This window comes from Delftia sp. PE138 (genome assembly GCF_018320755.1).
Classification (GTDB): Bacteria; Pseudomonadota; Gammaproteobacteria; order Burkholderiales; family Burkholderiaceae_C; genus Comamonas; species Comamonas tsuruhatensis.
This window is the reverse complement of the sequence record NZ_JABEPN010000004.1, coordinates 57672-110782: the sequence shown is the minus strand read 5'-3', so window position 1 is coordinate 110782 and position 53111 is coordinate 57672. Positions and strand designations below refer to the sequence as shown.

General features: G+C 66.0%; 57 protein-coding genes (2 of these 57 cut by a window edge). 32 read left to right on the top strand and 25 right to left on the bottom strand.

The window, feature by feature from the left end; genetic code table 11:
* The 3 genes in view from HFGMBDPB_RS15475 to HFGMBDPB_RS15465 are tightly spaced (each overlapping or abutting the next) and all read right to left on the bottom strand, a layout consistent with a single transcriptional unit that may run on beyond the window.
* Positions 1 to 730: the 5' portion of a helix-turn-helix domain-containing protein gene (locus HFGMBDPB_RS15475; protein WP_212645710.1), read on the bottom strand. Its footprint begins 227 nt before the window's first position; 730 of the gene's 957 nt are visible here — the first part of the coding sequence; its start codon is at positions 728 to 730; its stop codon lies off the left edge, out of view.
* Entirely contained in the window at positions 727 to 1434 is a 708-nt protein-coding gene (locus tag HFGMBDPB_RS15470; protein WP_212645709.1) for a phage antirepressor KilAC domain-containing protein, read from the bottom strand. The genes HFGMBDPB_RS15475 and HFGMBDPB_RS15470 overlap by 4 nt, the downstream gene beginning before the upstream one ends.
* The gene (locus HFGMBDPB_RS15465) at positions 1431 to 1856 is read right to left on the bottom strand and encodes a hypothetical protein (RefSeq protein ID WP_212645708.1); all 426 of its coding nucleotides are present in this window, start codon (positions 1854 to 1856) and stop codon (positions 1431 to 1433) included. Before HFGMBDPB_RS15465 ends, HFGMBDPB_RS15470 begins: the two co-directional genes overlap by 4 nt.
* 103 nt (positions 1857 to 1959) lie before the next feature.
* Between HFGMBDPB_RS15465 and HFGMBDPB_RS15460 the strand changes: the two genes are divergently transcribed.
* From HFGMBDPB_RS15460 to HFGMBDPB_RS15450, 3 genes are all read left to right on the top strand, one after another.
* Positions 1960 to 2178, top strand: a complete 219-nt coding sequence (locus HFGMBDPB_RS15460) for a hypothetical protein (protein ID WP_212645707.1) — start codon at positions 1960 to 1962, stop codon at positions 2176 to 2178.
* Between the two features lie 343 nt (positions 2179 to 2521).
* Positions 2522 to 2980, top strand: coding sequence for a hypothetical protein (locus tag HFGMBDPB_RS15455; RefSeq protein ID WP_249343453.1), 459 nt, complete (start codon positions 2522 to 2524; stop codon positions 2978 to 2980).
* Between the two features lie 1237 nt (positions 2981 to 4217).
* A complete protein-coding gene (locus HFGMBDPB_RS15450) occupies positions 4218 to 4718 on the top strand; it encodes a hypothetical protein (RefSeq protein ID WP_212645706.1) in 501 nt (166 codons plus the stop codon).
* Positions 4719 to 4750: 32 nt separating this feature from the next.
* Here the strand turns inward: HFGMBDPB_RS15450 and HFGMBDPB_RS15445 are convergent, their stop codons facing one another.
* Positions 4751 to 5128: a hypothetical protein gene (locus HFGMBDPB_RS15445; protein ID WP_212645705.1), complete on the bottom strand. Its 378-nt coding sequence runs from the start codon at positions 5126 to 5128 to the stop codon at positions 4751 to 4753.
* A gap of 1423 nt (positions 5129 to 6551) precedes the next feature.
* Here HFGMBDPB_RS15445 and HFGMBDPB_RS15440 point away from each other — a divergent pair.
* The 9 genes from HFGMBDPB_RS15440 (at position 6552) to HFGMBDPB_RS15400 (ending at position 9887) form a co-directional block, all read left to right on the top strand.
* Positions 6552 to 6749 (top strand): hypothetical protein, encoded by a 198-nt coding sequence (locus HFGMBDPB_RS15440; protein WP_046988704.1) that lies wholly within the window; start codon positions 6552 to 6554, stop codon positions 6747 to 6749.
* Positions 6737 to 6997 carry a hypothetical protein gene (locus HFGMBDPB_RS15435; RefSeq protein ID WP_212645704.1) on the top strand — a complete coding sequence of 87 codons (261 nt, stop codon included), beginning with the start codon at positions 6737 to 6739 and terminating at the stop codon, positions 6995 to 6997. Before HFGMBDPB_RS15440 ends, HFGMBDPB_RS15435 begins: the two co-directional genes overlap by 13 nt.
* Before the next feature lie 106 nt (positions 6998 to 7103).
* On the top strand, positions 7104 to 7400 hold the full coding sequence (locus HFGMBDPB_RS15430; protein ID WP_212645703.1) for a hypothetical protein: 297 nt from the start codon (positions 7104 to 7106) through the stop codon (positions 7398 to 7400).
* A 59-nt stretch (positions 7401 to 7459) separates the two neighbouring features.
* Complete coding sequence (locus tag HFGMBDPB_RS15425) at positions 7460 to 7693, top strand: hypothetical protein (RefSeq protein WP_212645702.1); 234 nt, start codon at positions 7460 to 7462, stop codon at positions 7691 to 7693.
* Between the two features lie 20 nt (positions 7694 to 7713).
* Positions 7714 to 8175, top strand: coding sequence for a hypothetical protein (locus HFGMBDPB_RS15420; RefSeq protein ID WP_212645701.1), 462 nt, complete (start codon positions 7714 to 7716; stop codon positions 8173 to 8175).
* Positions 8176 to 8181: 6 nt separating this feature from the next.
* The gene (locus tag HFGMBDPB_RS15415) at positions 8182 to 9156 is read left to right on the top strand and encodes a recombination-associated protein RdgC (protein ID WP_212645700.1); all 975 of its coding nucleotides are present in this window, start codon (positions 8182 to 8184) and stop codon (positions 9154 to 9156) included.
* A gap of 1 nt (position 9157) precedes the next feature.
* The gene (locus HFGMBDPB_RS15410) at positions 9158 to 9388 is read left to right on the top strand and encodes a hypothetical protein (RefSeq protein WP_212645699.1); all 231 of its coding nucleotides are present in this window, start codon (positions 9158 to 9160) and stop codon (positions 9386 to 9388) included.
* Positions 9385 to 9567 (top strand): hypothetical protein, encoded by a 183-nt coding sequence (locus tag HFGMBDPB_RS15405; RefSeq protein WP_047218023.1) that lies wholly within the window; start codon positions 9385 to 9387, stop codon positions 9565 to 9567. Before HFGMBDPB_RS15410 ends, HFGMBDPB_RS15405 begins: the two co-directional genes overlap by 4 nt.
* Before the next feature lie 29 nt (positions 9568 to 9596).
* Entirely contained in the window at positions 9597 to 9887 is a 291-nt protein-coding gene (locus HFGMBDPB_RS15400) for an H-NS histone family protein (RefSeq protein ID WP_212645698.1), read from the top strand.
* Between the two features lie 38 nt (positions 9888 to 9925).
* On the opposite strand, the gene HFGMBDPB_RS15395 is transcribed toward HFGMBDPB_RS15400, so the two are convergent.
* Positions 9926 to 10165: a hypothetical protein gene (locus HFGMBDPB_RS15395; protein ID WP_212645697.1), complete on the bottom strand. Its 240-nt coding sequence runs from the start codon at positions 10163 to 10165 to the stop codon at positions 9926 to 9928.
* Between the two features lie 196 nt (positions 10166 to 10361).
* Here HFGMBDPB_RS15395 and HFGMBDPB_RS15390 point away from each other — a divergent pair, with 196 nt between their 5' ends.
* The 6 genes from HFGMBDPB_RS15390 to HFGMBDPB_RS29905 all read left to right on the top strand — a co-directional run bounded on the left by HFGMBDPB_RS15390 (position 10362) and on the right by HFGMBDPB_RS29905 (position 15620).
* Positions 10362 to 11426 (top strand): DNA-methyltransferase, encoded by a 1065-nt coding sequence (locus HFGMBDPB_RS15390; RefSeq protein WP_212645696.1) that lies wholly within the window; start codon positions 10362 to 10364, stop codon positions 11424 to 11426.
* Positions 11427 to 11434: 8 nt separating this feature from the next.
* Positions 11435 to 13273 (top strand): DNA cytosine methyltransferase, encoded by a 1839-nt coding sequence (locus HFGMBDPB_RS15385; protein ID WP_212645695.1) that lies wholly within the window; start codon positions 11435 to 11437, stop codon positions 13271 to 13273.
* A 62-nt stretch (positions 13274 to 13335) separates the two neighbouring features.
* On the top strand, positions 13336 to 14601 hold the full coding sequence (locus tag HFGMBDPB_RS15380; protein WP_212645694.1) for a hypothetical protein: 1266 nt from the start codon (positions 13336 to 13338) through the stop codon (positions 14599 to 14601).
* Positions 14595 to 14960: a hypothetical protein gene (locus tag HFGMBDPB_RS15375; protein WP_212645693.1), complete on the top strand. Its 366-nt coding sequence runs from the start codon at positions 14595 to 14597 to the stop codon at positions 14958 to 14960. The genes HFGMBDPB_RS15380 and HFGMBDPB_RS15375 overlap by 7 nt, the downstream gene beginning before the upstream one ends.
* A complete protein-coding gene (locus HFGMBDPB_RS15370; protein ID WP_212645692.1) occupies positions 14957 to 15265 on the top strand; it encodes a hypothetical protein in 309 nt (102 codons plus the stop codon). Before HFGMBDPB_RS15375 ends, HFGMBDPB_RS15370 begins: the two co-directional genes overlap by 4 nt.
* A 109-nt stretch (positions 15266 to 15374) precedes the next feature.
* Complete coding sequence (locus HFGMBDPB_RS29905) at positions 15375 to 15620, top strand: helix-turn-helix transcriptional regulator (RefSeq protein ID WP_012205378.1); 246 nt, start codon at positions 15375 to 15377, stop codon at positions 15618 to 15620.
* Here HFGMBDPB_RS29905 and HFGMBDPB_RS15360 read toward each other — a convergent pair.
* Positions 15607 to 16881: a tyrosine-type recombinase/integrase gene (locus HFGMBDPB_RS15360; protein WP_212645691.1), complete on the bottom strand. Its 1275-nt coding sequence runs from the start codon at positions 16879 to 16881 to the stop codon at positions 15607 to 15609. The genes HFGMBDPB_RS29905 and HFGMBDPB_RS15360 overlap by 14 nt on opposite strands.
* A gap of 188 nt (positions 16882 to 17069) precedes the next feature.
* Between HFGMBDPB_RS15360 and HFGMBDPB_RS15355 the strand changes: the two genes are divergently transcribed.
* Complete coding sequence (locus HFGMBDPB_RS15355; RefSeq protein WP_212645690.1) at positions 17070 to 18086, top strand: D-2-hydroxyacid dehydrogenase family protein; 1017 nt, start codon at positions 17070 to 17072, stop codon at positions 18084 to 18086.
* 51 nt (positions 18087 to 18137) lie between these two features.
* Here HFGMBDPB_RS15355 and HFGMBDPB_RS15350 read toward each other — a convergent pair whose 3' ends face one another.
* The 3 genes from HFGMBDPB_RS15350 to HFGMBDPB_RS15340 are packed head-to-tail and all read right to left on the bottom strand — an operon-like array spanning position 18138 to position 21032.
* Entirely contained in the window at positions 18138 to 18962 is an 825-nt protein-coding gene (locus HFGMBDPB_RS15350) for a hypothetical protein (protein ID WP_212645689.1), read from the bottom strand.
* Positions 18963 to 18965: 3 nt separating this feature from the next.
* The gene (locus tag HFGMBDPB_RS15345) at positions 18966 to 19397 is read right to left on the bottom strand and encodes a DNA polymerase III subunit chi (RefSeq protein ID WP_016445885.1); all 432 of its coding nucleotides are present in this window, start codon (positions 19395 to 19397) and stop codon (positions 18966 to 18968) included.
* A gap of 45 nt (positions 19398 to 19442) precedes the next feature.
* Complete coding sequence (locus HFGMBDPB_RS15340; RefSeq protein ID WP_212645688.1) at positions 19443 to 21032, bottom strand: leucyl aminopeptidase; 1590 nt, start codon at positions 21030 to 21032, stop codon at positions 19443 to 19445.
* A gap of 23 nt (positions 21033 to 21055) precedes the next feature.
* Between HFGMBDPB_RS15340 and lptF the strand changes: the two genes are divergently transcribed.
* From lptF to HFGMBDPB_RS15300, 8 genes are all read left to right on the top strand, one after another.
* Positions 21056 to 22183, top strand: a complete 1128-nt coding sequence (gene lptF, locus HFGMBDPB_RS15335) for an LPS export ABC transporter permease LptF (RefSeq protein WP_016445883.1) — start codon at positions 21056 to 21058, stop codon at positions 22181 to 22183.
* Positions 22183 to 23292: an LPS export ABC transporter permease LptG gene (lptG, locus tag HFGMBDPB_RS15330; RefSeq protein WP_017407657.1), complete on the top strand. Its 1110-nt coding sequence runs from the start codon at positions 22183 to 22185 to the stop codon at positions 23290 to 23292. The genes lptF and lptG overlap by 1 nt, the downstream gene beginning before the upstream one ends.
* Before the next feature lie 10 nt (positions 23293 to 23302).
* Positions 23303 to 23716, top strand: a complete 414-nt coding sequence (locus HFGMBDPB_RS15325) for a sirohydrochlorin chelatase (protein WP_016445881.1) — start codon at positions 23303 to 23305, stop codon at positions 23714 to 23716.
* Positions 23717 to 23780: 64 nt separating this feature from the next.
* Positions 23781 to 24722, top strand: a complete 942-nt coding sequence (locus tag HFGMBDPB_RS15320) for a CysB family HTH-type transcriptional regulator (RefSeq protein ID WP_212645687.1) — start codon at positions 23781 to 23783, stop codon at positions 24720 to 24722.
* A gap of 58 nt (positions 24723 to 24780) precedes the next feature.
* Complete coding sequence (locus HFGMBDPB_RS15315; protein ID WP_212645686.1) at positions 24781 to 25947, top strand: pyridoxal phosphate-dependent aminotransferase; 1167 nt, start codon at positions 24781 to 24783, stop codon at positions 25945 to 25947.
* Between the two features lie 83 nt (positions 25948 to 26030).
* On the top strand, positions 26031 to 26993 hold the full coding sequence (locus tag HFGMBDPB_RS15310; protein WP_212645685.1) for a helix-turn-helix transcriptional regulator: 963 nt from the start codon (positions 26031 to 26033) through the stop codon (positions 26991 to 26993).
* A 77-nt stretch (positions 26994 to 27070) separates the two neighbouring features.
* Positions 27071 to 29290, top strand: a complete 2220-nt coding sequence (gene fauA / locus HFGMBDPB_RS15305; protein ID WP_249343452.1) for a TonB-dependent alcaligin siderophore receptor FauA — start codon at positions 27071 to 27073, stop codon at positions 29288 to 29290.
* 420 nt (positions 29291 to 29710) lie between these two features.
* On the top strand, positions 29711 to 30703 hold the full coding sequence (locus HFGMBDPB_RS15300; protein WP_016445876.1) for a Bug family tripartite tricarboxylate transporter substrate binding protein: 993 nt from the start codon (positions 29711 to 29713) through the stop codon (positions 30701 to 30703).
* Here the strand turns inward: HFGMBDPB_RS15300 and HFGMBDPB_RS15295 are convergent.
* The 9 genes from HFGMBDPB_RS15295 to HFGMBDPB_RS15255 all read right to left on the bottom strand — a co-directional run bounded on the left by HFGMBDPB_RS15295 (position 30639) and on the right by HFGMBDPB_RS15255 (position 40792).
* Positions 30639 to 31874 (bottom strand): NAD(P)/FAD-dependent oxidoreductase, encoded by a 1236-nt coding sequence (locus HFGMBDPB_RS15295; RefSeq protein ID WP_249343451.1) that lies wholly within the window; start codon positions 31872 to 31874, stop codon positions 30639 to 30641. The two genes, HFGMBDPB_RS15300 and HFGMBDPB_RS15295, sit on opposite strands and share 65 nt — an antisense overlap.
* A 9-nt stretch (positions 31875 to 31883) precedes the next feature.
* Positions 31884 to 33785 carry a LodA/GoxA family CTQ-dependent oxidase gene (locus HFGMBDPB_RS15290; protein ID WP_212645683.1) on the bottom strand — a complete coding sequence of 634 codons (1902 nt, stop codon included), beginning with the start codon at positions 33783 to 33785 and terminating at the stop codon, positions 31884 to 31886.
* 179 nt (positions 33786 to 33964) lie between these two features.
* Positions 33965 to 35452: a ribonuclease G gene (rng, locus tag HFGMBDPB_RS15285; RefSeq protein WP_016453532.1), complete on the bottom strand. Its 1488-nt coding sequence runs from the start codon at positions 35450 to 35452 to the stop codon at positions 33965 to 33967.
* A 136-nt stretch (positions 35453 to 35588) separates the two neighbouring features.
* Complete coding sequence (locus HFGMBDPB_RS15280; RefSeq protein ID WP_047218151.1) at positions 35589 to 36203, bottom strand: Maf family protein; 615 nt, start codon at positions 36201 to 36203, stop codon at positions 35589 to 35591.
* A 104-nt stretch (positions 36204 to 36307) separates the two neighbouring features.
* Positions 36308 to 36775, bottom strand: coding sequence for a 23S rRNA (pseudouridine(1915)-N(3))-methyltransferase RlmH (gene rlmH / locus HFGMBDPB_RS15275; protein ID WP_012205361.1), 468 nt, complete (start codon positions 36773 to 36775; stop codon positions 36308 to 36310).
* Between the two features lie 21 nt (positions 36776 to 36796).
* The gene (gene rsfS / locus HFGMBDPB_RS15270) at positions 36797 to 37564 is read right to left on the bottom strand and encodes a ribosome silencing factor (protein WP_212645682.1); all 768 of its coding nucleotides are present in this window, start codon (positions 37562 to 37564) and stop codon (positions 36797 to 36799) included.
* 249 nt (positions 37565 to 37813) lie between these two features.
* The gene (hemF, locus tag HFGMBDPB_RS15265; RefSeq protein WP_016446884.1) at positions 37814 to 38788 is read right to left on the bottom strand and encodes an oxygen-dependent coproporphyrinogen oxidase; all 975 of its coding nucleotides are present in this window, start codon (positions 38786 to 38788) and stop codon (positions 37814 to 37816) included.
* 4 nt (positions 38789 to 38792) lie between these two features.
* Positions 38793 to 40076: a phosphoribosylamine--glycine ligase gene (gene purD, locus HFGMBDPB_RS15260; protein ID WP_012205358.1), complete on the bottom strand. Its 1284-nt coding sequence runs from the start codon at positions 40074 to 40076 to the stop codon at positions 38793 to 38795.
* Positions 40073 to 40792 (bottom strand): YebC/PmpR family DNA-binding transcriptional regulator, encoded by a 720-nt coding sequence (locus HFGMBDPB_RS15255; RefSeq protein ID WP_012205357.1) that lies wholly within the window; start codon positions 40790 to 40792, stop codon positions 40073 to 40075. The genes purD and HFGMBDPB_RS15255 overlap by 4 nt, the downstream gene beginning before the upstream one ends.
* A 78-nt stretch (positions 40793 to 40870) precedes the next feature.
* Between HFGMBDPB_RS15255 and HFGMBDPB_RS15250 the strand changes: the two genes are divergently transcribed.
* The 3 genes from HFGMBDPB_RS15250 (at position 40871) to upp (ending at position 44205) form a co-directional block, all read left to right on the top strand.
* The gene (locus HFGMBDPB_RS15250; RefSeq protein WP_212645681.1) at positions 40871 to 42394 is read left to right on the top strand and encodes a helicase HerA-like domain-containing protein; all 1524 of its coding nucleotides are present in this window, start codon (positions 40871 to 40873) and stop codon (positions 42392 to 42394) included.
* A 147-nt stretch (positions 42395 to 42541) separates the two neighbouring features.
* Complete coding sequence (locus tag HFGMBDPB_RS15245) at positions 42542 to 43519, top strand: threo-3-hydroxy-L-aspartate ammonia-lyase (protein ID WP_026062217.1); 978 nt, start codon at positions 42542 to 42544, stop codon at positions 43517 to 43519.
* Between the two features lie 56 nt (positions 43520 to 43575).
* Positions 43576 to 44205 (top strand): uracil phosphoribosyltransferase, encoded by a 630-nt coding sequence (upp, locus tag HFGMBDPB_RS15240; protein ID WP_012205354.1) that lies wholly within the window; start codon positions 43576 to 43578, stop codon positions 44203 to 44205.
* A gap of 81 nt (positions 44206 to 44286) precedes the next feature.
* Here upp and HFGMBDPB_RS15235 read toward each other — a convergent pair whose 3' ends face one another.
* Complete coding sequence (locus HFGMBDPB_RS15235) at positions 44287 to 44988, bottom strand: YebC/PmpR family DNA-binding transcriptional regulator (RefSeq protein ID WP_016446881.1); 702 nt, start codon at positions 44986 to 44988, stop codon at positions 44287 to 44289.
* A gap of 275 nt (positions 44989 to 45263) precedes the next feature.
* On the opposite strand from HFGMBDPB_RS15235, the gene HFGMBDPB_RS15230 reads away from it, so the two are divergent.
* Entirely contained in the window at positions 45264 to 46406 is a 1143-nt protein-coding gene (locus HFGMBDPB_RS15230; protein WP_212645680.1) for a PQQ-dependent sugar dehydrogenase, read from the top strand.
* A gap of 20 nt (positions 46407 to 46426) precedes the next feature.
* Here the strand turns inward: HFGMBDPB_RS15230 and HFGMBDPB_RS15225 are convergent, their stop codons facing one another.
* The 5 genes from HFGMBDPB_RS15225 to HFGMBDPB_RS15205 all read right to left on the bottom strand — a co-directional run bounded on the left by HFGMBDPB_RS15225 (position 46427) and on the right by HFGMBDPB_RS15205 (position 51505).
* Entirely contained in the window at positions 46427 to 47419 is a 993-nt protein-coding gene (locus HFGMBDPB_RS15225; RefSeq protein ID WP_016446879.1) for a tripartite tricarboxylate transporter substrate binding protein, read from the bottom strand.
* Between the two features lie 63 nt (positions 47420 to 47482).
* Positions 47483 to 48328 carry an amidohydrolase family protein gene (locus HFGMBDPB_RS15220; RefSeq protein WP_212645679.1) on the bottom strand — a complete coding sequence of 282 codons (846 nt, stop codon included), beginning with the start codon at positions 48326 to 48328 and terminating at the stop codon, positions 47483 to 47485.
* A complete protein-coding gene (locus HFGMBDPB_RS15215; protein WP_212645678.1) occupies positions 48328 to 49491 on the bottom strand; it encodes a CoA transferase in 1164 nt (387 codons plus the stop codon). Before HFGMBDPB_RS15215 ends, HFGMBDPB_RS15220 begins: the two co-directional genes overlap by 1 nt.
* Positions 49492 to 49549: 58 nt before the next feature.
* Positions 49550 to 50554, bottom strand: a complete 1005-nt coding sequence (locus HFGMBDPB_RS15210; RefSeq protein WP_074923376.1) for a tripartite tricarboxylate transporter substrate binding protein — start codon at positions 50552 to 50554, stop codon at positions 49550 to 49552.
* 81 nt (positions 50555 to 50635) lie between these two features.
* Positions 50636 to 51505, bottom strand: a complete 870-nt coding sequence (locus HFGMBDPB_RS15205; protein WP_016446875.1) for an HpcH/HpaI aldolase/citrate lyase family protein — start codon at positions 51503 to 51505, stop codon at positions 50636 to 50638.
* Between the two features lie 75 nt (positions 51506 to 51580).
* On the opposite strand from HFGMBDPB_RS15205, the gene HFGMBDPB_RS15200 reads away from it, so the two are divergent.
* Positions 51581 to 52498: a LysR family transcriptional regulator gene (locus HFGMBDPB_RS15200; RefSeq protein ID WP_016446874.1), complete on the top strand. Its 918-nt coding sequence runs from the start codon at positions 51581 to 51583 to the stop codon at positions 52496 to 52498.
* A 9-nt stretch (positions 52499 to 52507) separates the two neighbouring features.
* Here the strand turns inward: HFGMBDPB_RS15200 and HFGMBDPB_RS15195 are convergent, their stop codons facing one another.
* A protein-coding gene (locus tag HFGMBDPB_RS15195) for a LysR family transcriptional regulator (protein ID WP_212645677.1) crosses the window boundary here: on the bottom strand, positions 52508 to 53111 show its 3' portion. 305 nt of this gene lie beyond the right edge of the window; the window shows 604 of its 909 coding nt (coding positions 306-909); its start codon lies beyond the right edge, outside the window — the gene reads right to left on this strand; it ends in the stop codon at positions 52508 to 52510.

Genomic DNA, 53111 nt, shown 5'->3' with positions numbered 1-53111 from the left:
CGTACCACGCAGCCACCAGCGGTGCCTCCTCGAAGCCCAGGCGCTTGACCAGCGTCTTCACGTTGGCGTTTACCACTTGGTTGCGCACCGGCTTGACGCCGTACCGCTGCTCGTAGGCCAAGCTGTAGGCCGCCCAGGTGAGCTTGCAGGCTGCCTGCAGGGCTGTCTCGCCGTCGTCTGGATCGCCGCCAGCCCCATCGCGGGCCGACGGCGCAGCCGGCGGGAATGATTCGTTGGCGGTTCCTTTACGGTTCCTATTACGGTTCAATGATGATTTGGGTGCGCCATCTGCACCCCTGGGGTGCGCCATTTGCGGGGGTTGAGGTGCGCCATTTGCCCCCCCTGGTGCGCCATCTGCGGGGGGTGGTGCGCCGTCTGCACCCGGTGCGGCATTTGCGGGGGGTGCGCCATTTGCACCCGGTGCGGCATCTGCACCCGTGCCACGCTTGCGCTTCGCGGGCGCTGCAGCCGGGTTGAAGTTGGCCGGCGTGATGGTGTAGCTGGTGCTCGAGTTGATGCGGTACTCACGGAACACTACGCCCACCGTCTGCAGCCAAGCGATGGCATCCTGTACGGCGCGCTCGGACAGGCAGGTGCGCTTCGCAATCGTCGCAACGCCCGGCCAGCACACGCCGTCATCGTTGGCCTGGTCAGCCAGGGAAATCAGCACAGCCTTCTGCGCGGGGGACATCGCCAGCGGCCAGCAGGCCGCCATGATCATCGTGCTCATTGCTGCGCACCCTCCTGCGTCAGGCGGGCCTGGTGCTGGCCCCACAGGCCGGCAATCCACGTCACCCCCTTACTGGTGAACTTGGCCTGGGTGAAAGCGTGGTCGCTGTGCTGGGCATGGCCTGCCTTCACCACGAATCGGCCTGCGTCCAAGTGCTGGGCCAGCGGAGTCAGCCGGCCGCCCAGGTGGTACATCACCTTGTTGTCCAGCAGGAACGCGCGGAATCGCTCCTCGTTCGCGCGCAGTAGCTTGCAGACCTGACGGAAGCCCATGGCACCGGTCTCCGCAGATGCGAAGCGGTCCACGAACTCCACCTTGGGCGCAGCCAGGGCCAGCGCGGCCTGCTGCTGCTCTATCTGCTCGGCTTGTTCAGCGGCCAGGCGCAGCGCCTGAGACATCGTGCGCGGAACGGCTGGAGCGGCCTGGGCCTCCAGCTCCTGCCAGCGATCCACCAGGCGCGCGGTGAACTCAGGAGACAGCTGCGCCACCACGACATAGCTGTCGCGTTTGCACAGTTGGTAGACGCTCACGGTCTGGCCGAGATGGTTCCGAACTTCCTGCAACGCAGGGAGTTGGATCACGCCGCGCGCGCCCAGGCGCTCGATGGAGGTCTTCACGTTGTCGTGGCGGGACTCCACCAAAGAAGCGATTTCTTCGCTGCTCATGGTCAGCACGGCGGCAGAAATTGCAGTGATCGCGCTCATCGGGCAGGCCCTCCGAATTCGGGGCTACCAATGGGCCCTATGAGCTTGGCCAGCGCCTCGGTACGCTGAGCGTCATGGTTCACTTTTTCAACCACCATCTGCCGATAGGTCTTGCCGTAGACCAGGGCGTACACGCAATCGCGCAGCACCATGGATGTGTCCGTGGACTGCTGGCCGCAGTGGCGCAAGAACAGGTCGGCTGTGGCCTCGTCCACCTTGGTGCGCAGCGGGATGTCCAGCTTGCCCAGCGGCCCGGCAACGCCGCGCGCGAACATCGGCTCGCCAGCGTCTTCATCCAGTTGGATCTGGACACGGGCCAGCACACGCTCGGCCTGCTCGGCGTCGAGGTCGGCCAGGATTACCTGGATCGCCCTGAAGGCAGCCGCTTCAGCCCGGCTCAGCTTTTCGTGGGTGTCACGCATGCGGGACTACTCCTGAGGATGGATCTGGGAAGGGGTGCCCGCCGCTCCCTGGGCTATGCTGAAAGCTGTCACACCACCAGCAATCGCCACCAGGAGGGCAGGCATGAAAACGGAACACATCGGACCAACAGCGACGCTCGCCGCCGCGATCCTTTCGAAGCTCGAGCCGGAACACCACCACTTCACGCGGGAGATCCTGGCCAGCGCCTTCGAGGACGCATACCTCGCGCTCATGGATGGGATCCAGCGGGTGGACAGGCTTCAGGACGAGGCGAAGGCTCAACAGATGGCCCGCATTCGCGAAGAGTCGAATCAGCGATAGCCAAGTCCCTGCGCCGCTTCTTCAGGCTCACGAAGAACTCGGAGTCGCGATACCTGCGACGGTCGCTCAAGCGCTGCACAGCGGGCGAGGGGGCGTCGCCCCAGCGATACGGCTTATGCATGGCCTGGCTCCTGGGTGGTGGGTTGTGCACGACGACGCCGTTTACCCGGCTTTGACATTCGCCCAACAACACCCATCACGCGGTCCGCTGTGGCTTGCGGAAGCACATCGGGCCAGAGGTAGATGGTCTGAACCGCGCGGTACCCCATCGCTTCAGCGGCCTTCTTTGGGGTTCCACCCAACAGCTCGATAGCACGAACTTTCTTCATGCCAGATTGTAAACATGTTTACAGACGAGAACGCAACCGAATTTACACACCAAGGATTAAGGTGCGTCATGCTTTACGGGGAACGTCTACTTCAAGCCATGCAGAAGCGATCGGAAACGCTTGGGCGTGAGATCGAGCGCAAGGACGTTGCCAACGCGGCTGGAACATCCGTCCAGAACATTGGCATGATCCTGACCAATGCCAAGGGGCGGGATCAGAAGCTGCGCACCGAAGCGCACGACAAAGTTGCCGCTTATCTGAAGGTGAATTCCAGGTGGCTGCTGACTGGCGAAGGTCAGATGGAGCAGACGCCCACGATCAGCGCTCCATCAGAGCTAACCCCTGCCGCTGTCGAGCTGGGGGTGCTTTTTGACATGATCCCGCAGTCGGACAAGCTCAGTCGAGCAAAGGCATTTAACGCGGCGAGCACTGCCATCATGCAAGTGCTGCAAGACGTGTCCGCCAAGTCTTAAGCAGCTCCTCGCTCGGGAAGATCAAGGCTTTTACGCCCTGAGTCGTCAACTCGCGGATACACCCCTCAATCTCTGCGTCAGCTTCACACGCACTTCGCACTCTGACGAGCGTGCGCCCTTCAGTCGCGTCCGAAAGTACTGTGTTTCCATACATGTAGCAATCATAGCTGCGACCAAAGATGTCCCACAAGCGGAATCTTCCGGACAAGTAAAAACAGCTTTTTTGTAAACTCATCTACAAGTAATTGAACGCAATCATGTAAACATGTTTACAATAAATTCCAGCGACCCGGCACCGCACATGCGGACCGGCCGGGGAGTTGGGCACCACGGCATCGACCGGGCTGGCCCCGGTCTTTAACAAGAGAGCTTGAGTACAGATTGGTTGAGGCGGCCGCTGACGGCGCGTGAGAAGTTCAGCGGGAAGCGGGCTGGATCGCTCCAGCCCGCCCCACTCGGTCACAGCATCAGTAGCAGAACGATGTAGCCGATGGCTTGGAGGCACTTGGCCACGTCGATCTTGATGCTCACACGCACAGAAGTCTTCATTTGGATTGCTCCGGTGAAGACCCGTGGCCACGGGTCAAGAACCCGCTTTGCACTTATTACGCGCCCTTGCTGGCGCGGCCAGTTGCTTACCGCGAATAGGCTTCTGGCATCGGCTTGGTGAAGGGGGCGATGCTCTTATCGCCGAGCAGGCGGGACATCCATCCCATACCACCCCAAGTCACCGCACCTTATGCGCCTTACCAGGGCGCAGTGGGGAGCGGTATCTCCCCGCAGCAAGTATCTCAGATGGCCGCCTCATCCAATCTGCACTCAGCTCTCGCACTGCACGCCGATGTTGCTTGCCCCACGAGCGGGGCATTCGTCCGGCGCAATGGCGCTCCTGGGCATGGGCCAGGTCAGCGCGCCGCGTCTCCGCGCGGTTGCCAGTCCGTCAAAGCACGGTTCACGGCATAGGGAAGGAACTGCGGGCGGCATGCCCTGTAGAGAGTAGGCGGGAGGCAGTGAAGGGTGCGCGCCAGCGCATCTGGAGCCGACGATGGAACACCGCCCGGGCATTCCGGTGACGAACGCAGTGAGATGACACCACGGAGCAAATAAACGGTGCGGCATGTTGATGCCGCGCAGCTGCTACCAGATGCAGCACGCCCTCCCCGAGCGCATCGGGGCGAAACAAAAGCGGCTTCTCGATGCGGGAGGCCTCTTTTGTTTCCACCACCAGGAGAGACGTATGAATCAACCTATCCCTGTCGCCAGCCTTGATGAGGCAGCCAATCTCTCGGTCGCCAGCGATGGCGTAAACAAGATCGCCAGTGCAGTGGCCAGCGCTGGACTGGCCGAAAGCCAAGTGACACCAGCTTCGCCGGCCAGCTTCGAAGAACTCAACTTGCAGGAAGCAGCGGGCAATTTTGGAGACACCTACGAAGCCTCGGTATCGGGGCCTGGCCGGGTTTGGGTGCGCACGGAGCAAATCACATCGATCGCGCTGAGCGTGCTTCGCAGGCGGCCCGCAGACGAAATCGCCCTGCTCGGCAAGGGCAAGCTCGTGGTTTACGAGCGGCGAACGCCGAAGCACTGCGTGTCGTCCAGGAGCGGCCTGCGCTTGGAGCTTGGCGATGGCGCCAGCGTCCTTATGACGAAGAATGCAGCCTACGAGTTGGCGCGCGTGCTGATTGCTTACGCATCTCCCGACAACGCGCGCAGTGATTGGCTAATTCTCAAGGAATCGTAACAAATCCTCAGGCACTGTCAGGGCGCATGATGTCACAAGTTATTTTGAAGCCAATCTTGGCACTCCTGAGGCAAGCTCAACGTCCACGCTGCTTCGCGCGCAAGCAGCACAACGACAAGCTTGTCGTCCGCGTCAATGTATGGAGCCAATGCATCGCGTATAGCTGCAGCAGGACCGTCAGACTTGATGATCCATGTCGACTTCAGGCAGTGCCAGTAGTTAAAGCTCTCCAACGCCTTGATTAGTGGGTCGTAGTTCTTTTGCTTGATAAGATCGTAAGTCACCAAATAACTCGCCATTGCATTCCCTTTCTTTCCAACGCGAAGACACATCTTATTACGCAATTCGAAATTTAGTAAGTCGATGGCATCAAGCGAGCACACGTCGCCTACTAGGCGCGGCAGGCTCATGCTCCAGAGCGCCTCGTTGACGAGAGATGACCACGGGTAGCGTCGTGGCCGTGCACCGTGCACGGGAGGTACGTAGTCGGCGTGCACTGGGATCTATCTGACCACCCCGGGAAAGCAGCGGGGACCATCAACCCACACCCTGGCCACGGGGTCGCAGAGGCCTCGCAAGCCGCAGCAGGTGGAAGCCCTGCACTTTCTTTACAAGCCGTAAAGCATTTCTTAAGAATCAGCCCTCATACTGCCTTCCACCAGATTCCGCCGAGCCCGGGAGACTTCTCCTCCCTCCCTCTCAAATCCCTTCCCCGGGCGCGCCAACACGGCATCGGCATTTTTCTTCCAAGGCCCGCAGCTTCACCGCTCGCGGGCCTTTTCGTCTGAGGACCGGGACGCTCGCAGGGACCCCAAAAAACAAAACCCGCCGAGGCGGGTTCTGGAGTTCAGCAGTTGCCCTTCTTGGCTTGGCCAGGCGGGCAACCGTGAGGATGGCTCTTATACCCGCCACGGTAGCCATCGTCATACACAGCACAGCCGCCGAGAACAAAGGCCGCAACGGCCATGGCGAACGCGATTTTCATGTGGGAGCCTTTCATAGAGTTGCGGGCAACAGTCTAAGAGCGCCGCTTCTTGGCGCATGTAAACCATTGTTGGCGACTCTGGCCTGGATGCGCTTGCATCACGCATGCATGTGGCCCGCTATGGGGCCGCCCCAGGCACAAGGAAGCTCTGCTCCCACTTTCCTCCCGCGTCCCACGCGGACACCTTGTCCAAGAAATTCATACAGGCAGGGCTTGTCGGACCTACATGACCAACCTGTCTTTGCTCGCAAGCCGAGGCCTCACAACAAGCTGAAATAGCGTCTGTCCCAAGCCCTGCAAAACCCTGCTGATGGAGGTAAGCATGAGTCAAGTTGTGCCCAGTGAGTCTTTCAATCCAGACCCGGATGCTCGCTATCACAGGAGCCTATTGGAGGCTTTTCCGGTAAGGGGCAGCTACCAGCTCATACAGCTGCGAAGCAGGAGATCCCGCAGTCCCTTCCGACGTTTTTCGAAGGCTTTTTCTCGGGCGATTCGCACGCTTTTTCAATGACTTGAGGAGGATTGTGATGCGGCATATTTTCCTAACATTTTTCTGGTCTGTGGTGACCCTCATCTCTCTCTACGTCGCTGTGTTGGCCGGACCAATGTTCCCGGTCACAAGTTGAACCTCGGTTGACTACCGGGCCTATGGCTGACTCATGGTTCTCCTGGAATTCATAGGCACGCCCTGAAAGGGCACCGGACTTTTTCTTCCTCGCGCCTGCCCCGTGTGGGCATTGGCAAGCTCTCAGCAACACTGACGGCTTGTGTTTTTGTGGGGCCCGCCTAGTGCGGCATTGGCCCGCCTTGCGGCAATGCAGGGCGGGTTATTTTTTTAGGAATTCATCGTGAGATTCAGATTCAACCGCCTGCGTGGCGAACGCGGCCGCGTCGCATATGAGCCGCAGACCTATGCGGACTGGCGCGAAGAAGAGCGCCTCATCGCCGAGCAGGAGGCCCAGCGCCTGCAGCGGCAAGCAGCCACCACCCCGATCCCGCCCTCTGGCGGGATTGCTGTTTCTGGAGAGCCCAAATGCAACGAGTGATCCCATCCGAGCCCTTCAATCCCGATCCAGGCCCCGCGCCCACGCATGGTGGCTGGCTGCTGCTGCCCCTTGTCCTGCTGGTGGCCCTGGTGCTCAGCGCCTGCGCAGATGCCGGCGCGGCCCAGGAGTTGGTGGACGGCGCAGCAGACGTGCTGCGCGCGCACAGCGCCGCCCAGGCCTGCCCGCCAGGTCATGCAGTCGTGTGGACCGGCCCGCAATCCATGGAATGCCTGCGCGAGCTGCCATGACCAAGCTTCTCGGATTTTTTCTGTGGTCTGCCGCCTCGGCCTTCTGCATCGCCGCTGTGGCAGCCATAGCCGACACCCCCCTCTTCTGAACCTGGAGCACCAGCTCATGAGCCAATCCACAGACCCCATCGAAGGCGTGCGCCTCACCCACGAAGTCCCGCCCAACTACCACGCCCATGCAATCACGCATGTGGCCGAGCCCATCATCGAAATCTTGGGCGCCTACGGGCAGCGCAACGGCAACACGTTTGCCCTGTATGGCGGCCTGTATGCCATGGGTTGCGCCCTCGCCAGCGTCGGCGCGAACCTGGAGCCCGGCGTGGATCTGCGTCAACAGCTCGAACCGATGCTCGCCGGCTACCAGGCGATGCGTGAGTCCCAGCTCAAGGCACAGGCCCACTGATCGCCATGCCGAATCCCTAGAAGCTCAACCTCTCGCAGATCTGCGCCGCCTTCGCGCCCGTGCTCCAGCTCAGCTCCGCCAACCTCGTCGCCCTGGGCGTGCCCTTTGAGAAGGACCGCAACGCGGTGCTGATGAACGCCCGCGACCTGCCGCGCCTGGCCGACGCCCTGATCGACCAGCTCTACCAGAAGCGTGAGGAATTCCTGGCCGGGCTCGCGCCTCGCGCGCCAGCCATCCCTGCGCCGGCCATCCAGCACCTGCCTGCCGACGACACCGAAGGCGGCGCCCTGTAACCCACCGTTTGGAGAACCCCATGTCGCAAACACCGGCAGATCTCTACGCGCAAGAAATGATCATGCGTGCCAAGGCCAAGGCCAAGGCCACCGAGGCCGCCGCGCTGCGCCTCGAAGCAAAGGGCGAGAAACGCGCCGTCGAAGCCTACAACCTGCGCGCACGCGCAAAAGCACTTTCGGCCGAGGCGGCCCAGTTGCGCAACGAGGCCAAGCTCGTTCACAGGGAAGCCGTGAAGGGCATTGGCGTCCAGGCCGAACAGATGGTGAAGCGCATGCCGCCCGAGTTCGGCGGCTGGGGGATTCTCAAGACCCGCGCCTATACCAAGCTGCTGGATCTGCTCGTGTCTCAGGCAAGGCGAGTGCAGCCCAACCTGGCCCTGGCCACCCAGGCCCACACCCTGCTGCTGGGTCATGCGGCCTGGACCGATGCAGAAGCCAACCGCCTGGGCTGCCTGCCCAAGCATCCCAAATCCCTGGCCTGAAACACCATGCTCACAAACCTGATCATTTACCGAATCGCCGAGTCCTGGTCGCCTGACCTGCAGGCTGTCGAGGCCGCGCTGGCCAAGTCACCGTTTGCCGAATGCGGCCCTACGCAGGAGCGCAGCGCCGGCTGGGTGCCACCGCGCGGCGAGCCCCATGGCCCGCTGGCCGAGTCCGTGGCCAATCAGTGGGTGATGCGCTTCATGACCGAGGCCAAGATGCTGCCGGCCAGCGTGCTCAACCGCCGCGTCAACGAGAAGGCCGCCCACATCGAGGCCACCGAAGGCCGCAAGCCCGGCAAGAAGGAAAAGAAGGAACTCAAGGACGAGGCCAAGCTGGACCTGCTGCCCATGGCCTTCACCAAGCAGGGCTCCATGTGGGTGTGGCTGGACCCGCAGGCCCGCACCCTGGTGCTGGACACCGGCAGCCAGGCGCGCGCCGACGAGGTGGTCAGCTCGCTGGTGGAGGGCCTCACAGGCTTTGCGCTGGCCCTGGTCGATACGCAGACCAGCGCACAGGCCGCCATGGCGCACTGGCTGACCACGCGGGAAAGCCCGGCCGGCTTTTCGATTGACCGTGAATGCGAGCTCAAGGCCGCCGACGAATCCAAGGCCGTGGTGCGCTACGGTCGCCACCCACTGGACATCGCAGAAGTGCAGCAGCACATCGAGCATGGGAAGCTGCCCACTCGCGTTGCCATGACCTGGGACGACCGCGTGAGCTTCGTGCTGACCCAAGGCCTGCAGCTGCGCAAGGTTGCGATGCTCGATGTCGTGACCGAGTCCAAGGATTGCGATGGCGGCTTCGATGCCGACGTTGCGATCACCACGGGCGAGCTGTCGAAGCTCATCCCCGCCCTGATTGAAGCGCTGGGCGGCGAGGGTCGAACAGGCGTGGGGCAAGCCCTGCCGACCTCGCTGACCACAACAGGCCCGGCCTGTGCCCCTCCAGATCTGAAGCCAGGCGATGTGCCCTTCTGACATGGCCACCGCCTCCGAAAAGGTCTGCACCACCTGCGGCGAGCCCTGGCCCGCCGACGTGGGCTTCTTCCGCGCCCTAGTCAAAAGCCACGACGGGCTGGCCGACCAGTGCAACGCCTGCGTGTGTGACAAGTACCGCCGCTATCGCAAGCGCAACCTCTCCCGCCCACGCGTCACCGACACGCTCGCCAGCATCTGGATGCGGCCAGCGGCCATGGCCTCGACAGCATGAACCAAGACACCGAACACCACCCCACGCGCGCCGAGCGCGATCTGCCAGCCGCGCGCCGCGCCGCCGAACGTGCCCGCGCCATCTGGTGGGACGAGCAGAAGCCCACGCACTGCTTCGGCTGTGGCGCCGAACTGCCCGAAGACCACCACCGCGGCGATGCCCTGCCCTGCGGCCATTGACCACCACGTCCCAGAAAGGAAACCCTGAAATGACCGAATACCAGAACCTGCTGGCCCGCAAGGCCGAACTCGAAGCCCGGATCGCCCAAGCCCAGGCCGAAGCCAAGGCGAAGGCTGTGACCGAAGCCCGCGCGCTGATCCAGGAGCACGGCCTGACCGCTGCCGATCTCTTCCCGGCTCAGGGCAAGAAGGCCAAGGGTAGCGTAGGCGCCCCGAAGTACCGCGACCCGGCCACCGGTGCGACGTGGACCGGGCGGGGCAAGCCTCCGAACTGGATCAACGGCAAGGACCGCGCACCGTTCCTGATTGCTGCCGTTTGAGGAAGGCGTAAATGCGGGGCCTGCAATAGGTCCTGCATTCACAAACCGCCAGTAAAGATGCCAAGGAAGTACTCAGCGAACCATTCACCCCAGCCGCTGGATTCGCCATGGTCCAAGTCCAAGTCCAACTCCAAATCTTGGCTCCATTTGAATATGCGATAGGCCGCTTGCACCTTGGAGAAAGCCCGGCTGCATGCGTTGGAACGACCACGCCGCCTGTGAGCAACATGCCCGCGAGAAAAATTTAGATTTTTGTTTTTATTAATTTTTTCGGTCATTTTTATCTTTCTATTATTTTATTTATTGTCAATACCATCAGGAAAACTGATGGACGAAAAAAGGCCGTCAACACAATTTGCTGACGGCCTTAGTGAATTAATCTTACAACAGGTTTTTCAGATTGCAACCCCCATTGCAATTATTTTTGTGCGAAGGCGCCAACAACGACAGTTGGCTACTTGGACCAATATCGATATGAACACCATCGAATTCGGCGACTGCCGAGACACAATGCGCGCCTGGGCGGCCCAGGGCGTCCGTGCCCAGATGTGCGTCACGTCGCCGCCCTACTTCGGCCTGCGCGACTACGGGCATGCCGGCCAGCTGGGCCTGGAGCAGACGCCGGAGCAGTACATCGCGGCCATGGTCGAGGTGTTCCGCTGCGTGCGGGACGTGCTGGCTGACGATGGCACGCTGTGGCTCAACATCGGGGACAGCTACGCCAGCAACGCGGGCGGCTACGATGCCACGGGCAGCCGCGGCGCAACCTCCCACCCCACCATCGGCAAGGGCACGATGGCAGCAGTAGTCCAGAACCGGCGGCGCGTGCCGGCGACAGGCCTGAAACCGAAGGACCTCATCGGCATTCCCTGGATGTTGGCGTTCGCGCTCCGGGCCGATGGCTGGTATCTGCGCCAGGACATCATCTGGCACAAGCCTAACCCGATGCCGGAGAGCGTTGGGGACCGCTGCACGAAAGCGCATGAGTACCTGTTCCTGCTGTCCAAGGGCCCACGCTACTTCTTCGACAGGGATGCCATGCAAGAGCCTGCGGCCGGCCTGAACAACTACCCCCCCATGGGCGGCCCCGTGCCAGGTGCACCACCGCAGGGACGGCTGAGGCCCAGCGTGAAGCGCGGCGGGTTCGCCGGCAAGACAAACGCCATGCCGGGCCGCGAGGCGTTCCGCGCGAGCAGTCCGACGCGCAACCGGCGCAGCGTCTGGACAGTGGCCACCAAGCCCTACAAGGGCGCCCACTTCGCCACGTTCCCGCCCGCGCTCATCGAGCCGTGCATCCTGGCGGGATCTCGAGCAAATGACATCGTGCTGGACCCGTTCATGGGCAGCGGCACGACAGCGGCCGTCGCGCTCCAGCTCGGCCGCCAGTACCTGGGCTGCGAGCTCAACCCCGGCTACGAGCCCCTGCAGCGCGAGCGCATCGAGGCCTCGGCCGCTCCGCCGCCCGCGACCAGGCCCCGGCTCCGCGCCACACGACCACCCGAACCAGAGCCCGCACAACGCGGGCTCTTCTCTTTCTGAGGAGCCGCATGCTCACCCCCCAATTTCTCCTGCCCCTCGCGGCCAAGCTGGTGATCGACCTGTTTGCCGGCGGCGGCGGCGCATCCACTGGCATCGAGCAGGCCATCGGCCGGCCGGTCGATGCCGCCATCAACCACGATGCCGACGCCATCGGCATGCACGAAGTCAACCACCCGCAGACACGCCACTACCGCGCCGACATCCGCGAGGTGGATCCGCTGGCCGTGACCAAGGGTGAGCTGGTGGGCCTGCTGCACGCATCCCCGGACTGCACGCACCACAGCCAAGCCCTGGGCGGCCAGCCGCGCAACGGGGAAATCCGGTCGCTCGCCTGGATCGTCATACGCTGGGCCGGCAAGACCCAGCCCGATGTCATCACGCTGGAGAACGTCGAGCAGATGATGCAGTGGTCCCCGCTGATTGCGAAGCGCGATCCAGCCACCGGCCGCGCCATCACGCTGGACCGCATCACGGACCCCGATACGGGCAAGGCCACCTTCAGGGTGGCCGACCCGGGCGAGGTGGTGCCGCGCGGCAATCAGTTCCTGGTGCCGGACCCCAAGCACAAGGGCCGCAACTGGCGCCACTTCATCCAGGCGCTGCGCGACCTGGGCTACAAGGTGGAATGGCGGGTGATCTGCAACGCCACCCTGGGCTCACGCAGCACCCGCACACGGCTGTACCTGATCGCCCGCCGCGACGGCCTGCCCATCGTGTGGCCAGCACAGACGCACTGGAAGAACCCGAAGGCGGGCCAGAAGCCGTTCCGCCAGGCAGCCGAGTGCATCGACTGGAGCATCCCCGGGCAAAGCATCTTCGGGCGCAAGAAGGAACTGGCGCCGGCCACCATGCGGCGGATCGCGCATGGCCTGGACAAGTTCGTGCTGAACAGCCCCCAGCCGTTCATCGTGAACATGGCCCACGGCGGGAAGATCGAGCTGCTCGACCGTCCCATGAGCACCATCGCCACGGAAAAAGGTGGCTGCCGCGCCCTGGTGTCGCCCACCCTGATCCAGATGGGCTACGGCGAAGCCAAGGGCCAGGCCCCGCGCGTGCTCGACCTGTCCCAGCCGCTGGGCACAGCCGTGGCCGGCGGCATCAAACACGCCATCAGCGCGGCATACCTGGTGCAGGCCGGACACGGCGAGGGCAAGGACGGCGGCAAGCGCTGGAGCCACGGCGCCAATGACATCCGGGGACCGCTGGGCACGGTGACGGCCAGCGGCGGCGGGCAGAGCCTGGCATCCGCGTTCATGGTCCAGGCCAACGGCGGATTCAACAGCACGCCGGCCCGCGACCTGCGCGACCCTGTATCGACCGTGACCACCAGCGGCAGCCAGCAGCAGCTGGTCGCCGCGCACCTGTGCACGCTGCGCCGAAACAGCGTGGGCCGCGACATGCGCGAGCCGGTGCCCACGGTCACAGCCGGGGCCGAGCACCATGCCCTGATCCAGTACCACCTGTCTCCCGATCAGGAGGCCGGTGCCCTGCGCTGTGCTGCCTTCCTCATGCGCTATCACGCCAGTGGCGGCCAGTGGGCGGACCTGCGCGACCCGATGACCACCATCACCACGCGCGACCGCCTGGCGCTCGTGACCGTGTGGCTCAAGGGCGAGCCCTGGGTGATCGTGGACATCACGCTGCGCATGCTTGTGCCGCGCGAACTCTACAACGCCCAGGACTTCCCCCCGGGCTACGTCATCGACCGAACGGCCTCTGGCAAGCCCCTGACGAAAACCGCCCAGGTGCGTATGGTCGGCAACTCCGTGAGCCCCGTGCCAATGCAGCAGATCGTCTCGCTCAACTCCCCCGAGTCCACGGCCTGGCAACTACGCCGCGCGGCTTGACCAAACGAGTCCACCAACAACCTCGGCCCGCCTCATGCGGGCCGCTTCATTTCCAGATTGCCATGACCGACCACGACTCCAAACTGCCCTCGACTGCCTACTTCGAAGAACGGGACGCTCTGGCCCTGCTGGTGCCCCGCGCCAAGGTCCTGGCCGCCCTGGCCGATGCCTACGCTCCAGAGGGTGCGGCAGTGCCCGTGTCCCATCCCGTGGACATCGCCATTAACCACTACCCAGAAGCCTTGGCCATGCACTCGCCCCTGGCTCAGCCCGTGCTGTACGTCAGCCCCGAGCAGCTGGCCGAGCACAGCGATGACGGCCCGGAGCACGGCCGCTACCTGCCCGCGCGCAAAACCCCAGCAGGCAAGTTCACCCAGCCGCTCTACGCTGGGGCGCCCTGGCTCCAGGGCCGGTACCCGCATCTGCCTCAGTCAGTCGGCGATGTAACTGACTTTGGCGAAGGGAAGGTGGACATCGACTGGGGGCACCCAGCGCCTGCTGGCGGCACGCGCCTCTATTCAGCCGAGCAGATGCGCGCCTATGTCGATGCGGATCGCGCCGCACGCGCGGAGCAGCATGCCGCTGTAGCTGGGCCGGCCTGGGACAAGACGCGCGACTCCCTGGCGACGCTGCTGCTGGGGCTGGCGCGCCGCCCCTTTCTGGACTTCGACGTGGCATGCATCGCACTGGACGCTGCGACGGAGCCGGGCATGCCTCTGGCCTACATGCGCGGCGCCCCAGCAGCGCCCGCCCTGGAAGCGCCTGCAGCCCCGCCTGTGCCGGTTGATGAGTTCCGGGGCGACACGCCCAGCCTTGTGCGCAATATCGTCGCGCTGCTGCAACTCGACGCCGATGGCGCACTGGTGCCGCATGGAGTTGGAGGCCACGCTCGTGGACTGCTGTCTGCGGCGGCCGCCCGGTTGGCAGCTGCGCCACAGGCACCTGCTGCGCCCCTGATCGATGGTGAGGGCTGCCTGTCCGACGAGCTGCGCGAGCTGATCACCGGCATGACGGTATCGGTGGATGTGAGCACGGGCGAGCACGACGCAGGCAACCGCCTGTTCGGCGAAGTCACCGAGGTGATGGAGTACGACGGTGGCAGCGACAAGCACAAGGTCGTGCTGCTGGTGCAGTCCCCGGAAGCCAACTTCAAGGCAGCACCTGCTGCGCCTGCAGTGGATGCGCGCGAGCCGATCAAGCCGCAGCAACCGCAGGGCATGACCAGCGTCAACGCCCGCCTGTCCTTCAACCACGGCTGGACGGCGGCCGAGCGCGCCCATGGCATCCGCCAGGCAGCCCAGGCCAAGGAAGGCGGCGAAGCATGCTGAGCACCACAGCCTGGGAGAACCACGTCCTGGCCTTCGATCCGTTCGACGGCGATTTCGGCGACCAGGGAGACCGCGTGCTGTCGAACAAGCTGGTCACGGCCCGAAAGCCAGGACCGTGCGCGCATTGCGGCTGCCAGATTGCCCAAGGTGAGCGCGTGCGCAGCATGTCAGCGCGTTTCGACGGCCAGCTGATGTCCTACCGCTGGTGCGCGCTGTGCTGCGCTGCAATGGCCAAGTGCCAGGCCGAAGAAAGCAGCGACGACGACTCCGACGACGCGCCCGCATGGCAGGAATACGAGGCCCGCGCCGGCCTGGCCGCCAAGCTCGCAGCCCAGGCAGCAGCCAAGGGGTCGGCATGAGCGAAGCCATCTACGACGAGCAGATCGCACCTCTGCTGAGGCAGGCCGGGAAGCTGTGCGAGCAGCACGGCCTGGCCATGGTGGCCGTGGTCGAGTACGACAAGGAGGCGCGCGGCGAAACCCGCCTGCTGCCCGATGGCGCCGGCCTCGCCATGCACATGCTTTCCATGCTGGCCGCCAGTGGCAACAACATCGACAGCTACCTGCTAAAGGTCATCCGCTTCTGCAATCAGGAAAGGCTGCCTCTGGAGCAGAGCGTATTCCTGCAACGGTACGCGCGCCCCACTGGGCACAAGGAGAGCTGACCATGGCCAGTAAGAAGCGACACGACTGGCACGACAAGCGCGCGCCACACCGCGACGACGAACCACCCACCTGGCCCGCACCCGCGGGCCTTTTTCATTGAGGACGCCCATGTCCAAGAGCATCACTCTGAACTTTGCACCTGCCGTGCTCGGCCGCGAGCATGCCGCAGCCTACGTGGCGCTGAGCGTCAGTTCCTTCGAACAACTGGTGCGTGAGCGCCAGATACCACAGCCCCGCCAGCTGTCTGCCAGGCGCGTTGGTTGGCTACGCGCGGAACTCGATGACTGGTCCGCCCGGCGGCCAGCGTCTGAGCTGCTGCCACCAGAGAACACCGGCGCCCCTAAGCCCCGATGAACTCCTCCAACTTCGCATCGAGCGCTGCCAGCCATTGGCGGCGCTCTGCGTCGTACCTGTAGAGGTTGTAGTCGCCGGCCACGCCAGGGAGGACGTGGCCAAGGATCGCCTCTCCAACCTCATGCGGACAGCCCATCGACGCAAGGATGGTGCGCCCCGTCCGCCGAAGATCATGCGGTGACCAATGCGTCACGGTCAGCCGCGCCCGCTTGTGCTCGGGCTTCGTCTTGCTGTAGGGCTGCAGATAGTGCACCTTGGTCTGCATGTAGGCCTGGGTCTGCCCTTTCAGCACACCATCGCGCCCGATGCTCGGGAACAGCCATTGCCCCTCATTCGCCAGCAGACGTCGCACGATCTGCTCGGCCCGACCGAACAAAGGCACACGCAGGTCATGTGCGACCTCAACGTGTCGAATCTTCATTGCCTCCTTGGGCACGGTCCACCAAAGCACACCCCCCTCTTCCGACAATTGCTTCTTCTGCATCTGGCAGATCTCCCCGCCGCGGGTGCAGGTCCACAACTGCAGCGTCAGGAAATCCCGAACCTGCTGGCTGAACATCGACAGCTCGCCGCCGATCAGCGTCTTGATTTCCGCACCGCTCAGCACACGCTTGCTGGTGCCCTTGTGCTTGCCATCGCGCACAGCGCCCTTGCTGCGGAGCTTGTGGGACGTGCGTTCCGCCCACCAGTTCGGCAGACCATCAGGGATCTTCCCCGACTCCAACCCTACGCGCCACGCGGCCGCCATCTCCGTCTTCACGGACTTGGCCAGCACGGGGCGGTCGGCCAGGCCTTCAATGACGTCGTACACAAAAGAGCGCCCCACCTCGGCCACGGATGTCGACTCGCGTCCCGATATCGCTTTGCGCAGCCGCTGCTCTATGTTGCGGGCGCCCTTGGCCTCACGATTGACCCTGAGATACCGTGCGGCATAGTCGTCAACCAGCATGCTCAGTGTGTAAACCTGTGCAACCGGTTGCGCCACTGCCTTGCGCGCCAGCTTGCGCTCGTCTGCAGGATCCCGCCCCTGTTCACGCAAGTCCCGTGCTGCCTGCCATTCGGCTGCGGCCTGAGCAGGAGACATGGCCGGCCACTGCCCAAGCTTCACCTGCTTGAGCTTTGCCGAATCCGCCAAGCTTCTGTAACGATAGGTCCATGATTTCGTACTGGCCGATGACTCGAGCCTCAGGCCCGGACAACCTTGTACGACAATGTGTTCGCCCTGCTTTAGGGCCTTGGCTGCACGTGCGTCAAAGAACATCTGAAGCTATACCTTGAGTGCCGGAAAAACCTACACAAAACCTATACCGAGTGGTGAAGTGTAGACGAGTCCAGGCAAGTGCAGATGAAGCACAAAGGTAAGCGCACGAATGGAATAAATCATTTGCCGACAACCTCTTGCGCGGCAACCCGGAGATAAATCAAAGGCTTATGAGAGATTCACAGGCAATGAACATCATCATTCTTGACGACTACCAGGACGCCGTACGCAAGCTGGACTGTGCGCGGCTGCTGGAGCCGTTCAACGCCAAGGTCTTCACCAATACCGTCAAGGGTGTGGGCCAGCTGTCGGTGCGGTTGCGCGATGCGGACATCATCGTGCTGATCCGCGAACGCACGCAGATCAGCCGGCAGTTGCTGGAAAAACTCCCGCGCCTGAAGCTGATCGCGCAGACCGGCAAGGCCGGCGCCCATATCGATGTGCAGGCCTGCACCGACCAGGGCGTTGCGATTGCCGAGGGCGTGGGCTCGCCCATCGCACCAGCCGAGCTGACCTGGTCGCTGATCATGGCGGCAACGCGGCGGCTGCCGCAGTACATCGCCAACCTCAAGCACGGCGCATGGCAGCAATCGGGGTTCAAGGCGGCGTCCATGCCCGCCAATTTCGGGCTGGGCAGCGTGCTGCACGGGCGCACGCTGGGCATCTGGGGGTATGGCCGCATTGGCAGGCTGGTGGCCCACTATGGCCATGCCTTCGGCATGAAGGTTCTGGTCTGGGGCAGCGAGTCCTCGCGCCAGAAGGCCCAGGCCGACGGCTTTTCGGCCGCCGCTTCGCGCGAGGATTTCTTTGCCGAATCCGATGTGCTGTCCATGCATCTTCGCCTGCATGAGGCCACACGCGGCATCGTCACCGCCCAGGATCTGGCGCGCATGAGACCCACAGCCCTGTTCGTGAACACCTCGCGCGCCGAACTGGTGGAGGCCGATGCACTGCTGGGCGCGCTCAACCGTGGCCGCCCCGGCCTGGCGGCCGTGGATGTCTTCGAGAGCGAGCCCATTCTCCAGGGCCACGCACTGCTGCGGCTGGAGAACTGCATCTGCACGCCGCACATCGGCTATGTGGAGCAAGACAGCTATGAGCTGTATTTCCGCGCCGCCTTCGACAATGTGGTGAACTTCGCTGCAGGCCAGCCCAGCAACATCCTCAATCCCGAGGTGCTCTCAGGCCCGGCACGCGCAGGCTGAAGGCCGGGTCAGGCGGGCACCTCACCCTTCACCCGCCTACCCGATCACGGATCAACGCCCCCCGCCCTGTACAGCATCGCCGCGTGCGGCACTCGCCCGGTGGGCCAGTTCGTCGGCCACGGCCTCGTAGACGGCTTGGCGCACCACCGACTCCACCTCTTCGCGCAGGCGCACGACGATGGATCGCGTCTGCTGCTGCACCACCGTGGCGATGGCATCGCGCAGGCGCTGGTCCAGCACCAGGTCCACGCGCTGCATGAGGCGATGGACCAGATACTCCTCGGTGACCTGCTGCGCGTGGCTGTCCCAGATGGACTCCATGGTGGGCAATACACAGGCGGGTGATGCCCCAGGTGCTCCAGGTGCCGCAGATGCCGCAGATGCCGGATCCGGCTCGACCCCTTGCGTGGCAGCGTCGGCCTGCACCACCGGCGCGGCAGGAATGTCGTCCTCGATCGGTGCGGCCGGGGCCACCTCTGGCACATCGGCCGGTTCGGCAACTTCGGCCACTTCGAGCAGACGGCTCTCCTGGGCCAGCTGCATTTCCACGGACGGCGCACTGGGCGGCAGATAGTCGGAATGCACTGGCTGCACTGCAGGCCGCGGGCCCTGTCCAGGCGGCGCAGGCTCGGCGACCATGGACCGCTGGGGTTGCAGATCCAGGGGCAGCGGCGGCAGGGACGCGGGCATGGAAACCAGGCCGCGGCGTGGCGCAAGCATGCCTTCGCTCGCCCAGGAATCGGTCTCGCCGCTGTGCGGCAGTTCGGAAGCAGCGACAGCGGGCGGTTCTGCCACCGGCGACTGCGCCGCATCGACCGGCACGACATCGGTGAGCGTGGGAACAAAGCGTGGCGGGGTTTTGGAGGGAGCACTCATGGCTTACTCCTTGAGGACCAGGTCATGGCGCTTGATGGAAATCCCCTGCGCCACGTAATGCTTCCAGCGCTGCCGGGCCAGATGCCGGTCTTCCTCATCGGTGGCAGACACCACTTCAACGACACGCGCAAAGCGCTCGAATCCTTCTGGCACATCGCCACCCAGATTCACCAGCATGTCGTGGTGCGGCGCGCTGTCCAGCCGCTCCAGCAGCACGATGGGCGAGAAGGCCACAATGCCGGCCCCATCGCCTTCGACGGCGTGGGCAAGAAAATCGGTGGGCGAGACACTCCAGAGCCTGGGCGACAAGGCCTTGAGCGACGCGGAAGATCCCAGCACCACCAGTTGCGTGCGATGCCGCAGTGCCTTGCGCGCAAGACGGCACACATAGGCCAGCTTGTCGGGCGCGTTGAAATGGAACGCCACTTCAGTCAAGCGACGCTCCTTTCACGCAGGCCCGTGCGGATGGGGACGATGCCATCAGGCCTGCTCCGGCTGGACTGCAGCGGCTGCCTTGCGGCGGCTGGCAGAGCCGGCCTTGGGCGCCGCAACCGACTTGGGCGCGCCGGCCCTGGATGGCGCCTTGCCGGCATCGACGCTGGCCAGCAGGTAGTGCAGCAGCAGGCCCACGGGGCGGCCCGTGCCGCCCTTGGCGGCGCCGCTCTTCCAGGCCGTGCCGGCGATGTCCAGATGAGCCCAGGGAATGTCTCCCACGAAGCGCTGCAGGAACTTGGCCGCCGTGACTGCGCCACCTGCGCGGCCTGCCACATTGCCCATGTCGGCGAAATTGCTCTTGAGGCCTTCGCCATACTCCTCGTCCAGCGGCATGCGCCAGCACGGGTCGAGCGCGGCATCGCCCGCCTGCTCCAGCGCACGGGCCAGCTCGTCGCTGGGCGAAAACATGCCGCTGCGCAGCCCGCCCAGGGCGATGACGCAGGCGCCGGTCAGCGTGGCGATGTCCACCATGGCGCGGGGCTTGAAGCGGGCGGCGTAGGTCAGCGCATCGCAGAGCACGAGGCGGCCTTCGGCATCGGTGTTGAGGATTTCTATGGTCTGGCCACTCATGCTGGTGACCACGTCGCCCGGCTTGACGGCTGCGCCTCCGGGCATGTTCTCGGAGGCCGGAATGAGCCCGACCACGTTGATGGCCGGCTGCAGCTGGGCCAGCGCCTGGAACACGCCCAGCACGCTGGCGGCACCGCCCATGTCGAACTTCATCTCGTCCATTTCGGCGGCAGGCTTGAGCGAGATGCCGCCGGTATCAAAGGTAATGCCCTTGCCCACCAGCACCACGGGCGCGGCGCCCTTGGCGCCGCCGTTGTAGTGCAGCTCGATGAAGCGCAGCGGCTGCTCCGACCCCTGGGCCACGGCCATGAAGGCGCCCATGCCGAGCTTGGCGACTTCGGCGGGGCCGTGGATCTTGCAGCTGATGCCGGGCAGCTTGGCCAGGGCACGGGCTGCGTCGGCCAGCAGCGTGGGAGTGGCGTGGTTGGCCGGGCGATTGGCCCATTCGCGCGCCAGGGCCATGCCTTCGGCCTGGGCCACGGCGATCTTGAAAGCGGCGGCGATGCCGCCCTTGTCCCCGCTCTTGTCGCCGGACTTGCCGGACGCGGCACTGGCGCCCGTCGCCGCGATCACCAGCTTCTTGAGCGCCACAGGCTTGGCCTGGGGCTTGGTGTGGGTATAGCTGTAGCAGGCATCGGCCGCTGCCACCACCGCCGCTGCAACAGCGCCACCCGTGGCCTCGAAGCCGAAGCACAGCACGGCCTTGCCAACGCCGCTTGCCTTGAGGGCCAAGCCTGCGCCTGCCACCGCCTGGCGCACGTCGCGGGCCGAGCCGCTGCCCGCGCCCAGCAGCACGACGCGGCGGGCGGTCACGGCCGGCAGGCCGTACAGTGCCAACTGCTTGCCGGCTGCCGTTTCGAAATCTCCGGCCTTGACCGCGTGAGCGACCAGGGTGGACAGCGCGTCGCTGCCCGTGGCCGTGGCTTCGGTCACCAGCACCAACAACAGGTCACACTTTTCACGTACTGCAGCGGCAGTCGTCAACGGCTTCAGTTCAAAGTTCATAATCGGCGTTTTCCTTTCAGCCAATGTTATTCGATTCATCCATACGCAAAGAGCTGGCCCGCAGCTTCGGTGCCACGGTCGTGGTGCTGATCACGGTCGTCATGACCATGATGCTGATCCGCACGCTGGGTCAGGCTTACAAGGGCAATGTCAGCCCTTCCGACGTTCTGCTGGTCATGGGATATACGGTGCTTGGCCAGTTGCCCACCATCCTGGGCCTGGGACTTTTCGTGGCCGTGGTCGGCTCGCTGTCGCGCATGTACCGCGACAGCGAGATGGTGATCTGGTTCGCCGCAGGCCAGGGACTGGCCAGCCTGCTGCGCCCGCTGCTGCGCTTTGCCTGGCCGGTGCTGGCCGTGATCGCCGTGCTGGGCCTGGGCATCCTGCCCTGGGCCAATCAGCAGATCGAGCAGATCAAGACCCAGTTCGAGCAGCGCAGCGACATCGACCGCATCGCTCCCGGTGAGTTCCAGGAGTCTGCCGGCGGCTCGCGCGTGTTCTTCATCGACAAGGACGTGCCCAGCGCCACCGCTGCCAACAATGTGTTCATCGTGGCCAATGAGCGCGGGCGCGAGTCCGTGACCTCGGCGCGCGGGGCGCGGCTGGAAGTGGTCAAGGGCGAACGCATGGCCGTGCTGACCGACGGCCAGCGCATGGAGACGCAGACCAGCGACGGCTCGGTGAAGATCAGCGAGTTCAAGGAATACGGCACGCAGCTCGGCAGCGGCAACAATCTGGCCGCCGCCGAGGAAATGGCCGCGCGCAGCACGTACACGCATGAGCTGCTGCCGCGCACCGAACCCATCTACCGCGCCGAACTGGGCTGGCGCATAGGCCTGCCTCTGGCGGCGCTGAACTTCGTGATCCTGGGCCTGGCCGTGGCCAGCGTGAACCCGCGTGCCGGTGGCAGCGGCAGCCTCATGCTCGCGCTGTTCGCCTTCATCGTGTACTACAACCTCATGACGCTGGGCGAGAACTGGGTGGCCTCGGGCAAGCTGAGCATGCCCGCCATGACGGCCCTGCTGCACGGCGGCACGTTGCTGCTGGCGCTGCTGGTGCTGCTGGTGCGGCACAGGCGCTGGTCGCCGCGCGATCTGTGGCGCAGGCCCTGCAAGCCGACTGCCCTGGACGACGCGAAGGCGGTGCCATGATGAGAGTTCTGAGAAACCTGCTGTACCGCGACATCATCGCGGCCGTCGGCTATGTGACGCTGGCCTTCCTGGCGCTGTTCTTCTTCTTCGATCTGGTCGATGAGCTGCGATGGGTCGGGCGCGGCGGCGACAACGGCTACAAGATCACGCACGCGCTGCTTTTCGTGGTGCTGCGCATTCCCAGCCACCTGTACGAGCTGATGCCCATCACCGTGCTGATCGGCACCATCTACGTGATGGCGCGCTTTGCCCAGAGCTCGGAATTCACCATCATGCGCACCAGCGGCATGGGCCCCTGGCTGGCGCTGCGCACGCTGATGGTGCTGGGCCTGGGCTTTGTGCTGGTCACCTTCGGCACCGGCGACTACCTGGCACCTGCGGCCGAGAACGCGGGCCAGAACATACGCGCCATCCACCTGGCCCAGCTGTCACGCGGGGCCACGGGTGCCTGGCTCAAGGAGCGCCAGGGCGATCATTCCATTGCCATCAACGTGCGTGCCATTCGCGGGCCGGGCGATTTCTCGAATGTGCGCATCTTCGACTTTGACGGCCAGGGCCGCATCTCTGCCCAGATCCATGCGGAATCGGCGCAGGTGAGCGAAGACGGAGAATCCTGGATGCTCCAGGGCGTGCAGGCCAGCCGCCTGACGGCCAAGCCCGACGGCGGCATGGTGCTGCAGCGCGAGAAAGAAGACAGCATGAACTGGAAGACGGGCATCAGCGCCGAGATGGTCTCGGCCGCTTTGCTCAAGCCCGATCGCATGTCCACCATCTCGCTGTTCCAGTATGTGCGCCACCTGGAAGCCAACGGCCAGGCTGCGCAGAAGTACGAGATCGAGTTCTGGCGCAAGGTCTTCTACCCGATGAGCTGCCTGGTGATGGTGGTGCTGGCCCTGCCTTTCGCCTACCTGCATTTCCGCTCGGGCGGCATCGCGGCCTATGTGTTCGGCGGCGTCATGGCCGGCATCAGCTTCTTCCTGCTGAACAACGTGTTCGGCTACATCGGCACGCTGCAGACCTGGTCGCCCTGGCTGACCGCTGCGGCGCCGGGCCTGCTCTACAGCCTTCTTTCATTGACGGCCTTCACCTGGCTGGTGCTGCGCCGCTAGGACCGTTGCCATGCAAAACGAGACAACATCTGCCGGCAGGACCGGACTGATCCTGCTGGCACACGGCTCGCGCGACGCCTTGTGGCGCCAACCCATCGAGGCCGTGCTGAAGGCCGTTCAGCAGACGCATCCCCAATCCCTGGCCGCCTGCGCCTACCTGGAGGCCTGCGCGCCCGACCTGCCCACTGCCGCGCGCGGGCTGGTCGAGGCCGGCGCCACGCACATCACCGTGCTGCCCCTGTTCCTTGGCACGGGCAAGCATGCGCGCGAGGACATCCCGAAGCTGGTGCAGGAGATAAGCGATACCCATCCGCAGGTGGCCGTGGACCTGCAGCCGGCCGTGGGCGAGCATCCGCGTGTCACAGCCCTGCTGGCAGAACTGGCACTGGTGGCCACGGAGCCCCGTGGCGCACCGGGAAGCTGAAATAACGAATCGCTTCTTTATATAAATGCAGCATAATGGCGCGCAGCACCCTGCTGTCACCGCCATGAACCTGCACCAATTCCGATTCGTCCAAGAAGCGGCGCGCCGCAACCTCAACCTCACCGAGGCGGCCAAGGCCCTGCATACCTCGCAGCCCGGCGTCTCCAAGGCCATCATCGAGCTGGAGGAAGAGCTGGGCATCGACATCTTTGCGCGCCACGGCAAGCGCCTCAAGCGCATCACCGAACCCGGCCTAGAGGTGCTCAAGAGCATCGAGCTCATCATGCGCGAGATCGGAAATCTCAAGCGCATCGGCGAGCAGTACAGCGCCCAGGACAGCGGCACGCTGTCGATTGCCACCACCCACACACAGGCCCGTTACGTGCTTCCGCCTGCCGTGGCACGGCTGCGCGACCTGTATCCCAAGGTCACGATCAGCCTGCACCAGGCCACTCCGGCAGAGGTGGCGCGCATGGTCATCGACGAGGTGGCCGACATCGGCATGGCCACCGAATCCCTGGCCGACTACCCCGATCTCGTCACCCTGCCCTGCTACGAATGGCAGCACGTGCTGGTCATGCCCACAGGCCACCCGCTGGCGCAGAAAGAGCGCATCACGCTGGACGACATCGCCCACGAATCGCTGATCACCTACCACCCTTCGTTCACGGGTCGCGGCAAGATCGACCAGGCCTTTGCCACGCGCCGCCTGCGTCCGCGCATCGTGCTGGAGGCCATTGACTCCGACGTGATCAAGACCTATGTGCGCCTGGGCCTGGGCATCGGCATCGTGGCCGAAATGGCCATGCGCGAGGACCCGGTCAATGACCTGGTCGTGCGCCCCATGGGCCACCTGTTCGGCCAGAGCGTGGCACGCGTGGCCATCAAGCGCGGCGCCTACCTGCGCAATTTCGTCTACCGATTCGCCGAACTGCTCAGCGACCGCCTGACGCGCGATCTCATCATGCGCGCCATGAACGGCCACGTGCACGACTACGAACTCTGATCCTCCGCCCCACCGGACCTGCAGTGCGGGTCCGCTCCCGCTGTCCGCTGTTTCCGCCATGACTTCTGCCACGCCCCGCACGCCCGCCTTCCCCAGCCGCCTGCCCCATGTGGGCACGACCATCTTCACCACCATGTCGGCCCTGGCCGCCGAGCACCAGGCGGTGAACCTGGGCCAGGGCTTTCCCGATTTCGGCTGCGACCCCAGGCTGGTCGATGCCGTCACGGCCGCCATGCAGGCCGGCCACAACCAGTACCCGCCCATGCCCGGCCTGCCCCAGCTGCGCCAGGCCATGGCCGACAAGATGCAGGCGCTGTACGGCCGCAGCTACGATGCGGGCACCGAGATCACGGTCACGGCCGGCGCCACGCAGGCCATCCTCACCGCCATCCTGGCCACCGTGCATGCTGGCGACGAGGTCATCGTGCTCGACCCCTGCTACGACAGCTACGTGCCCAACATCGAGCTGGCCGGCGGCGTGCCCGTGCGCGTACCGTTGACGCCGGGCAGCTTCAAGCCCGACTTCGCCAAAATTGCCGCCGCCATCACGCCGCGCACCCGGCTGCTGATCATCAACAGCCCGCACAACCCCAGCGCCACCATCTGGAGCGATACCGAGATGCTGCAGCTGCAGGAGCTGCTGGCGCCCACCGACGTGCTGCTGATCAGCGACGAGGTCTACGAGCACATGGTCTACGACGGCCGCCAGCACCAGAGCGCCGCGCGCTTTGCCGGCCTGGCGGCGCGCGCCTTCATCGTCTCCAGCTTCGGCAAGACCTACCATGTCACGGGCTGGAAGGTGGGCACCGTCGCCGCGCCGGCCGCACTCACGGCCGAGTTCCGCAAGGTCCACCAGTTCAACGTCTTCACCGTCAACACGCCCATGCAGGCGGGCCTGGCCAGCTACATGGCCGACCCCGCGCCCTATCTTCAGCTGCCCGCCTTCTACCAGGCCAAGCGCGATCTTTTCCGCCAGGGCCTGGAAGGCTCGCGCCTGCGCCTTCTGCCCACGGCGGGGACCTATTTCGTCTGCGCCGACATCTCGGCCGTGTCGGACCTGGACGAAGCCGCGTTCTGCCAGTGGCTGGTCCGGGAGCATGGCGTGGCGGCCATCCCGCTGTCGGCCTTCTATGGCGACGGCTTCGACCAGCGCGTGGTGCGATTTTGCTTTGCCAAGCAGGACAGCACGCTGCGCGCGGCACTGGATCGGCTGCGCAAACTCTGAGGTTTGTGGGCGAGCGGGCCTGCAGCCCCGGATAATGAGAAGCATTCTCGAATCCAGCTGCGGGCCTTTTGTTCCGCTCACCCATGCCCTCCTCCTCCCAGCGCTACACCACGGCGCAGCTCGACGCCATGCGCCAGCGCCACGGTTTCAGCGTGCGCTTTCTCTCTGCCGTCTCCGAAAACGATTGCATCTTCGAGGGGCAGGTGCAGGAGCACCAGCTGCCCTCGGGCCTGCAACTGGTCAGCTCCGACATCCGCATCGACCACGGCTATGAATCGACATCCGAGCACCCGCGGCGCTTCACCGCCGTGGTCCTGCTCGACGGCCAGGCCGAGCTGCAGTTGCCGGGCGCCCGCCGTGCACTGAGCGTGACGCGCCATGCGGCGGCGGCATTCTCGTGCGGCGACACCGAGATTCTCAAGGCCACCCATGTGGCGGGCCAGACGGTGCGCGGCTTCAACCTGTCCATCGAGGCACCCGAGGCCTGCGCCGATGCCGAACTGGCCGAGCTGCTGCACCATGCCCTGCGGCAGTCCGGCCCGCCGCTGCATGCCTGGTCGCTGCCCGAGCACCTGGCCGTCTCGCTGCGCCAGCTGCTCGATGGCGTCTGGAGCGGCAGCCTGGCCCGGCTGCACCGCGAAGGCATTGCGCTGCAGGTGCTGGCCTGCGCGCTGCAGGCACATGCGCAGCCGCGGCCTGCGCCCTTGCCGCGCATCCATCCCCGGGACAGGCGCGGCCTGGAGCGCGTGCGCGAGTGCATGGATGCAGCGCCGGGCCAGGCGTACAGCCTGGACGACCTGGCGCGCCTGGCCTGCATGAGCCCGACCACGCTGCGCGAGAAATTCCAGGCCGCCTACGGCCAGACCGTGTTCGGCTGGCTGCGCGAGCGCCGAATGCAGCTGGCGCGCGAGCGGCTGGCACAGGGCTGGAGCGTGCAGGAAGCAGCCGACTGCGTGGGCTTTCAGCACGCCAGCAATTTCGCCACGGCCTTTCGCCAGCGCTTCGGCCACGCGCCCAGCCAAGGCAGCCTGCGTCACAAGCCATAGGACTGGCGTCGCCGGGAACAGGCGGCGGCGGCGCACATTTCCCACAATCCGGGCTCACGCCCAGGACCATGGAAATGATGAGCATTCGCATTCAAAACCCCGCCCCGCGACAACCCCAAGGCGCGCGGACCCCGCTGTCCCTGCTGATCTGTGCCCTGTGTGCCGCCCCTGCGTCAGCAGTCTGGGCCGCCGACGAGGACAGGCCCGCTGCCAGGAAAGGCGACACCGAACTGGGCACCGTCACCGTGCGCGCCGCCGCCGATGCGGGCACCACCGAAGGCACGGCCCGCTACACCAGCGGTTCCACGGGAACGGCCACGGGCCTGCAACTGTCGGCGCGCGAGACACCGCAGTCGGTCAGCGTGATCACGCGCCAGCTCATGGACGATGCCGGCCAGCTCACGGTCTCGCAGACGCTGGAGGCCTCCGCGCCCGGCCTGTCGGTCAGCCGCAGCGACAGCAACCGCTACCAGTTTTCCTCGCGCGGCTTCGGCATCAGCAACTTCCAGTTCGACGGGCTGGCCTCGCCCATCAACAGCCTGTGGAACTTCGGCGCCACCGACATGGACACCGCCTTCTACGACCGCGTGGAAATCGTGCGCGGCGCCACGGGCCTGCTCAATGGCTCGGGCGATCCGTCGGCCACGGTGAACTTCGTGCGCAAGCAGCCGCACGAGACGGCGGGCGGCCATGCCTCGCTGACGCTGGGCCGCTGGAACCTGCGCCGCGCCGAGGCCGATCTGTCCCTACCGCTGGACCGCGAAGGCCGCGTGCATGGCCGCGTCGTGGCCGTGCAATCGGACAGCGACAGCTACGTCAGCCACTTCGGCCAGCGCAGGCAGGGCCTGTACGCCGTGGTGAGCGCGGCCCTGACGCCCGCCACCCGGCTCGTGACCAGCCTCGAATACCAGAAGAACACCAGCCCCGGCATGGGCGCCGGCTTTCCGCTGTTCCATGCGGACGGCAGCCGCACGGCCTTCGACCGCTCGGTGTCCAACAACACGCGCTGGTCGCATTTCGGCACGGAGAACACCACGGCCACGCTGGACCTGACGCACCGGCTGGACAACCGCTGGCTGCTGCGCGCCGCCTACAGCCGCAACGACGGCAACTACGACATGCGCTACGTCTACCGGGGCGGCGCGCCGGACGCCAGCACCGGCCTGGGCATGGCCAACTCCTTCATCAAATACCGGGGCGACCGCTCGCGCGACAGCCTGCACCTCACGGCCAGCGGCCCGGTCGCGCTGTTCGGGCGCCAGCACGAGATTGCCGTGGGCTGGAACCATGTGCGCGACGACATCGACATCCGCCGCTACGCACCGCTGGGCACGCCGCCCGCCACGGACAACTTCCTCGACTGGCGCAACGGCAGCCTGGCCGAGCCGGGCTGGTCCGACGTCTCCAACGGCGGCGACGACAGCCGCATGCGCCAAAGCGGCGGCTATGCCGTGGGGCGTTTCTCGCTGGCCGATGGCTGGACGGCCGTGGCCGGCGCCCGCCTGAGCCGCTGGTCCACGCGCCAGAACTACTTCGGCAGCCTGCGCGACTACCGCTACAGCAACGAAATCACGCCCTACGCCGGCCTGCTGTGGGACATCGATGCCCGGCACACGGCCTACCTGAGCTACACGGAAATCTTCACACCCCAGAACTACCGCGACAAGCAAGGCAGCATCCTGGACCCCGTCACCGGCCAGGCCTTCGAGTTGGGTCTCAAGGGCTCCTGGCTGCAGGACCGGCTGCAGGGTTCTGCCGCGCTGTTCCAGACCCGCCAGGACAACCTGGCGCAGGACACGGGCGAATTCATCGACGGCACCACAGACCAGAAGGCCTATCGCGGCGTCAAGGGCGCGCAGGTGCGCGGCATCGATCTGGAACTCAGCGGCGAGCCGGCCCGGGGCTGGCGCCTGGGCGCCAGCTACACGCACTACACGGCGCGCAGCGCCAGCGGCGCCGCCTTCAACACAACGCACCCGCGCAGCCTGGTCAAGCTCACGGCCATGCGCAGCTTCGAGGGTGCGCTGCAAGGCCTGAGCCTGGGCGGCAACCTGCGCTGGCAAAGCCGCATCTGGCAGAACGTGACCAACCCGCTGCGCCAGAGCGTGCAGGTAGGCCAGGGCAGCTACCTGGTGGTCAACCTCTCGGCCCACTACCGCCTCGACCCCACCTGGTCGGCCAGCGTGCAGCTCAACAACCTGCTGGACCGCCAGTACTACAGCCAGATCGGCTTCTACAACCAGGGCTGGTGGGGCGAGCCGCGCAATCTGACGGTGAGCCTGAAGGCGGATTTCTGAGCTGCATCGGCATTGGCGTCGGCATGGACATCGGCAATGCCCGCCCCACCCCGGCGCCGTAACGGGCGCCGGCCCATGCCATGGGGCGCATCGTGCACGTCCACGCAGGCGCCGCAAAGCCGCATGTTCGCGGGCAGTTTCACGGCAGCGCCGGAGGCGGATTCAGCAGCGGTGCGGTCCATGCCACAGGCGAGTCCCGGAGCCTTGCGCCGTGATGGCAGGCGCAATGACGGGCGCATGTCAACGCAATCCTTCTCATTTGCCGAGCAAGGCCGGACAGGTCATTCGCCCGCCGCATGACGTCCTGCCAAAACATTGATTGACGTCAAGACAGCCACCATCCAGCATTGGCCCGCCTGAAAAATCCGCCGCTGGCCCCAGCCGCTGCGCCACCAGAACATCGACAAGGAGACATCCCCCATGCCCCGTACCCTTTCACGCAAGCAATTCCTGCGCGCGGCCGCGCTGCTTGGCGCCACGCTGCTGCCCCTGCCCCAGGCCTGGGCGGATGCCTATCCCACCCGGCCGGTCAAGCTGGTCGTGCCCTTCGCTCCTGGCGGCAATACCGATGTGCTGGCGCGCATGGTGGCACAGGGCCTGTCCGAGTCGCTGGGCCAGCCCGTGATCGTGGAAAACATCTCCGGCGCCAACGGCTCCATCGGCGCCAGCCGCGTGGCTTCGGCGGCCAATGATGGCTATACCCTGCTGTTCGGCACGGCCGGCACCCAGGCCATCAACCAGAGCCTGTACAAGAACCTGAGCGAGAAGAACCTGGGCGATTTCGAATACGTGGCCCTGGTCACCACCATCCCCAACGTGCTGGTGGTCAACGAGGCGCGCACGCCCGCCAGGACGGTGAAGGACCTGGTGGCACGCGCCGCCGCGCAAAAGACCGGCATGAGCTATGGCTCGCCGGGCAGCGGCTCCACGGTCCACCTGTCGGGCGAGCTGTTCAAGAGCGCCACCCAGCTGGACATGGTGCATGTGCCCTACAAGGGCAGCGCGCCGGCCCTGACCGACCTGCTGGGCGGCCAGATCGATTTCATCTTCGAGAACGTCACGCCCGCCCTGCCCTTCGTGCAGTCGGGCAAGCTCAAGGCCCTGGCCGTGACCTCGGAGCAGCGCCTGCCCGCCCTGCCCGATGTGCCGACCATGAAGGAAAGCGGCTACCCCGCCTTCGTGACCGGCACCTGGAACGGCGTGCTGGCGCCCAAAGGCACGCCGGCAGCCATCGTCAAGCGGCTGGAGGATGCCACGCTCAAGGTGGCGGGCCATGCCGACTTCAAGTCCAAGGTGACGGCGCTGGGCGGCGAAGTGCGCCTGCTGGACTCCAAGGCCTTCCGCGAATTCACGCGGGCCGAGTACCAGCGCTGGAATGCCATCGTTCAGACGGCGAAGCTGGAGCGGCAATAACGCCGGCTCCGTTCCCCGCCTCCGGCGCCCGCTGGCGGCGGGCCCAGAACGTCTCGTTCGCCCAGCGCGGCTCCAGCGCATAGTAGTGCTCGTGATGGCTGCGGTACGCGGCGCGTATCGACCGGATCCACGCATCCCAGGCAGGCAACGCACCGGCGTCGCCCGCCAGGCTGCGGCGCACGGCCAGGGCGGCCTCGCTGCCGGTGACCAGGCTGTTGAGCAGACCCTGCGATGCCAGCGGATCGAAGGACAGGCAGGCATCGCCCACGGCCAGCCAATCCGGCCCGCTGGCTGCATCCAGCCATTGCTCGTGGGCGGCGGCCACCCGCAACGGCTCCAGCACCTGGCTGCCCACGCTGCGCGCGCCCACCAGGGCCGTGCGATCGGCCATGTCCAGCAGATCCGCCGTGCTGCGCAGGCGGCGGGCTTCGGGCAGGTCGATATCGGTCTGCCAGGCAATCACGCAACTGCCATCAGGCAGATCGGCGCTGTACCACCAGCCTTCGGCATCCGACTCGATCATGGTGGTGCCTGCATGCTCATGCGATGGCGGCTCCACCCAGGCGTGAAAACAGACCAGGCGGCCGTCGCGGCGGACCTCGGCACCCGCCTGCCGGGCCAACCGGGCCGCGCGGCCCGTGGCATCGACCACGATGCGGCAGGACAGCTCCAACGGGCCGTGCGCCGGGTCGCCCTGCGCCCTATCGATCAGGCAGCGCCAGCGCATGGGCGCGCCCGGTGGCTGGCGCTGCAGGCTGCGCAGCGTGGCGGGCACCAGGCAGGGCACGCCACGGCTGCGCGCAGCCTCCAGCAGCATGGCGTCGAAGCGCTTGCGGTCCAGGTGCCAGCCCGCGCCATGCGGGTCGAACAGTGCGTCCTGAAAGATGACCTCGGAGCTTCCCCACAGTGACCGCCGCGACCAGGCAGGACGGTGGCCCTGTGCCGCGAACGCATCCCACACGCCCAGGTCGGACAGAATCACCCGGGCCGCAGCGGGCAGGGTTTCGCCAATGGCCCGCCCAGCCTGCACGGCGCGTCCTACCAGCGCCACGCGGCAATGCCCTGCCAGCTGTGCGGCAACGGCCGCGCCCGCCGGTCCCGCGCCCACGACGAGCACATCCAGTTCATCCGGCAGCGGCGCGGTGGCCATGGCATGCGCAGACATAGACATGGCCGCCATTCAGCGCGGCAGCACCGGGCCGCGCTGCGTCAGGGCGCGCAGCTGCTCTTCGTTGTCTGCGTCGAAGGGCTCGATGCGGGGAGGCGCTTCCTGCCCGGCCGGTTGCACGGCAGTCTTGAGCATGTGCGACGGCGCCGGGGCGATGCGGTTTTCCACCTGCATCAACGGCGGGAAGTCCTTGTCGCCACGCGGGCCCGGCCGATTCTCGATGACGCCCATGTCACCGAAGTGGCTGATCATGCGGTTGATCTCGCTCTCATAGCCTCCCTCGCCCAGGGTGCGGAACCACGACTCGCGCCGGTTGAAGGCGGCGACACGCTGCTCGCGCGGCAGCTCGGTATCAATGACCTTTTCATAGGCCTCCTGCGTCAGCACCTGGTTGGGCACGCGGGCCGGCCAGAACGTGGGCAGGTAGGGGTCGTAGCGCGGGCCGTAGCCGGCGTAGTAGCCGCTGCGGCAGCTGGCGGTGTCGGTCTGCCAGGGAACGGCCATCCAGCGCGTGAGGTCGCCGGCCACCTGTGCATACAGCGGCCCGCTCTCGGACAGCGCCACGGCGGGAGTGAGCCGGGAGCCGTAGAGCTGCAGCTCGGGCGGGTTCTCGGCCGCCTCGCGGATGCGAAATGGCGCCCGGTACATGCTGGCGTGGCGCATGGGCCAGGTGATCTCGCAACCCGGGTGAAAGGCATCGGCCAGGCAGTCGTCCATGGCGGCATGGTCGAGCATGGTGGGCTGCTCCTGCAGCGGCACATCGGACAGCTGGGCCGGGTACTTCTGGCCGGGCGTCCAGTCGGAGAGAAAGTGGCCTGCGGCCCACAGGTCCAGCATCCTCAGCTGCGTGGCCGTCAGCGCCGCATGCTGGCGCGGCGTGTCGGCCGGCGGCACGGCCATGGCGTCGCCATACAGCCAGGGCCAGGGCTGGGGGGATGCGCCGTCCCGGTCAAAGCGCCGGAAGGCATTGGCCACCTGCTGGCGCAGCTCGGCCCAGGTCGTGCCCGGGCTGTTGAGCCTGGCGATCCACGCCTCGTCATCCGCACTGGCGGCGGCACCCCAGCCGAACTGGGCGGCAAAGCCCTTGTTCGCCCACTGCAGGCTGCTCTGGCGCTGGAGTATGGGCAGGATGTGCCGGCTGAAGGAGACCTGCAGCGGAAACGCAGCCATGCCCGAGCGGATGAAAACATCCTCCATCAGGTCCTTCATGGTGCGCACCGACTTCATCTGCGGGCCGTAGTTGGGCGGCGCAACCGTGACCCATGCCGCATCCACCGGCACGGAAACGCCGTCCACGACGACCTTCGCGCGCACCGGGCCGTCGGCCACATCGTCATGCCAGCCCTCGTTGTTCGCAAACGTGGTGGCCTTGGAGCCATCCACGGAGGCAGAGACGCCACGGCCTCCCAGCACGAGAAGCTGGCCCGTCTTTTCAATGCGCAATTCGCCCAGATAAACCGGCTTGCCGCAGAAACTGCCGCTATCGAATGCCACCGGGGCCGAGCCTTTGGCAATTCGGCGGCCTCCCGGTCGAATGGCCAGGCTTTTCCGGTCCTTCACCTTGGCATTGCGCAAAATCGTGGGATCGGCCGTTGCGGCTTCAGGCACGTCCAGCGCCAATTGGAATTGATACCAGGCGGCTTTGGTATTGGCCAGTTCGACTTCCCATTCGATTTCGTCCTGGTCGGCCGTGAGTTCACGCACCACTTCGCCTGCGGCGTTGTAGCCGTAGATGCGAAAGCGCGCAGCCTGGCGCTTGAGCGCGCCCTGCGCATCACGCAGGCTGCCCGGCGCCATGGGCGGCACATGCATCAGCTCGGGGCCGACATAGTACTCATCCGGGCTATTGCCAATACGCGCCACACCAATTCCCGGGTGTATGGCAGCACGCACAATGGTGGAGTCGATTCCCATTTGTCGCCCTTTCAGTTGCTGAGGCACTGATTGCAACAAACGGTATCAAAAATGCCGAGACAAAGTTAATTATCGGGAATCGACAATCCATAGCAACGCGCAAATCGATTCATATGAACCCATTGGCGCGAAAGATGCCGAATCGCTATTGATAATGAATTGGCAAGATAAATACCGGTTCACAGCAGCACGATGTCGTACTGCTCCTGTGCCATGGCGGTCTCGGCCTGCAGCGAGATGGGTTTCTTGATGAAGTCGGACAGGCCGGCCAGGTGCTGGCTTTCCTCGTCCAAGAACATCTCGACCACCTTGGGCGAGGCCACGATGCGGAACTCGCGCGGGTTGAACTGGCGCGCCTCGCGCAGGATTTCTCGCAGCACCTCGTAGCAGACGCTGCGCACGGTCTTCACATGGCCCTTGCCCTGGCAGACAGGGCAGGATTCGCACAGCATGTGGGCCAGCGATTCGCGCGTGCGCTTGCGCGTCATCTCCACCAGGCCCAGCTGCGAGAAGCCACCTGCCATGGTCTTGACCCGGTCGCGCCCGAGCTGGCGCTTGAATTCGGACAGCACCTCGGCCTGGTGGTCGTCGCGCACCATGTCGATGAAATCCACGATGATGATGCCGCCCAGGTTGCGCAGGCGCAGCTGGCGCGCGATCTGGTGGGCGGCTTCCAGGTTGGTCTTGAAGATGGTGTCGTCGAAGTTGCGCGCGCCCACGTAGCCGCCGGTATTGACGTCCACCGTGGTCAGCGCCTCGGTCTGGTCCACGATCAGGTAGCCGCCCGACTTGAGGTCCACCCGCCGGCCCAGCGCGCGGGCGATTTCCTCGTCGATGGCGAACAGATCGAAGATGGGCCGCTCGCCGCGGTAATGCTGCAGCTTGGGCACGGCCGCCGGCATGTACTCCTGCCCGAAGGTCATGAGCAGGGCGAACTGCTCCTTGGAGTCGATGCGGATGCTCTGCGTGCCTTCGCCCACCAGATCGCGCAGCACGCGCTGCAGGAGGTTCAGGTCCTGGTGCAGCAGCGACATGGGCGGCAGGCGCACCGAGGCCTCCTTGATGCGGCTCCAGGTCTTGCGCAGGTAGCGGATGTCGTCGGCCAGCTCGGCATCGCTGGAGTCCTCGCCATTGGTGCGCAGGATGAAGCCGCCGCCGCCGCCGGTCTCCTTGGTGCCGACCAGGCCCTGCAGCCGGGCGCGCAGGGCATCGCGCTCGCCCTGCGGGATTTTCTGCGAGATGCCGATGTGGTCGTCCTGCGGCAGCAGCACCAGCAGGCGTCCCGCAATGCTGATCTGCGTGGACAGGCGCGCGCCCTTGGTGCCGATCGGATCCTTGATGACCTGCACCATGATGGTCTGGCCCTCGAAAACCTGCTTTTCGATGGGCACGACAGGCATGTCCTTGCGCGCGAACATCGGGGCCTCGCCCCCTTCCTGCCGCTGCCAGACATCGGCCACGTGCAGGAAGGCCGCGCGCTCCAGGCCGATGTCGATGAAGGCCGACTGCATGCCCGGCAGCACACGCGAGACCTTGCCCAGGTACACGTTGCCGACCAGGCCGCGCTCCAGCGGGCGCTCCATGTGCAGTTCCTGGACGGCGCCGTTCTCGATGATGGCCACGCGCGTTTCCTGTGGCGACCAATTGATCAGAATGTCTTGCTGCATGCTGTGCCTGTGGTGTGCTTTGTCGTTTGTATTTCTCGGCCGGAGCGGCCCGGCAGACATCTTGCCGTGCCGCGCGCTGCCGTCGGCCGTGCGCGCCTGCCTGCACGCCCCTCGGGGCCCAGGTCGGGGAGCTGGCCTACAGCGCCCAGCCCAGCTCGCGCAACAGCGCCGCCGTCTCGAACAGCGGCAGGCCCATGATGCCCGAGTAGCTGCCTTGCAGCCACTGCACATGGGCCGCCGCACGGCCCTGTATGCCATAGGCACCGGCCTTGCCCATGGGCTCGCCCGAGGCCACGTAGGCATCGATCTGCTGAGCGCTCATGGCCGCAAAGCGAACCCGGGAGACCGACAGCGCAGCCAGGCGCCGCGCGCCATGCTGTATGGCCACGGCCGTCAGCACCTCATGCTCTCGGCCGGCAAGCCCCGTCAGCATGCGGCGTGCATCGTCGGCATCGGCGGGCTTGCCCAGAATGCGGCCGTCGAGCGCCACCGTGGTGTCCGAGCAGAGCACGGGAGCGGCAGCCAGCGCACGGCGCGCGTGGCGGGCCACGGCAGCGTCGAGCTTGAGTGCGGTCACGCGCTGCACGTAGTCGCGCGCTGCCTCGCCGGCCAGCTCGGCTTCCATGGCCTCGGCATCTTCGGCGATGTCGCCATCCGCATTGGGCAGCAAAAGCTCATGGGCCACGCCCAGCTGCTCCAGCAGTTGGCGGCGGCGGGGGCTTTGGGAGGCTAGGTAGATGAAGGGCGGCATGATGAAAATGAGAAATGCCTTCAGCCCTTTGTATCAAAGCGCCGAAGGCTATCAAAATCATAGTATCACGAGATCTTCCGATCCGCATGACACCGCCGCTGCCGCTATTCCCGGTGGTAGGGATGGCCGGCGTTGACCGACCAGGCACGGTACAGCTGCTCGATAAGGAGCACCCGCACCATGGCATGCGGCAGGGTCAGGTCCGACAGGCGTATGCGCTCGTGTGCGGCCTGCCTGAAGGCGGGGTCCAGACCGTCCGGGCCTCCGATGATGAGAGCCACGTCATCGCCCTCCAGCTGCCAGCCCTGCAGGCGCTGGGCCAGGGCCTTGGTCGTCAGATTGGTGCCGCGCTCATCGAGCACCACGATGCGCGTGCCGCGCGGAATGGCGGCCTCGATGCGCTTGCGCTCGGCCGCGTACAGGGTCTCGACCGTCTTGGAGCCGCGTGGCTCCGTCTTGACGGCCTTGAGCTCCACCTTGAGTTCCGGAGGAAAACGCTTGGCGTAGTCGTCGTAGGCTGTCTGCGCCCAGTCGGGCACATGCTGGCCCACGGCCACGATCAACAGCTTCATGCAGCGTCAGCCCTGAACCGCTCAGGCCTTGGCGCGGGGAGCGCGCTTGGCTGCCGGCTTGGCGGCAGGCTTGGCAGCGGCGCCAGCCTTGGCCTTGGCGGGGGCGCGGTTGACCACCACGGTCTTGATGGCCTTGGGCGCCGCCGTCTTGCCGGCCGGCGACTTGGCTGAGGCCGACTTCACAGCAGCCGACTTTGCGGCGGCCGGCTTTGCCGCTGCGGAACGGGGTGCAGCGGCCTTGGCAGGGGCCGCCTTCTTGGCAGCGGGCTTCTTGGCGGCGGCGGAGGCTGCGCCAGAAGCGGCCTTCTTGGCTGCAGGCTTGGCAGCGGTTGCCGCCGCCTTCTTGGTTGCAGCCTTCTTGGCCTTTTCTTCCGCCTTGTCGGTGGCAGCCGAGCGCGTGGGCTTGGGAGCGCCCAGCTTCAGGCGCACAGGCGTCTCGCCCCAGATCTCTTCCAGGCGGTAGTACTGGCGGATGGCCGGCTGCATGACATGGACCACGGCCTGGCCGCAGTCCACGATGATCCACTCGCCGTTTTCTTCGCCTTCCTGGCGCGGCACGGGGAACCCGGCCTGCTTGACGGCGTCGCGCACGCTGGAGGCCAGCGCCTTGGTCTGGCGGTTGGAGGTGCCCGCAGCCACGATCACGCGCTCGAACAGCGGCGAGAGCTTTTCGGTATTGAAGACCTGGATGTCTTGGGCCTTGACGTTTTCGAGGCCGTCAACAATGGCGCGTTGCAGCTTGGTCACGTCGCGCTTGGCTGCGGAATCCGATTTGGTGGAAGTGGTCATCAGGCGGTGATCAATGGAATAGGAATGGGATCAATATAGCGCGAGCGCCGTGCGGCCCGTAGAGGGCTGGGCTGTAGCGGCGCTCCAAAATGCATGGAGTTCGCCCACAGATCGCCGGAAGATTTCGCGCCGAAGAAAGTGGAGAACGCAGCCAACGCTGCGCCTCAAGCTATTGAAATTATAGTTTTGCCGCCTATTCCCTTGCACGCGCGGATTTCGCCACGCCGCTCGGGATGGCGGCTTTCGGGCTCAAAGCCAGTCGCGGGGCACCAGGAATTGCTCCAGCAAAGCGCGCTCGGGGGTGCCGGGCGCGTCCTCGCGCTGGTAGCTCCAGCTCGCATGCGGTGGCATGGACAGCAAGATGGACTCCGTACGCCCGCCGGACTGCAGGCCGAAGTGCGTGCCCCGGTCCCAGACCAGGTTGAACTCCACATAGCGGCCGCGGCGGTAGCGCTGGAAATCGACCTGCTGCTGCCCGTAGTCCATGGCCTGGCGGCGCTCGACGATGGGAAGGTAGGACTCCAGAAAGGCATCGCCCACCGAACGCAGCATGTCGAAACTGCGCGCCTGGCCCAGTTCCGAGAAGTCGTCGAAGAAGATGCCGCCGATGCCGCGCTGCTCGTTGCGGTGCTTCAGGCGGAAGTACTCGTCGCACCAGGTCTTGAAGCGCGGGTAGAGCGTGTCGCCAAAAGGCGCCAGCGCATCGCGGCAGACGCGGTGAAAGTGCTGTGCATCTTCCTCGAAGCCGTAGACCGGCGTCAGGTCCATGCCGCCGCCGAACCAGCAGGTGGGTTCGTTGCCCGGCTGCCCTGCCGCACCTGAGCCGGCCGCACCTGAGCCGGCTGCAATCATTCGCACATTCATGTGCACCGTAGGCACAAAAGGATTGCGCGGATGGAAGACCAGGGACACGCCCATGGCCTCGAACGGCGCACCGGCCAGCTCAGGCCGGTGCTGCGTGGCCGAGGGCGGCAGCTGCGGCCCGCGCACATGCGAGAAGCCGCAGCCCGCGCGCTCGAACACGCGGCCGCCTTCCATGATGCGGGTGATGCCATCGCCCTGCAGGCGCTCGCCGGGGCCCTTGCTCCAGGCGTCGGACAGAAAGCGTGCACCGCCCTCGCCTTCCACCTGTTCCAGCGCCTGCGTGATGCGGGCCTGCAGGCCCGTCAGGTACTCGCGCACCTGGGCCACGGGCAGCGCCTGCCCGGTCGATTGCTCTGCCATGGACTCAGTTCTTCACGGCACGGAAGCCGATGTCGCGGCGGTACTGGGCACCATCGAAATGGATGCCGCGCGCCACGTCATAGACCTTTTGCTGGGCCTGCTTGACGCTGTCGGCCAGCACGGTGACGCACAGTACGCGGCCACCGCTGGTGACGGGAACGCCATCCTTGAGCTGGGTGCCGGCATGGAAGACCATGGCATCGGCGGCGTCCTGCGGCAGCCCGCTGATGGCATCGCCCTTGCGCGGGTCCTCGGGGTAGCCTGCTGCGGCCATGACCACGCCCAGCGCCGTGCGGCGGTCCCATTGCAGCTCGACCTGGTCGAGCTTGGCATCGGTGGCCGCCAGCATGACGTCCACCAGATCGCTCTTGAGACGCATCATGATGGGCTGGGTCTCGGGGTCGCCCATGCGGCAGTTGAACTCCAGCGTCTTGGGATGGCCGGATGCATCGATCATCAGGCCCGCATACAGGAAGCCGGTGTAGGGAATGCCGTCCTTTTCCATGCCGCGGATGGTCGGCAGGATGATCTCGCGCATGGCGCGGGCATGCACGTCGGCCGTGACCACGGGCGCGGGCGAGTAGGCGCCCATGCCGCCCGTGTTCGGGCCCTGGTCGCCGTCCTTCAGGCGCTTGTGGTCCTGGCTGGTCGCCAGGGCCAGGACGTTCTTGCCGTCGCACAGCACGATGAAGCTGGCTTCCTCGCCGGCGAGGAATTCCTCGATCACCACGCGGGCGCCGCCGTCGTTGTGGGCCACGCCGTACTTGTTGTCCACGAGCATGAAGTCCACGGCGTCGTGGGCTTCCTGCAGCGTGGTCGCAACGACCACGCCCTTGCCTGCGGCCAGGCCGTCGGCCTTGACCACGATGGGCGCACCCAGGCGGTCCACATAGGCGTGGGCAGCAACCGGGTCGGTGAAAGTCTCGTAGAGCGCCGTGGGGATGCCGTGGCGCGCCATGAAGTCCTTGGAGAAGGCCTTGGAGCTTTCCAGCTGGGCGGCCGCCTTGGAGGGGCCGAAGATGCGCAGGCCATGGGCACGGAACTCATCGACCACGCCGGCCGCCAAAGGCGCCTCGGGGCCCACCACGGTCAGCGCGACCTTCTCGGCCTGCGCCCACTCGCGCAGCGCCTGCGGGTCGGTGATGTTGAGGTTCTCCACCTTGCCGCCGGCCAGGCCCGTGCCACCGTTGCCGGGGGCCACATAGACCTTGGTCGATTTCGGCGATTCAGCCAGTTTCCACGCCAGGGCGTGCTCGCGGCCTCCGCCACCAATCACAAGAATTTTCATAGTTCAGCGTTGTGGTAGACGTCCTGTACGTCATCCAGGTCTTCGATCATGTCCAGCAGCTTTTGCATGCGGGCTGCGTCATCGCCTTGCAGGGCGATGGTGTTTTCCGGGCGCATGGTGACTTCAGCCACCTCCGGCGTCAGGCCCTTGGCCTGCAGCGCGTCGCGCACGGTTTCGAACTCGGCGGGTGCGGTCAGCACCTCGATGGCCCCCTCATCATCGGTGATCACGTCCTCGGCACCGGCCTCTAGCGCCACTTCCATGATCTGGTCCTCGTCGCTTCCGGGAGCAAAGATCAGTTGTCCGACATGCTTGAACTGGAAGGACACGGAACCCTCCGTGCCCATGTTGCCACCGTACTTGCTGAAGGCATGACGCACATCCGCCACAGTGCGCACGCGATTGTCGGTCATGGTGTCCACGATGATCGCCGCGCCGCCAATGCCGTAGCCTTCGTAGCGGATTTCCTCGTAGGTCACGCCTTCGAGATTGCCCGTGGCCTTGTCGATGTTGCGCTTGATGTTGTCGGCCGGCATGTTGGCCGCCTTGGCCTTTTCCACCGCCAGGCGCAGGCGCGGGTTGGCGCTGAGATCGCCCCCTCCCGTGCGTGCCGCCACCATGATTTCACGGATGATGCGAGTCCAGACCTTGCCGCGCTTTTCGTCCTGGCGGCCTTTGCGGTGCTGGATATTGGCCCATTTACTGTGTCCTGCCACAGGCTGTCCTTTGATATTGATTTAACCTTGCGGCTGGGATTTTACTTTTGACCGCATGCTCCCCCGAGGAAACCCGAAATGGCCGCTCCACTTCTGATCGCCCGCCACTCTGCCACAGAATGCCTGCTGCTGCCCGCACTGGCCAATCGACATGGCCTGATCACCGGCGCCACGGGCACCGGCAAGACCGTGACGCTGCAGAAAATGGCGGAAGGCTTCTCCGAAATCGGCGTGCCGGTGTTCATGGCCGACATCAAGGGCGACCTGTCGGGCATCAGCCAAAGCGGCAGCACCGGCGCCAAGATGGCGGCTTCGCTGCAGGAGCGCGGCATCGAGATTCCCCAGCCCCTGGCCTGCCCCACCACGCTGTGGGACGTGTTCGGCGAGCTGGGCCATCCGGTGCGCGCCACGGTTTCGGACATGGGGCCGCTGCTGATCGGGCGCATGCTGGCCCTGAACGACACGCAGATGGGCGTGCTCAACCTGGTCTTCAAGATTGCCGACGACAACGGACTGCTGCTGCTGGACCTCAAGGACCTGCGGTCCATGCTCCAGCACGTGGGCGACAACGCCAAGCAGTTCACCACCGAGTACGGCAACATCAGTGCCGCCAGCGTGGGGGCCATACAGCGCGGGCTGGTGGCCATCGAGTCGCAGGGCGGCGACAAGTTCTTTGGCGAGCCCATGCTCGACATCAACGACCTGATGCAGACCGATGCGGGCGGCAAGGGCGTGGTCAACATCCTGGCGGCCGAGAAGCTGATGAATTCGCCGCGCCTGTACTCCACCTTCCTGCTGTGGATGCTGTCCGAGCTGTTCGAGCGCCTGCCCGAGATCGGCGACCCCGACAAGCCCAAGCTGGTCTTCTTCTTCGACGAGGCCCACCTGCTGTTCAACGATGCGCCCAAGGTGCTGCTCGAACGCATCGAGCTGGTGGTGCGCCTGGTGCGCTCCAAGGGCGTGGGCGTGTATTTCGTCACGCAAAACCCGATGGACGTGCCCGACACCGTGCTGGCCCAGCTGGGCAATCGCGTGCAGCACGCGCTGCGTGCCTTCACGCCGCGCGACCAGAAGGCCGTCAAGGCCACGGCCACCACGATGCGGCCCAAGCCGGGGCTGGACATCGAGGCCGCCATCACGGAGCTGGCCGTGGGCGAGGCCCTGGTGAGCTTCCTCGATGAAAAGGGCCGCCCCGGCATCACCGAACGCGCCTATGTCATTCCACCGGGCAGCCAGATCGGTCCGATCAGCGAGGAGCAGCGCAAGGTCTTGCTGGCGCAATCGCTGGTGGCAGGTGTCTATGAAAAGGCGGTGGACCGCGAATCGGCCTACGAAGTGCTGCGCGGACGCACGGCAGCATCCGGCGACGGGACCTCGCCGGCAGGCCCTGCCGGAGCCGCACCCGCCGCCAGCGAAGGCGGCGGCGCCATGATGGACGGGCTCAAGGATCTTCTGTTCGGCACCACAGGCCCGCGCGGAGGCAAGCACGACGGCCTGGTGCAGACCATGGCCAAGTCCACCATGCGCACCATGGGCAATTCGCTGGGCAAGGAAATCCTGCGCGGCGTGCTCGGCGGCATCCTGGGCAACAAGAAGCGCTGAAGCGCTGGCGCACCGGCACTGCGCCGCATCAAACACCATAGCACCCAGCCGTTGCCATGCAACGGCTGGCGCATTTCAGGGCGCTGAAAGCCTGCGCATGCGGCTATGATCGAAACCGCCTCCATCCACTTTGCGGAACCGCACGCCATGACGACGAACAGCCCTCCCTCGCTGCCCACCTATGACGACGTTGCCGCCGCAGCCGGCCGGCTGGAGGGCGTGGCCCACCGCACCCCCATACTGCGCAGCCGCACCGCCGACGAGCTGCTGGGCGCCCAGCTGTTCTTCAAGTGCGAGAACCTGCAGCGCACGGGTGCCTTCAAGATACGCGGCGCCTACAACGCGCTGTCGCAGTTCACGCCCGAGCAGCGCAAGCGCGGCGCCCTGGCCTTCTCTTCGGGCAACCATGCCCAGGCCGTGGCCCTGGCCGCGCAGATGCTGGACATGCCCGCGCTCATCGTCATGCCCGAGGATGCGCCTGCCTCCAAGATGGCGGCCACCCGCTCCTACGGCGCCCAGGTCGTGACCTATGACCGCTTCACCGAGGACCGCGAAGCCATCTCCCGGCGCCTGGCCGACGAGCGCGGCATGACGCTGATCCCGCCGTTCAACCACCGCGACGTGATTGCCGGCCAGGGCACGGCGGCCAAGGAATTGTTCGAGGAGGTGCCCGATCTGGACTACCTGTTCGTCTGCCTGGGCGGCGGCGGCCTGCTGTCGGGCAGCCTGCTGGCAGCCGGACAGCTCTCCCCGCGCTGCAAGGTCTATGGCGTCGAGCCCCAGGCCGGCGACGATGCCCGCCAGTCGCTGCGCGCAGGCCGGATCGTGCAGATTCCCACGCCCCACACCATTGCCGACGGCGCGCAGACCCAGTCCATCGGCGATATCACATTCGCCATCATCCGCGAGCATGTCGAAGATATCCTGGCCGTGGCGGACGAGCATCTGGTGCAGGCCATGCGCTTTTACGCGGAACGCAAGAAAATCGTGGTCGAACCCACGGGTGCGCTCTCGCTGGCGGGCGCCCTGCATGGCGGGGTTGCGCTGTCGGGCGCACGCGTGGGCATTCTCATCAGCGGCGGCAATGTGGACCTGGCGCGCTACGCGCGCTTTCTGCACGACTGAACCGACCCCTGGCGCCGGCCCCAAAATACCGGCGCCCTTTTTTCCAGAAGAAAACCATGAGTACTCTGCACCTGATCGACCACCCGCTGGTCCAACACAAGCTCACGCTGATGCGCCGCAAGGAAGCCAGCACCAACAGCTTCCGCCGCATGCTGGGCGAGCTGTCCACGCTGATGGCCTACGAGATCACGCGTGACATGCCGCTGCAGGACATCGAGATCGAGACCCCGCTGGAGACCATGACCGGCAAGGTCATCGACGGCAAGAAGCTGGTGCTGGTGTCCATCCTGCGCGCCGGCAACGGTTTCCTCGACGGCATGCTCAACGTCGTGCCCGGCGCGCGCATCGGCCACATCGGCCTGTACCGCGACCCCGAGACGCTGCAGCCCGTCGAGTACTACTTCAAAATGCCCTCCGAGATGGAAGAGCGCGACGTGCTGGTCGTCGATCCCATGCTGGCCACGGGCAATTCGGCCGCCGCCGCCGTGGCGCGCCTGAAGCAGCTGAACCCGAAGTCCATCAAGTTCATGTGCCTGCTGGCCGCGCCCGAAGGCGTGGCCACCATGCAGAAGGCCCATCCCGACGTGGACATCTACACGGCCGCCGTGGACCGCCAGCTGGACGCCCACGGCTACATCCTGCCGGGCCTGGGCGACGCGGGCGACCGAATCTTCGGCACCAAGTGAGCCGCCGGGCGCTGGGCGCCTGCACCCACAAAAAAGCCGCAGGATGTGCGGCTTTTTTGCTTGGCAGCGGGGACAGCGTCATCAATCCACCAGGCCCGCGTAGACGTTCTGCACGTCATCGTCGTTCTCGATGCCGGCCAGGAAGTCCTGCACTTCCTCCTGCTGCTCAGCCGACAGGCTGGCCATGCTGACCGGCGTCTTGGCCTTGTAGCCCAGCTTGGCCGACAGCACCTTGAAGCCCTGGGCCGGCAGCGCCTTGCTCACGGTATCGAGGTCGGTGGGGTCGGTGATGAACAGCGTCGTGCCCTCTTCCTCGCCGGGCTCGAAATCCTGTGCACCGGCCTCGATGGCGGCCAGTTCGGCATCGGCGCCGCCTTCGGGCTCGCCTTCGATCATGCCCACATGGTCGAAGTCCCAGGCCACGGCCGTCATCTGGCCCTTGCGGAAACACACGCGCATGTTGGGCGCCGTGCGGTTCACGTTGTCGGTCAGGCACTCGATCATCACCGGCACGCGGTTGGGGCCGTAGCCTTCATAGACCACGCGCTCGTAGTTGACGGCATCGGCACCCACGCCCGAGCCCTTCTTGATGGCACGCTCGAGCGTGTCCTTGGGCATGGAGGCCTTGCGTGCGGCTTCCACCGCCATGCGCAGGCGCGAGTTGCCTGCCGGATCGGCGCCGGCGCGCGCCGCGACGATGATTTCCTTGACAAGCTTGCCAAACAGCTTTCCCTTGGCGTCGGCGACCAGCGCCTTGCCCTTTGCTTTCCATTGCGCGCCCATGGCTGCTTTTCCCTTGCGGATTCTCTGGTGGGTAGGAGGCGCCGCCGCCCGCCCCCGCAGGGACCCGGCCCGGCGCCGAAAGAGCGCTGTTTATACACCCGCGCAAGTGGCTGCGCGGGCTTTTTGCGCAGTGGTTGACAGGTCGCCGCAGGCTCTGGTGGCGTCGTGCATGATGCTGGCTTGTGCGAAGCCCCCTGCCTGCGCTGCACCGCCGCCGACGTCAACGGCGGTGCATCCGGCTTCCCGTCTTGTCCCCTCACCACAGGAGCATCGGCATGCCGCCATCCCTATCCGCCGCCCTCACCATCAGCACCCTGGGCCTGTCCGGCGCACTGTGGGCCGCCAGCCCCAACCTCTCCACAGAAATCGTCGCCGAAGGCCTGGAGCACCCCTGGGCCATGGCTTTCCTGCCGGATGGGCGCTACCTGGTGACCGAGCGGCCGGGCCGCATGCGCATCGTGCAGGGCGACGGAAGGCTGGGCGCTCCCCTGGCGGGCCTTCCGGCCGTGGAGGCCGCAGGCCAGGGCGGCCTGCTGGACGTGGTGCTGGACAGCGACTTCGCGCGCAACCGCCAGCTGTACTTCTGCTACTCCGAGCCCGGCAGCGGTGCCGACAGCGGCAAGAACAGCACGGCGCTGGCCAGCGCCCGGCTGTCCGACGATGCCAGCCGGCTGGAGCAGGTGAAAGTGCTGTTCTCGCAGCGCCCCAGGTACGCGAGCGCATTGCATTTCGGCTGCCGCATCGTGGAGCGCAGAGTGGACGGCAAGAGCGATGGCACGCTGTTCCTGGCGCTGGGCGAGCGCTCGCGCTACAAGGAAGAGGCCCAGAACCTGCAAAGCCACCTGGGCAAGATCGTGCGCATTGCCAAGGACGGCAGCGTACCCAGGGACAACCCCTTTGTCGGCCGCGCGGATGCCTGGCCCGAGATCTGGAGCTACGGCCACCGCAACGCCCAGGGCGCGGCGCTGGCGCCCGATGGCAGCCTGTGGATGCATGAGCACGGCCCGCAGGGCGGCGACGAGGTCAACAGGCCCGAGCCCGGCAAGAACTACGGCTGGCCCGTGATCACCTACGGCGAGAACTATGGCGGCGGCAAGATCGGCGCCGGCATCACGCGCAAGGAGGGCATGGAGCAGCCGCTGCACTACTGGGTGCCGTCGATCGCCCCCTCAGGCATGGCCTTTGTGACCAGTGACCGGTATGGGGCGCAATGGAAGGGATCGCTGGTCGTGGGCTCGCTCAAGTTCCAGCGGCTGGAGCGCCTGACGATCAGGTCCGGGAAGGTGACGGCCAGCGAGCAGGTGCTGCCGCGCCTGGGCCAGCGCGTGCGCGATGTGCGCCAGGGACCGGACGGATGGCTTTACCTGCTGACGGACGCCCAGGGCGGGCAGTTGCTGCGCGTCACCGCCACGCCCTGAGTCCCGTCACGCGCGGCGCCTCACTGCACGGTGATGCCGTTGGCCTTGACCACGGCATCCCAGCGCTTGCGCTCGGCGGCCACGAAGCCCGTGAAGGCGGCGGAGGAGCTGCCCACGGGCGTCAGGCCCAGTTTCTCCAGGCTGGCGCGCGTGGCCGGCAGGGCCAGGGCCTTTTGCACCAGGTCCTGCAGCTTCTGCACGGTCTCGGGCGCGGTGCCTGCGGGCAGGAAGAAGCCGTTCCACTCCGTCACCTCGAAGCCCTTGATGCCGCTTTCCGCCACCGTGGGCACGTCGGGCAGGTCCGGCATGCGCTTGGCCGAGGACACGGCCAGCGCCTTGAGCTTGCCGCCCTTGACATAGTTGATGCTGGAGGCCGCGTTGGCAAAGTACACATCGACCTGGCCGCCCATGACATCGACGATGGCGGGCGCCCCGCCCTTGTAGGGAACGTGGACGGCATCGAACTTGGCGTCTGCCTTGAGCAGTTCCGTCGCCATCTGGGCCAGGCTGCCCGGGCCGTAGGAGGCATAAGTGAGCCTGCCGGGCTTTTGCCGCGCGGCATTCATGAAGTCGGCCAGGCTGTTGTAGGGCGAGGATGGCGCGGCCACGAGAATGTTGGGCACGCTGATGGCCTGGGACACGGCAATGAAGTCCTTGGCCGGGTCATAGGGCAGCTTGCGCAACGCGGGGTTGATGGCGAAGGACGATGCGTCATACAGCACCGTATAGCCATCGGCCTTGGCACGCGCCACGAGGGCTGCACCAATGGCGCCGCTGGCGCCGGCCTTGTTGTCCACCACCACGGTCTGACCCGAGACCTCGCCCAGCGCCTTGGCGATGATGCGCGCCGCATTGTCCGCACCGCCGCCGGCCGAGAACGGCACGACGACCGTGATGGCCTGCGCGGCCGGATAGTCGGCCGCATGCAGCGTGCCCTGGAAAAGTCCCAGTCCCAGGCCCAGCCCCAAGGCCAGCACCGTCATGGCGGGCCGCAATGTCTTGATCTTCTTCACGTTTCTGTCTCCTGTTGCTCCATGGTGAAAACCTGGGCTGCGAGGCTTGCGTGCCCCGCGCCCTCAATCGAATCCGTACAGCTCGGCGGCGTTGTCCACCAGCACGCGGGCGCGCAGCGCCGCATCGGAAATCCAGCGTGACAACAAGGCCAGCAGCATCGGGGTCTGCGGCGGATGGGCAGCTTCGGTGACATGGGGCCAGTCGCTGCCCCAGACCAGGCGCTGCGGGGCCTCGGCCACCCAGGCCTGCGCCAGCGCGTCGCAATCGGCATAGCCTGCGGCCAAGCCCGCCCGGCTGTTCAGATACGGGCCCGAGAGCTTGATCCAGGCCCTGCCCTGCTGCACCAGCCCACGGACCACACCGAAGGCAGGCTGGTGCACGCCTGCGCCGTCAGTGCTGTCAGCCAGCCGCGCCATGTGGTCGAACACCAGGGTGCATGGCAGCCGCTGCAGCAGCGCCGCATGGGCCTCGATCTGGCTGGCCAGCCAGTGCAGTTGCACATGCCAGCCCAGCGCGGCAATGCGCTCGGCCAACGGCTCCAGCATGTCCAGCCGCACGGCTGCATCGTGCTCGGTGTGCAGCGAAAAGCGGATGCCGCGAATGCCGCCGTCATGCAGCGCCCGCAGCTGTGCGTCGGTGATATCGGGGTGCACCACGGCAATGCCGCGCGTGCTTGCTGCGCCCAGGGACTGGATGGCGTGCAGCGTGGCCCGGTTGTCCGTGCCATGCGCACGCGGCTGGACGATGACGGCCCGCTCAAGCCCCATGGCGCCGCGCAGCCGCGCATAGTCGGCAGCCGTGGCATGGGCGCGCATGGCCTGCGGAGCCTCGGCCCCAAAACGCGTATCAAAACGCGGATCGAAGACGTGCAGATGGGCGTCGCAGGCGCCAGCGGGCAGTGCCTGCATCAACAGCCCTCTTGTGCGGCGGCCTTCAGGGCCTCGGTATGCTGGCCTAGCGTGGGCGCGGCAAAGGCCGGCGGACCGGGCGTGCGGTCGAACTCCACGGCGCCGGCAAAGCCCCGGTAGCTGCCCAGGGTCGGGTGCTCGAAACGGGTGACCATGCCTTCGGCCTGCACCTGCGGGTCGTCGAACATGTCTTCCACCGTGCGGGCCGCCGCGCAGGGCACTTCCTCGCCGAACAAGGCCTCCCATTCCAGCGCGCTGCGCCCCGCCAACGCCTGGCGCAGCAGGGGCACCAGCACGTCGCGGTGCTGGGCGCGCTTGCGCACGGAGTCGTAGCGCTCGTCACCGGCCAGCTCGGGCAGCCCCAGCTTGCGGCACAGCGCCGCCCAGAAATGCGCGGTATTGGCCGAGATGTAGAGATAACCTTCGCGCGTCGGGTGGATGCCCGTGATGCCGCCGGAGCGCATGTCGCGCCCCACCTCGCGCGGCTCGCCCTCGGCCCAGACCATGCGTGCGGACTGCATGGTCAGCGCCGCGCGCAGCAGCGACACGCCCACATGCTGGCCCAGCCCGCTTTTCTCGCGCTCGTACAGCGCCGACGACACGCCGCCCGCCACCAGGGCCGAGGCGTAGTAGTCCACCACGGAGCCGTAGAGAATCTCGGGCGGCCCGCCTGCCTTGCCCTGCATGGCGCACATGCCGGTCATGGTCTGCAGCACCTGGTCGTAGCCCGCCTTGGCCTTGAGCGGCCCGCGGCTGCCATAGCCGGTGACGCTGCAATAGACGAGGCGTGGGTTGATGGCGGCCAGTTGCGCAAAACCGATGCCCAGCCGCTCGGGCACGCCGGGCCGGAAGTTGTGGACCAGCACATCGGCCTCGCGCACCAGGCGCAGCAGCACGGCGTGGTCGGCCTCGTCCTTCAGGTCCAGCACCATGCCCCACTTGCTGCGGTTCACGCCCAGGAAGGCGCGGCTTTCAGCCTCCAGCGTGGACGGGTACTTGCGCAGGTTGTCGCCCACGGGCGGCTCGACCTTGATCACCTCGGCGCCCTGGTCCGCCAGCAGCGAGCAGCCATAAGGCCCCGCGATATAGGCGCTCAGGTCCAGCACGCGCACGCCGCTGAGCGGGCCTTTCGGCCCCTGGCGTTCACCGGGCACAAAACTCATTCGTTTCTCCTGATAGGGAAGCGGGAAGGCCTGGGGCACCTCCCGCCAAAGGCCGGGTTCAATCGGCCTGGATATTGCGGTCCTTGGCGAGCTGCTTCCAGCGCGCCACGTCGCTGCGGATCACCTGTGCGAACTGCTGCGGCGTCACGGGGTTGGCAATGGCGCCTTCGCGCAGGAAGCTGGCCTGGATGGTCGGCTTGGCCAGCACCTGGTTCACGGCCTGGTTGAGGCGGTCCACGATGTCGGCGGGCGTGCCCGCAGGCGCCAGCAGCCCCCACCACAGATCGAATTCGTAGCCCGGGATGGCCGTTGCCATGGGCGTCAGGTCCGGCGCAATGGGGCTGGGCTTGAGGCTGGTGATGCCGATGGCGCGCAGCTTGCCGTTGCGCACCATGGGCAGGATGGACGGGCCGCTGGAGACCAGCATCTGCACCTGGTTGCCGATCACGTCGGTCACGGCCGGACCCTGGCCCTTGTAGGGCACATGCATGATGTCCATGCCCGGCACCATGGAGCGCATCATCTCGGTCGCGAAGTGGTTGATGCTGCCGGTGCCCGAGGTGGCGTAGTTGAACTGGCCCGGGCTGGCCTTGATGGCGCGCACCAGATCCTGCGGCGTCCTGGCCGGGAATTCGTTGTTCACGGCCACCACCAGCGGGCCCTTGGCAAACATGGCCACGGGCGCCAGGTCCTTGACGGGATCGAAGGGCATCTTGGCCTGCACCGCGGCATTCGTGGTCATGCTCGACGACACCGCCACCAGCGTGTAGCCGTCTGCCGCCGCCTTGGCCACCGAGGCCGTGCCGGTGTTGCCGCTGGCACCGGGCCGGTTGTCCACGATCACGGTCTGCTTGAGCAGATCGCCCATTTCCTTGGCCACCTGGCGTGCGAACACATCGTTGGAGCCTCCCGGCGGATAGGGAACCACCATGGTGATGGCCTTGGACGGGAAGGCGCCCTGCGCCATCAATCCCGGCGAAGCCAGCCCGGCCAGCGTGGCCACCGTTGCCGTGGCCGCCAGCGCCACCAGCCTGCGCCGCGTGCGGCAATGCGAAATGCTCATGTCTTTGTCTCCTGTCCTGTTTCTTGTCGTTGTGTTGCCCGGCATGCAGGACGCCGGTACACCGGAATGCCAGAACCCTATTCAGGCCACCAGCAGCCCCTGTGCATGCGCCGCAGCCACGATGGCCTGGGCACGCAGCACAAAGGGCTTGTCCACCATCTTTCCGTCCACCACATAGGCGCCCAGCGCATTGGCGTCAGCCTCGCGGGCCGCCTGGACCACCTTCAGCGAGTGGGAAATCTCCTGCTCGGTCGGCTGGTAGACCGCATTGGCCAGCGCGACCTGGCTGGGGTGTATGCACGTCTTGCCCAGAAAGCCCAGGCCGCGCGACAGCCGCGCCTCGGCGCTGAAGCCGTCGCTGTCGCGGATGTCGGCAAAGGCGCCGTCATAGGCATAGATGCCTGCCTCGGCAGCGGCCATGCGCACGGCAAGCAGCACCTGGGCAATGGCGGCGGGCTCGCGCCGGTTCACGCCAAAGGGCTCGAACAGGTCGCCCAGCCCCATCTGCAGGCCGGCCACGCTGGCGTGGGCGCCGGCCAGTTCGGCAGCGCAGCGCAGGGCGCGGGGTGTTTCGATGTTGAGCAGCAGGCCAGGCGCCTGGGGCACGCCGTTGGCATCTGCCGCATCGGCAATGCGCTGTGCGGCCTCGCGCACCTGCTGCACGGTCTCGGGCTTGGGCAGGTTGATGAGGTGCACGCCGTCGCGCACCATCTCGGCGATGTCGGCGCCGAAATGCGGCGTATCCATGGCGTTGACGCGCACGATCAGCGTCTTGCCATGGCCCCGGCTTTCAGGGCTGAGCAGGAAGCTGCGCAGCAGGCTGCGCGCCTCGTCCTTGCGCGCTTCGGCCACCGCGTCCTCCAGGTCGAAGGACAGCGCGTCGGCCTCGCCGGCCAGGGCCTTGGCGAACAGCTCGGGACGCGATGCGGGAACAAACAGTTTGCTTCTCATGGCCCGCATTGTGGGCGGCAGAAAGCCAAGAGAAACACAGGTAATATTTGTTCAAACCACACAAATTCTTTGTTTATGGAAACCAGCTACCTGCACAGCTTCCTGCTCGTGGTGGAGACCGGCTCCATGGCCGAGGCCGCGCGGCGCCTGGACATCACGGCCGCCGCCGTGGCCCAGCAGATCCGCATCCTGGAGCGCGAGTTCGACGCACCCCTGCTGGCCCGCGCAGGCCGCACCGTGCTGCCCACCCCGGCCGGCCACCGCCTGGCCCAATCCGCGCCGCAGTTGCTGCGCGAACTGGCCAATGCCAAGACCCATGTCAGCCAGGAAGGCACGGCCGGGGAACTGGTCATAGGCACCATCAACACGGCGCTGCACAGCCTGCTGCCCGACATCCTGGCCGGCTTCGTGAAGAAGTGCCCTGACGCCAAGGTGTTCCTGCGGTCGGCCACCACGCGCGAGCTGTACGAGGCCGTGCGGCAGGGCGAGCTGGATGCGGCGGTCTGCCTGCACCCCTCGTTCGCCCTGGCCAAGACCTTCGACTGGACACTGCTGCGCGAGGAGCCGCTGGTGCTGCTGGTGCCGCGCCAGCTGGCGCACCTGGACCCGCACACGCTGCTGCGCACCCAGCCGCTGATCCGCTATGACCGCAGCCTGGGCGGCGGCCAGATGGTGGAGCGCTACCTGCGCGCCGCGCAGATCGCTCCCCAGGAGCGCTTTGAACTGAGCTCGCTGGTGGCGATTGCCATGATGGTGGACAGGGGCCTGGGCGTCTCCCTGGTGCCCGACACAGCCCTGAACCTGCCCGATGGCCAGGGCGTGGTGCGGCTGGCCCTGCCCGAGGAATCGCAGTCGCGGCGCTTCGGTGTGATGTGGCTGCGCTCTTCGGCACGCCTGCCGCTGATCCACAAGCTGGTGGAATGCGCGCGCACCGTGGTCAGGCAGCGCGGCGGGCCTCGCGCTGCCGCACGCGCAGCAACCAGGTCACCCTAGTCCGCACCTTCAGGACTCCGCCACGGCCGCCGTGGCAACCAGGTCCTGGAACCTTCGCAGCACCGCAGACGCATCGCCCACGCGCGTGGCCAGATGCAGCGGAGCGGCCAGCCCCGGGCATTGCGACAGCGTGCGGTAGGCAATGCCGTCGCTGCGCAGGCGCTGCATGGAGGCAGGCACGATGGACAGCCCCAGCCCTGCCGAGACCAGGCTCAGCGTCGCCGTCATGCGCGGCGCCTCCTGCACCACGCGCGGGCTGAAACCGGCCTCCATGCAGGCCTTGAGAATGGCGTCGTACAGGCCCTGCCCTACCCTGCGCCGGTACAGCACGAAATCCTCCGAGGCGAGCTGCGGCAAAGGCACGGGCCGGCGCAATGGGCGTGCCAGCGCATGCCCTGCAGGCAGGGCCAGCAGCATGGGCTCCTCCAGAATCGGCACAGCCTGCAGCCCCTGGCTGCCATGCAGGGGCGAGCGCACAAAGGCCGCGTCCAGCCGCTCTTGCAGCAATGCATCCATGAGCTCGCCCGTGCCCGCCTCCTCCAGCGCCACGGCCACGCCGGGCACCTGCTGGCGGAACATGCGCAGCACGCCGGGCACAAAGGGATGCAGTGCG

Excerpts from the sequence above, each read along its gene's own strand:
- HFGMBDPB_RS15470 (WP_212645709.1), bottom strand. The coding sequence starts at position 1,434 with ATGAGCGCGATCACTGCAATTTCTGCCGCCGTGCTGACCATGAGCAGC.
- HFGMBDPB_RS15465 (WP_212645708.1), bottom strand. The coding sequence starts at position 1,856 with ATGCGTGACACCCACGAAAAGCTGAGCCGGGCTGAAGCGGCTGCCTTC.
- HFGMBDPB_RS15460 (WP_212645707.1), top strand. The coding sequence starts at position 1,960 with ATGAAAACGGAACACATCGGACCAACAGCGACGCTCGCCGCCGCGATC.
- HFGMBDPB_RS15455 (WP_249343453.1), top strand. The coding sequence starts at position 2,522 with ATGTTTACAGACGAGAACGCAACCGAATTTACACACCAAGGATTAAGG.
- HFGMBDPB_RS15450 (WP_212645706.1), top strand. The coding sequence starts at position 4,218 with ATGAATCAACCTATCCCTGTCGCCAGCCTTGATGAGGCAGCCAATCTC.
- HFGMBDPB_RS15445 (WP_212645705.1), bottom strand. The coding sequence starts at position 5,128 with ATGAGCCTGCCGCGCCTAGTAGGCGACGTGTGCTCGCTTGATGCCATC.
- HFGMBDPB_RS15435 (WP_212645704.1), top strand. The coding sequence starts at position 6,737 with ATGCAACGAGTGATCCCATCCGAGCCCTTCAATCCCGATCCAGGCCCC.
- HFGMBDPB_RS15430 (WP_212645703.1), top strand. The coding sequence starts at position 7,104 with ATGAGCCAATCCACAGACCCCATCGAAGGCGTGCGCCTCACCCACGAA.
- HFGMBDPB_RS15420 (WP_212645701.1), top strand. The coding sequence starts at position 7,714 with ATGTCGCAAACACCGGCAGATCTCTACGCGCAAGAAATGATCATGCGT.
- HFGMBDPB_RS15415 (WP_212645700.1), top strand. The coding sequence starts at position 8,182 with ATGCTCACAAACCTGATCATTTACCGAATCGCCGAGTCCTGGTCGCCT.
- HFGMBDPB_RS15410 (WP_212645699.1), top strand. The coding sequence starts at position 9,158 with ATGGCCACCGCCTCCGAAAAGGTCTGCACCACCTGCGGCGAGCCCTGG.
- HFGMBDPB_RS15405 (WP_047218023.1), top strand. The coding sequence starts at position 9,385 with ATGAACCAAGACACCGAACACCACCCCACGCGCGCCGAGCGCGATCTG.
- HFGMBDPB_RS15400 (WP_212645698.1), top strand. The coding sequence starts at position 9,597 with ATGACCGAATACCAGAACCTGCTGGCCCGCAAGGCCGAACTCGAAGCC.
- HFGMBDPB_RS15395 (WP_212645697.1), bottom strand. The coding sequence starts at position 10,165 with ATGACCGAAAAAATTAATAAAAACAAAAATCTAAATTTTTCTCGCGGG.
- HFGMBDPB_RS15390 (WP_212645696.1), top strand. The coding sequence starts at position 10,362 with ATGAACACCATCGAATTCGGCGACTGCCGAGACACAATGCGCGCCTGG.
- HFGMBDPB_RS15385 (WP_212645695.1), top strand. The coding sequence starts at position 11,435 with ATGCTCACCCCCCAATTTCTCCTGCCCCTCGCGGCCAAGCTGGTGATC.
- HFGMBDPB_RS15380 (WP_212645694.1), top strand. The coding sequence starts at position 13,336 with ATGACCGACCACGACTCCAAACTGCCCTCGACTGCCTACTTCGAAGAA.
- HFGMBDPB_RS15375 (WP_212645693.1), top strand. The coding sequence starts at position 14,595 with ATGCTGAGCACCACAGCCTGGGAGAACCACGTCCTGGCCTTCGATCCG.
- HFGMBDPB_RS15370 (WP_212645692.1), top strand. The coding sequence starts at position 14,957 with ATGAGCGAAGCCATCTACGACGAGCAGATCGCACCTCTGCTGAGGCAG.
- HFGMBDPB_RS29905 (WP_012205378.1), top strand. The coding sequence starts at position 15,375 with ATGTCCAAGAGCATCACTCTGAACTTTGCACCTGCCGTGCTCGGCCGC.
- HFGMBDPB_RS15360 (WP_212645691.1), bottom strand. The coding sequence starts at position 16,881 with ATGTTCTTTGACGCACGTGCAGCCAAGGCCCTAAAGCAGGGCGAACAC.
- HFGMBDPB_RS15355 (WP_212645690.1), top strand. The coding sequence starts at position 17,070 with ATGAACATCATCATTCTTGACGACTACCAGGACGCCGTACGCAAGCTG.
- HFGMBDPB_RS15350 (WP_212645689.1), bottom strand. The coding sequence starts at position 18,962 with ATGAGTGCTCCCTCCAAAACCCCGCCACGCTTTGTTCCCACGCTCACC.
- HFGMBDPB_RS15340 (WP_212645688.1), bottom strand. The coding sequence starts at position 21,032 with ATGAACTTTGAACTGAAGCCGTTGACGACTGCCGCTGCAGTACGTGAA.
- lptF (WP_016445883.1), top strand. The coding sequence starts at position 21,056 with ATGTTATTCGATTCATCCATACGCAAAGAGCTGGCCCGCAGCTTCGGT.
- lptG (WP_017407657.1), top strand. The coding sequence starts at position 22,183 with ATGAGAGTTCTGAGAAACCTGCTGTACCGCGACATCATCGCGGCCGTC.
- HFGMBDPB_RS15325 (WP_016445881.1), top strand. The coding sequence starts at position 23,303 with ATGCAAAACGAGACAACATCTGCCGGCAGGACCGGACTGATCCTGCTG.
- HFGMBDPB_RS15320 (WP_212645687.1), top strand. The coding sequence starts at position 23,781 with ATGAACCTGCACCAATTCCGATTCGTCCAAGAAGCGGCGCGCCGCAAC.
- HFGMBDPB_RS15315 (WP_212645686.1), top strand. The coding sequence starts at position 24,781 with ATGACTTCTGCCACGCCCCGCACGCCCGCCTTCCCCAGCCGCCTGCCC.
- HFGMBDPB_RS15310 (WP_212645685.1), top strand. The coding sequence starts at position 26,031 with ATGCCCTCCTCCTCCCAGCGCTACACCACGGCGCAGCTCGACGCCATG.
- fauA (WP_249343452.1), top strand. The coding sequence starts at position 27,071 with ATGAGCATTCGCATTCAAAACCCCGCCCCGCGACAACCCCAAGGCGCG.
- HFGMBDPB_RS15300 (WP_016445876.1), top strand. The coding sequence starts at position 29,711 with ATGCCCCGTACCCTTTCACGCAAGCAATTCCTGCGCGCGGCCGCGCTG.
- HFGMBDPB_RS15295 (WP_249343451.1), bottom strand. The coding sequence starts at position 31,874 with ATGTCTATGTCTGCGCATGCCATGGCCACCGCGCCGCTGCCGGATGAA.
- HFGMBDPB_RS15290 (WP_212645683.1), bottom strand. The coding sequence starts at position 33,785 with ATGGGAATCGACTCCACCATTGTGCGTGCTGCCATACACCCGGGAATT.
- rng (WP_016453532.1), bottom strand. The coding sequence starts at position 35,452 with ATGCAGCAAGACATTCTGATCAATTGGTCGCCACAGGAAACGCGCGTG.
- HFGMBDPB_RS15280 (WP_047218151.1), bottom strand. The coding sequence starts at position 36,203 with ATGCCGCCCTTCATCTACCTAGCCTCCCAAAGCCCCCGCCGCCGCCAA.
- rlmH (WP_012205361.1), bottom strand. The coding sequence starts at position 36,775 with ATGAAGCTGTTGATCGTGGCCGTGGGCCAGCATGTGCCCGACTGGGCG.
- rsfS (WP_212645682.1), bottom strand. The coding sequence starts at position 37,564 with ATGACCACTTCCACCAAATCGGATTCCGCAGCCAAGCGCGACGTGACC.
- hemF (WP_016446884.1), bottom strand. The coding sequence starts at position 38,788 with ATGGCAGAGCAATCGACCGGGCAGGCGCTGCCCGTGGCCCAGGTGCGC.
- purD (WP_012205358.1), bottom strand. The coding sequence starts at position 40,076 with ATGAAAATTCTTGTGATTGGTGGCGGAGGCCGCGAGCACGCCCTGGCG.
- HFGMBDPB_RS15250 (WP_212645681.1), top strand. The coding sequence starts at position 40,871 with ATGGCCGCTCCACTTCTGATCGCCCGCCACTCTGCCACAGAATGCCTG.
- HFGMBDPB_RS15245 (WP_026062217.1), top strand. The coding sequence starts at position 42,542 with ATGACGACGAACAGCCCTCCCTCGCTGCCCACCTATGACGACGTTGCC.
- upp (WP_012205354.1), top strand. The coding sequence starts at position 43,576 with ATGAGTACTCTGCACCTGATCGACCACCCGCTGGTCCAACACAAGCTC.
- HFGMBDPB_RS15235 (WP_016446881.1), bottom strand. The coding sequence starts at position 44,988 with ATGGGCGCGCAATGGAAAGCAAAGGGCAAGGCGCTGGTCGCCGACGCC.
- HFGMBDPB_RS15230 (WP_212645680.1), top strand. The coding sequence starts at position 45,264 with ATGCCGCCATCCCTATCCGCCGCCCTCACCATCAGCACCCTGGGCCTG.
- HFGMBDPB_RS15220 (WP_212645679.1), bottom strand. The coding sequence starts at position 48,328 with ATGCAGGCACTGCCCGCTGGCGCCTGCGACGCCCATCTGCACGTCTTC.
- HFGMBDPB_RS15215 (WP_212645678.1), bottom strand. The coding sequence starts at position 49,491 with ATGAGTTTTGTGCCCGGTGAACGCCAGGGGCCGAAAGGCCCGCTCAGC.
- HFGMBDPB_RS15210 (WP_074923376.1), bottom strand. The coding sequence starts at position 50,554 with ATGAGCATTTCGCATTGCCGCACGCGGCGCAGGCTGGTGGCGCTGGCG.
- HFGMBDPB_RS15205 (WP_016446875.1), bottom strand. The coding sequence starts at position 51,505 with ATGAGAAGCAAACTGTTTGTTCCCGCATCGCGTCCCGAGCTGTTCGCC.
- HFGMBDPB_RS15200 (WP_016446874.1), top strand. The coding sequence starts at position 51,581 with ATGGAAACCAGCTACCTGCACAGCTTCCTGCTCGTGGTGGAGACCGGC.